This is a genomic window from Tsukamurella sp. NPDC003166 (assembly GCF_040611135.1).
Lineage (GTDB): Bacteria > Actinomycetota > Actinomycetes > Mycobacteriales > Mycobacteriaceae > Tsukamurella.
Window position 1 is genome coordinate 1 of the sequence record NZ_JBEXNL010000001.1, and the last position, 57,192, is coordinate 57,192.

Consider the following 57,192-nt stretch of genomic DNA (forward strand, 5'->3'; position numbering starts at 1 on the left):
GTGCAGGTGACTGGTACTAATCGGTCGAGGGCTTACCACACACATAACATTCGCCAAAACGAGCAGCAGCTCACAGGTGAAAGCGTGTAACAACAACAGAAACCAGTTGAGGCTGGTTCGCGTCCACTATGCAATGTCTGAGACAGCACACGTGTTGTTTCGCAGTGTTACGGCGGCCATAGCGAAGGGGAAACGCCCGGCTCCATTCCGAACCCGGAAGCTAAGCCCTTCAGCGCCGATGGTACTGCACTCGTGAGGGTGTGGGAGAGTAGGACACCGCCGGACTAAAATTAGATACAGGACGAGCCCTCGGAGGCCGGTGAGCGGAAACGCTCCCGCCTCCGAGGGCTTGGCCGTATCCGGAAGAAGCCGCCGATCACGTTGCTCTGAGCTCGGATCGTGTGGGGCCGAATGACCCGACTCGGGTCCGGTGGCGGTAGCCGCGCTGCTGCCGACGAAGTTGACCACGATGTGGCCGCTATTGAACCGCGCCGGCGTGGCGGGATCGATGGTGAGGACGGTGCTCTGGTCGGCGACTGGCGCGGCGAACGCGAGCTTCAACCCACTGAGGACTACCGCGGCCGGCGTGAAGAACGCGAAGAACCACAGCGCCCCGCGCGGCACGGCGCAGGCGGGCGTGAATCCTTCTCGCTACCGCGTGGCGGGGGAGGCCGAGGTCGCCGCGCCCCCGAGGTAGGACGCGAGACCCGCAGCGATGGCATCGGCCAACCGCTGCTGGCCGGCGGCCGACTCGAGGACGGCGGCGTCGGACGCATCGCGCATGTTGCCCGCTTCGACCAGGACGGACGGCACCGTCGACAAGTTGAGCCCCGCGAGGTCCGAACGCGGGTACAGACCGCCCGATCCGATGTAGGTGGCGGGGGTGAAGCCCCCGGACGTGAGCGCGGCGACCATCGCCTTCGCGTAGACCGGGTCGGCATTCTGCTGGACCGGGTTCAGTGGGGGCGAGGACAGATTCACGTGAAACCCGCGATTGCCCGCCGCGGAACCGTCGGCGTGGATGCTCACAGCGGCGTCGGCGCCCCACTTGTTCGCGGCCTCGGCCCGGGCGTCGATGCACGGCCCGACGGACGTGTCGTCGTTGCGCGAGAGCATCACCTGCGCGCCCGCGGCGGTGAGCACCTGATAGAGCTTGTAGGCGACCGCGTAGTTGAAGGTGTGCTCGGGAACGCCGTTCACACTGGTCGTGCCCGTGGTCTGGCAGGGCTTCGTACCGCCGCGTCCGGTGGATACCTGCTTGTCGATCGATGCGTCGTTGGCGCCGTTGTGGCCGGGATCGACGAAGATCTTCTTGCCGCTCAACGCGCCCGCACCGAGCGGCGCCGCGTTGTTCACGAGTGCCGGCCCGTCGGACGATAGTCTGGAGGGAGCGGCCGCGTCCCGTCGCTGTCCGGCGTCACCGATGGTGCAGCCGGGTAGGACCAGCGCGGGGATCATGGTCGCGGCCAGGAGGGCGGAACGGCGGTTCTTCACAGAACGCACTGTACCGCCCCAGCCGGCACAGTGGTATCACGAGTAACACGAATCGGACATAGCGGGTCGCGAGACCGGCGTAGGGAGACAAGCATGCAGCCCGGAGGCTCGATGGAAGACCTGATGGCCCAGGTCGGCGCGATGCAGCAGCAGCTCATGGCGGCGCAGCAGGAACTCGCGGTGACCACCGTCGAGGGGCAGGCCGGCGGCGGCCTCGTCAAGGTCGCCGGCACCGGCGACGGCCAGGTGACGTCCGTGACCATCGACCCCAAGGTGGTCGATGCGGACGACGTCGAGACCCTGCAGGATCTGGTCCTGGGTGCGCTGACCGACCTGCAGAACAACACCGCCGCCGTCGCGCAGCAGAAGATGGGGCCGCTGGCCGGCGGCCTGCCCTTCTGACGGTCGGCACGTGTACGAAGGACCCGTTCAGGAGCTGATCGACGAGCTGGCCAAGCTCCCGGGGGTGGGGCCGCGCGGCGCCCAGCGCATCGCGTTCCACCTCCTGGGGGTGCAGCCCACCGACATCGATCGGCTCACCAACGCTCTCGTCCGGGTGCGCAATGACGTGCGCTACTGCGAGGTGTGCGGCAATGTGTCGGCGGAGACGCGCTGCCGGATCTGCTCGGATCCGCGGCGTGACGCCTCGAAGATCTGTGTGGTGGAGGAGGCGAAGGACGTCCAAGCTGTGGAGCGCACCCGCGAGTACCGCGGGCTCTACCACGTTCTGGGCGGCGCGCTGAACCCGATCAAGGGCATCGGACCGGACAAGCTGCGGATCCGCGAGTTGCTCGTGCGGCTCGGCACCGCGGTCGACGGCGTCGATGTGGGCGAGGTCATCATCGCCACCGATCCCAACACCGAAGGCGAGGCCACCGCGGCGTTCCTGGTCCGGATGCTCAAGGACTTCCCGGGCCTGAGTGTGACCCGCCCCGCTGCAGGTCTGCCCATGGGCGCCGAGCTCGAGTTCGCGGACGAGCTGACTCTCGGCCGGGCGATGAGCGGACGTCGTACCCTCGCCGAGCCGCCCCGCGTGCTCGAAGAGACGCCGCCGAGCTGACCCGTGAACGCCGCTGACGTGCTGGCCCGGCTGGGCGCGCCCGAGGGCATCGTCGCCGTCGACGGGCCGTCCGGGGCCGGCAAATCGACCTACGCCCAGCGTCTCGTCGACGATCTCCGGGCCGACGGTGCCCGCGTCGCCCTCGTGCGCACGGACCACTACGCGACCTGGGACGACCCGGTGTCGTGGTGGCCGCAGCTCGTCGCCGACGTGATCGACCCGCTGGTGCGCGGCCGCGACGCCTTCTACCGCCCGATGGTCTGGCGGGAAGGCGTCCCCGCGCCAGGCGAGGAACTGCGCCTGCCGTGGGCCCCGCTCATCGTGATCGAGGGCGTCTCCAGTGCACGCCGTGCCTTCGCCGACCGGATCTCGCTGGCACTGTGGCTCGACGGCGGCACCGCGCAGGAGCGGCTCGAGCGCGCCGTCGCGCGCGACGGCGAGGAGGCACGCGCGGAACTTGCGCGCTGGCAGGAATTCGAGCGCGGTTGGTTCGCGGTCGACGGTACGCGGGAGCGCTGCACGATCGTCGAGTCCCGGGCGATGGCGACGTAGAAACCTGTCGGTGTTCTGTGGGATGGTCGCAGGTATGGACGTTCCCGCACTCGACGGTGCGCTCACCGCGGATCTTCAGCTGTATCTGGACCGTGCTCGGGACTCGCTGCTGTGGAAACTCGAGGGGCTCGGCGAGTACGACCTGCGGCGCCCTCTGACGCCCACCGGTACGAATCTGCTCGGGCTGATCAAGCATTGCGCGATGGTCGATTCCGGCTATCTCGGCGGCTGTTTCGGCCGCCCGTTCGCTCACCCGCACCTCCCGGATCCGCTCGCGCCCGGGGCCGACCCGAACGACGACCTGTGGGTGCGCGCCGACGAGTCGGCCGCGGCGGTTCTCGACCTGTTCGCGCAGTCCCGTGCCCACGCGACGGCGACGTTGGCGGAACTTCCGCTCGACACCGTCGGCGTCGTACCGTGGTGGGGCGAACCCGGTCGCCGCGTCACTCTGCATCGGCTCGCCGTGCACACGCTCTACGACCTCGATCGGCACGCCGGCCAGGCCGATATCCTCCGCGAGCTGATCGACGGTGCCGCCGGGCTGCAGGCCGACAACTCCAACCTGCCACAGGCGTACGACTGGCCGGCCCACCGCGCCCGCGTCGAGGCTGCCGCCCGGGCCGCGGTGTCGAAGACACAGGAGGAGGCGTGACCGCCGGGTACGTGCTCTTCGACACCGCCGTCGGGCGGTGCGGGATCGCCTGGGGCGCCGACGGTGCCGTCACCGCCGTGCGGTTGCCGGAGGCGTCCGATGAGGCGACGGCCCGACATCTCGGCGCGGGAGCGGGTCCGTGCGAGCCGCCCGTCGAGGTCGGGCGAGTGATCGCCGCGATCGTTGACCTGGTCTCAGGCGCGAACCTCGACGACGACCTGGCGTGGGTGCAGCTGGACATGCAGGGCCTCACCGATTTCCAACGCGCCGTCTACGAGGTCGCCCGTCGCATCCCGCCAGGCAGTACCCGCACCTACGGTGAGATCGCCACGGAGATAGGACTTCCCGGCTCTGCACGGGCTGTCGGGCGAGCGCTGGGCGAGAACCCCTACCCGCCCGTGGTGCCCTGCCACCGCGTCACCGCGGCGAACGGCCGCACCGGCGGCTTCTCCGCCGGCGGCGGCGTGACCACCAAGATGCGCCTGCTCTCCACCGAACAGGCCGTGCTCGGGCTCTGGTGACTACTCCTCCGCCCCCGGTGAGACGACGGTGAGCCCCTCCGCTTTCGCGGCGTCGCGAAGGCGCCTGTCGTAGCTGACAAACGTCGTGATCTGCTCTCGCAGGCTCACAGCTGACGCTAAATGGATGGCATCGAGCGATCGAAGGTGTGGTGGACCGATCGTTTCGGCGAGCAGGGTGGTCTCTTCGGTCAGCGGAACTGTCTCCGCCTGCTCGCCGATGTATCGAGCCTGGGAAACCGCGTCAGGGTCATCCATTCGCGCTGAGACACGGGCGAGTTCGATCCGTCCGATCACACTGGTGCCGATCGATGTGCCTTCGTCTGCCTGCTGAGCCATCCAGATCGTGAGTGCTTCTGATTCGCTCTCGGGCGCCAGCAGCTTGATCAAGGCGGAGGTGTCGAGGTAGTTCACTCGTTCCTCATCTCTTCGAGGATTTCCGAGGCAGACTTCTCCCCGGGCTTCCGAGGCCTTCGTGCGTTCCGCATGGCTGTGATTTTCTCGAGGTCAAGCGGCCGCTTGGCGGGGATAATCCTCCCTGCGGCGACCAGCTCGCGGTACTGGCGCTCCTTCTCGCTGACAGGAACCAACCGGGCAACCAATTTGCCGTGGTTGGTCACCTCGATCTCCTCGCCCGCCGCCACGCGCGCGAGGTACTTCGAGGCGTGTTGCCGCAGTTCGCGGACCCCGATCTGCTCCATGCTCTCAAATGTAGCACCGATTGTGCTACTCATGCCGCGCTCGTTCTCGGCTCGTCAGGCCACCCGCCAGCGCTGACGCGGATGATCTCCACTGCCACTTCAGCGACCGCTGTCTCCGGAACAGTCAGCTCATAGATGATGGACGGGTCGTCGTCGGGGCACAGGACTTCGTACAACTCGCACATCGCCTCGTAGAGGGAGTCTTCGACGCGGGCGTAGAGGAATCGCAACAGCGTGGCGAGCCGGGCGTCCCTCGCGTCCATGCGATTCCGTGAGGCCGGATCAGCTGCGTCAGAGGTCGGCGTGTGGTTCGACATCGATCCGTCGAAGGGGATCGTAGGCGTCGCTGCCCGCGTATTCTTCCTCGGCGGCTTCGGCGCTCCCCGATTCCGCTTCTTCTTTGCGTCCCGGCGCTGCTTGCTCGTCCTGCTCATGATGTCCCCCCGAACTATCGATGACGGGGACAGGCTAGAACGACACACTGACAAGTTCTCTCACACGCGCCGTACTCTTCAGATTCGACCCGAGGCGGTGCGCCACACGCATAGAAGCGGGAGCGAAAATGCGTTTTGAACAGGGATGATGCAGCCGTGCGTCCCGTGCATGGCTTTCGCGGAGACACCTTCCTCCTCGGCGCGCTCCGTCCGATTGTGCCCGCCGAAGCGTGCCTGAACGCCTACTTCCGCAGGCGCTCGCGGCGCAGCAGTTCCACGTCCGGCAGGTCCAGGGGCTCGAGCGGCCGCCCGGTCGCGCGGGAGATCAGGTAGTCCGCCAGCTCGGGGTTCCGGGCCAGTGCCGGGCCGTGCATGTAGGTGCCGAGCACACTGCCCTGCACCACCCCGTCGACCGCCACTCCCGCGCCGTTGCCCGTGCCCCGGACCACGCGCTGCAAGGGTGCGGCCTCGGGGCCCAATGCCGAACCGCCGCGGTGATTCTCGAAACCGGTCAGCGGCTGGGTGAGGCCCTCGATCAGCGGGACACCCTCCACCTCGCCGATGGCGCGCTTCTCCTGCGGCGTCGTGGTCAGATCGAACAGTGAGATGCCCTCGACGCGCTCCCCCTCGGAGGTCTCGTACCAGTGACCGAACACCTGGATCGCGGCGCAGATCGCCAGTACTGGAACACCTTTCGCGGCCGCCTCCTGGAGGCCGGGGTAGCGGGTCATGTGCCGGGTCGCGAGTCGCTGCGCGTTGTCCTCGGCGCCGCCGAGGGTGTAGACGTCGCACGACGCGGGCACCGGATCGGACAGCGTGATCGGCAGGACCTCGGCGTCGATGCCGCGCAGCCGCGCGCGTTGTCGCAGCACGAGCGCGTTGCCGCCGTCGCCGTAGGTGCCCATCACGTCGGGGAGTACGAGGCCGATCACCAAGGTGGACTCGGTGATCCGGGTCTCGGATCCGGAGAAATCGATCACGCGCCCCGCCCTTCCAATGCCGTGTTCAAGTCGCGGAACGCCGTGTAGTTCGCGAGCACCTCCACGCGCCCGGGAGGGCAGGAGGCGATGGCGGCCAACGGATCCGGGACCAGGGTGTGCTCGGCGCCGGCGTAGGTCAGCCGCACCGCGAGGTCGGCCCCGCGCTCGCCGGACGCCACGACCTCGCCGTTCTCGAACCGCTCGAACTGCACGTCCCACAGCCAGGACAGGTCCTCGCCGTCGGGCACCTGTCCGTTCACCGCGATCACCAGGCCCTCGGCAGTGCCGTCGATCATCGACATGGCCTCCTGCCAGCCGGCGGGGTTCTTGGCGAGTAGCATCCGCACGGTGTGCTCACCGACGGTGACGGTCGAGTACCGTCCGGCGACCTCCCCGACCGTGCCCACGGCCCGGACCGCCTCGAGCGGGTCCGCACCCATCGCGACGGCAGCGGCGACGGCCTGCGCGGCGTTGCCGCGATTCGCCCGGCCGGGCAGCGCCAGCACCAGCGGAGCGACGAAGCCGTCCGGCCCGTGGATGTCCGTCTCGTCCACCCACCAGTCGGGCTCCGGACGGGAGAAATCGGTCCCCGTCGAATACCAGTGGTCCCCGTCGCGGACGATCGGCTCGCCCGAGCGTGGGCAGGATGTGGAGTCGCTGGTCCATCCCGCCCCGGCGGCGACCCACACGACCTTCTTCGCGTCGTAGGCGACGGAGGTGACGAGCACGTCGTCGCAGTTGGCGATGACCGTCAACTCGGGGTGGGCGTTGACGCCCGCGCGCAGGCGGCGCTCGATGGCGTTGATCTCGCCCACCCGGTCCAGCTGGTCGCGGGAGAGATTGAGTAGCACGAGTGCCTCGGCGGCCGTCGCGTCGAGCACGTGCGGCACATGCAGCTCGTCGACCTCGAGCGCGGCGAGCGGCGCGCCCTGGTGCGCCGTGAGGGCGGCGACGATGCCGGCGTCCATGTTGGCCCCGTCGGCCTGCGTGGCGACGGCGCTGCCCGTGGTGGCGAGCGCGGCTGCGGTCATCCGCGTGGTGGTCGACTTGCCGTTGGTTCCGGTCACGACGACGGTCCGCTTGTCGTCGGCCAGCCGGGCCATGAGGTTCGGCTCGATCTTGAGCGCGACGAGACCGCCGATCATCGAGCCCTTGCCGCGCCCGGCGCGCTGCGACGCCCAGGCTGCGGATCGGGCGGCGAGCAGCGCCGCGCGGGCGCGGAGGGGGAGTCCGGGCATGCGGTCCAGGATAGGGCAAGGTGGTTGCATGGCTGAACTGCACGAGGACCGGCGACGGGCACTGTCGTTCGGAGCGATCGCGGAGGACTACGACCGGCTCCGGCCCCGGTACAGCGAGGTGACCCTCGACGCGATCGCGACGGGCGGTTCGGCCCTCGACGTCGGCGCCGGGACGGGGATCCTCGCCCGCCAACTGCGGGACCGGGGCATGGACGTCCTGGCCGTGGAGCCCGACGGTGCCATGGCCGCCCTCGCGCGGACCACCGGCGTGCCGGCCGAGGTCGCCACCTTCGAGGAGTGGGACGACCGCGGCCGCACCTTCGACCTCATCACGTTCGGGCAGTCCTTCCACTGGGTGGACGCGGACCGTGCGATCCCACGCTTCCTGGAGTTGCTCAACCCGGGCGGGCGCGTGGTCCTGCTGTGGAACAAGCTCCGGCCGACGTCACCGCCCAACGACGACCTCCGCGCCGCGAGCAGCGACTACGTGAACGTCGAGGCCGCCGGCGCGGGTACCCCGCACGACCAGATGTTCAGGATGGCCGCGCTGACGAAGAGATTCGAGGACGCGGGCTTCACCGTGACCGAGCGTGAGGACGACTGGACCGAGACGCAGCCCAAGGAGCGGTGGCTCGACCTCGTCTTCACGTACTCGTCGCACTCAACCCTGCCGGGCGATCGCCGGTCCGCCCTGCGCGCCGCGCTCGCCGAGGTCATCGGCGATCGTGACGTCGAGCTCACCGCCGGCACGACCGCCCTCATCGCCACCCGGTAGCGGAGCGGGCTTGCGCAGCATCCCGAGCAGGCATCCGGCGATGACGATGGCGGCGCCGGCCAGGGCGAGAGCCGTCGGGTGCTCGCCGAGCACGACCGCGCTCGCCGCGATACCGACGACGGGGACCAGGAGCGTCGCCGGCGCCACGGTCGACGCGGGGTAGCGGGCCATCAGCGCGCCCCACAGCCCGTATCCGACGACGGTGCTCATGAGCGCGATGTACGCAACGCCCAGGAGTGCGAGGCGACCCGACGCACCGTCGAGGCTGTGCGCCAGGGCCTTCCAGCCCGTGGTGGGTCCCTCGACCGCGGCGCTGAGCGCCAGCATGGGCAGGGGCGGGATGACCGACATCCACAGGGTGAACCGGAAGGGCTCCGACGGCGCCGCGAGCCGCTGTCCGATGTTGCCGAACGCCCAGCTCAGGCCGCCCAAGAGGGTGAGGACGACGCCGAGCACGCCGACCCCGGACGCGGCGTCGGCGCGGTCGGCGATGATCAGCACCATGCCGACGACGGCGATCCCGATTCCCGCGACCTGTCGGATGGTCAGCTTCTCGTGCAGCAGGGCCGCGCCGAGCAGCACGGTGAACGGTGCCGACGACTGCAACACGAGGGAGGCCAGCCCCGTGGGCATGCCGATGTGCATGGCGGTGAACAGCAGCCCGAACTGGAAGGTGCCCGAGCCGAGGCCGTAGAGCACGAGCCACTTCACGGGGCCCTTCGGCGGCCGCACGAACAGCAGGACGGGGATCGCGAGCACGAGGAAGCGCAGGGCGCCCAGGAACAGAGGTGGGAAGTAGTCCAGGCCGTAGCGGATCGCCAGGAAGTTCAGTCCCCACAGCACGACGACGGTGAGGGCGACGAGGCGATCACGGGGGCTCATGGCTTCCACTGTCCCGGCGGGCGAGCGGAAGCACAATCGAATACTTCTTGATCAACCATGTAGTCGTGCTACACGGACTTGGAATCATGCGGCGTGCATGCCTGCCTCCCGCCCCGAGTCGCGGCTAGCGTCGCGGAATGACCTTCGAACTGCGCGATCGCACCGTCGTCCTCATCGGGGGAGGCAGCGGAATCGGCCTCGCCGTCGCCCGGCGCGTGATCGCCGACGGTGCCCGGGTCGTCCTGGGCGGCCGCTCGCGGGAGCGGCTCGACGGTGCCGTCGCCGAGCTCGGGCCCGCCGCCCGGGCGCGGACCGTCGACACCGCGGATCCCGCGTCCGTGGAGGACTTCTTCGCGGACATCGACGAGGTGGACGCCCTGTTGACGACCGCGGCCACCTACACGGTGGGTACCTTCAAGGATCTCGACCCCGACGCCGCGCGCAGCCCGTTCGAGTCGAAGTTCTGGGGCCAGTACCGCGTGGTCAAGGCGGCCTTACCGAGGCTCACCGCCGACGCCGCGGTCGTCCTCGTCTCCGGCGCCGCCAGCGTTCGGCCCGCGGGTCCGGCGGCGCCCTATATCGCCGCGAACGCCGCGATCGAGGGGCTCGCGCGCGGCCTGGCCGTGGAGCTGGCGCCGGTGCGGGTCACCGCGGTCGCGCCGGGCACCGTCGACGGGAACCTGTGGGCGGGGCGGCCCGATGAGGCCCGGGACGCGGCGTTCGCGCACATCCGCCGCGAGGCGGTACTCGGCAGGCCCGGAACCGAGGACGAGATCGCCGCCGCGGTCGTCCACCTGTTCACGAACACGTACACCACGGGCTCGACGCTGTACGTCGACGGTGGATACGCCCTGCGCTGAGCCGCGCGTACGCTCACTGCGCATGGACGTCCACCGCCTGCGGATCCTGCGCGAGCTCGCCGACCGCGGCACGGTCGCCGCGACGGCGCGGGCGATGGACATGACCCCGTCGGCGGTGTCGCAGCAGCTCAAGGTGCTCGCCCGGGAAGCCGGGGTGGATCTGCTCGAGCCCGACGGCCGGCGCGTGCGGCTCACCGATGCCGGGCTCGCGTTGGTCGTGCGCGCGGAATCGGTGCTGGGCGAACTCGATCGGGCCCGGGCCGAGATGGATCGCTACCGTTCGACGCCGGTCGGCGTGGTCCGGCTGACCTTGTTCCCGTCCGCCGCCGAACTCCTGCTGCCGGGAGTGCTGCGCCGGACCGCGGCCGCCGGCGTCCGGGTGGCGGCCGCGGACGTCGACCTGCCGGGGACGGAGCTGCCGGCGATGCTCGCCGACGCGGACGTCGTGGTCGCCCACCGCGACGAGCGGGCTGCCCCGCTGGGCGGGCCCCGGATCGCCTCTCGCGTCCTGATGCGCGAGCCGATCGACCTGGTCGTGCCCCTCGACCACCCGCTCGCGGCCGCGGGTCGGGTGGACGCTGCGCAGCTCGCGGATCTCGACTGGATCAGCGTGAACGACGGGTTCCCCGTCGACGACGTCCTCCGCTCGCTCGCGACCATCACGGGCGTACAACCGCGGGTGGTCCAGCGGATCAACGACTTCCACACCATCCAGGCGATGGTGGCCGCCGATCTCGGCGTGGCGCTCGTCGCCCGGCATGCCGTGACCCATCCGGGCGTCCGCGGGCTGGAGATCGTCGGCGTGCTCGCCGCCCGCATCCTCGAGGTCGCGATTCGGCCCGGCGCCGAGCGTCGCCCCGCCGTCGCCGCAGTCCTGCGGGCACTCGACGAGGAGGTCGCCGCGGTCCAGCCGTGAGCGATTGACGCCGAGACGAATACATCCCATGATTTCAGGGGTGACCGCCCGCCCGGATTCCGCAGCTCCCGCCGCCCTGCGGGCCGTCGGCGTCCTTACCTGCGCTGCCGCCCTCATCGTGATGGGGGTCTGCCTGCGGCTGATCTTCGGCAGCTCGTCGGCGGTGCTCGCCGAGATCCGCGACGCCTACGGGCTGAGCGGCGCCGAGGTCGCGCTGCTCACCACCGGCCCGGTCCTGTGCCTCGGCCTGTTCTCGGCGGCGACGCCCCGCCTGGCTCGCCGGTACACCGCGCCGCTGGTGGCGGCGGTGGCGCTCGCGATGATCGCCGTCGGCAGCGCGCTGCGGATCCTGCCGAGCTGTCCCGTGCTGCTCGGCGGGACGATGCTGGCCGGCGCGGGGATCGCCGTGGGCAACGTACTCGGTCCCGTTCTCGTGCGGATCTTCTTCCCACACCGGATCGGCCTCATGACCGGCCTGTTCACTGCGATGGTCTGCGTCTCGACCGGGTTCGCCTCCGCCCTGACGGTGCCCGGCGCCACCGCGCTCGGCGGCAGCTGGCGGGGCGCGTTGGCACTCTGGGCGGTCCCCGCGCTCGTCGCGGTCCTCCTGCTGGCCGTGGTGACGGTGCGGTACCTCCGGTTCCGCCGGAACGTCCCGGAGCCCGACGGTGCCGACGCTCCCGGTGCCGTCCGGACGGTGCTCCGCAGTCCCGTCGCCTGGGCCGTGACCGGCTTCATGGGTCTCCAATCGCTTCTGGCCTACGCCCTGATCGGGTGGATCCCCACGATCTACCGCGACCGCGGGCTGTCCGCGGAGACCTCCGGAGCGATGCTCGCCATCGGCGGGCTGCTCAGTGTGCTGACTGCGCTGACCTTTCCGCAGTGCGCGGCCGGGCGTAGGGAGCAGCGGATCGTCGCGGTGGCGGCCGTGGCGCTCCAGGGGATCGGGGTCTTCGGTGTCCTCGCGTTCGGGAACGGAATCGGGGCCTGGGTCGCGAACGTCTTCGTCGGCTTCGGCTTGGGCGCGATGATCTCCCTGGCGGTGACGATGATGAACCTGCGCGCGGCGACCACCGCCGAGGCGGTCTCGCTGTCGGCGATGTCGCAGACGGTCGGCTACCTGCTCGCCGCGTGGGGACCGATGCTCGTGGGAGTGCTGCACGGTGTGCACGGGAACTGGACCCTGCCGCTGATCAGCCTGCTGATCCTCCTGATACCGCTCCTGCTGTGCGGGCTCGTCGCCGGCGGCGACAGGTCGGTGGGTGCGCCGTCAGCGTTCGGCGACGGTGTGCAGCCCGGCGGGCAGGAAGCGTAGGAGCAGTTCCCGGGCCGCGGCCGAGTCCCCGTCGACCAGGTGGGTGAGCTGTGCGCCCTCGTAGAGCGCGATGGCGAAGCGGGCGAGCGAGGCGGCGTCGGTCTCCGGGACGAACCGGGCGAGTGAGCGGGCCAGGCGGTCCCGGATCGCGCGATCACGCTCGGTGAGCCGTGCCGCGGCGGTCTCGTCGCGGGCGGCGAAGATGGTGAACTCGGTGGAGAGCAGTCCCCAGCGACGCTCCTCCGGATCGTCGGGGGCCGCGGCGATCGCTGCGGCCACGATCGCGTCGTCCAGTGACTCGGCCCCGTCGATCACGGCGGCGACGCGTCCGACCTGTCGCTCGGTGTGCCGGTCGAAGAGGGCGAGGAACAGCGCCTCCTTGCCGGAGAAGTTCGAGTAGAAGGCGCCGCGGGACAACTCCGCGCGGCGGCAGATCTCGTCCATCGACGCAGCGTGATAGCCGCGTTCGGCGAACACGTCCAGGCCCGCGTCGAGGAACCGCTCCACGCTGCGGGCGCGGGTCTGCTCGCCCTTGGCCATCGCTCGTCCTCTCGTTGACGCGGGGTGTGATGCGTGCCATGCTAGCGATAAATAGAACAACCAGTCTAGTTATGGGTATCGAGAGGTGGACGCATGACCGAGGAGTCATCGACGGGGCCGGCCGGCTTCGCGCCCGACGCGATCGTGGTGGGGGCGGGCCTGGCCGGCCTCGTCGCGGCGTACGAGCTGTCCCGGGTGGGCCGGCGGGTGCTGATCCTCGACCAGGAGAACCGGAACAACCTCGGCGGCCAGGCCTTCTGGAGTCTCGGTGGGCTGTTCCTGGTCGATTCGCCCGAGCAGCGGCGCCTCGGCATCAAGGATTCCTTCGACCTCGCGTGGCAGGACTGGACGGGCTCCGCGGGCTTCGACCGCGATGACGAGGACCACTGGCCCAGGCGATGGGCCCGCGCCTACGTCGAGTTCGCGACGCACCGCAAGCGTGATTACCTGCGGGGCCTCGGGCTCGGCTTCACCCCCGTGGTCGGCTGGGCGGAGCGCGGCGGCGGCGCGGCCGACGGACACGGCAATTCCGTCCCGCGGTTCCATCTCACCTGGGGAACCGGGCCCGAGGTCGTGCGCGTGTTCCGCGAGCCCGTCGAGCGGGCGGAGCGGCAGGGCCTGGTGCGCTTCGCCTTCCGGCACCGGGTCGACGAATTGCTGCGCGACGACGACGGCGCGATCGTCGGCGTGCGGGGCGCCGTCCTGGAGCCCTCCGACCTCGACCGCGGCGTCGCCAGCGGCCGGGAGGTGATCGGGGAGTTCGCGTTCCGTGCCCCGACGGTGCTCGTCACCTCCGGTGGCATCGGACACAACTTCGAGCTCATGCGGCAGTACTGGCCGACGGAGCGGCTCGGCCCCTTCCCGGAGCACATGATCGCGGGCGTGCCGGCGCACGTCGACGGTCGCATGCTGGCGATCTCCGAGGAGGCGGGCGCGAACATCGTCAACCGCGACCGGGTGTGGGCCTACACGGAGGGCATCCACAACTGGGACCCGATCTGGCCGAACCACGCGATCCGCATCATCCCCGGGCCGTCGTCGCTGTGGTTCGACGCGAACGGCAACCGCTTCGCCGCTCCGAACTTCCCCGGCTTCGATACCAATTCGACGATGAAGGCGATCCTCGACACCGGCTACGACTACTCGTGGTTCGTCCTCACCGAGTCGATCATCGAGAAGGAGTTCGCACTGTCGGGCTCCGAGCAGAACCCGGACATCACCGAGAAGGACCTGAAACTGGCTCTGGGCCGGGTGAAGTCGAAGGGTGCGCCCGGCCCCGTCGAGGCGTTCAAGCAGCACGGCGAGGACTTCGTCGTGGCCGACACCCTCGAGGGACTGGTCGAAGGCATGAACGGCCTCGGCCGCGGCGGGCACGTCGACCTCGACCACCTCCGTCGCCAGATCGAGGCGCGCGACCGCGAGGTCGCCAACTCCTTCAGCAAGGACGCCCAGCTGCAGGCGATGCACAACGCGCGGAACTACCTGGGCGACAAGGTGGTGCGGGTCGCGAAGCCGCACCGCATCCTGGACCCGGCGCACGGGCCGCTCATCGCCGTCCGCTTGAACATTCTCTCCCGCAAGACCCTGGGCGGGCTCGAGACGGATCTGAAGGCGCGCGTCCTCGGGACCGACGGTGCGCCCGTCCCCGGCCTGTATGCCGCGGGTGAGGTCGCCGGGTTCGGCGGCGGCGGGGTGCACGGCTACAACGCGCTGGAGGGCACGTTCCTCGGCGGGTGCATATTCTCGGGGATGACGGCGGGCCGCGCAGCGGCGGCCGCCACCGGCGGACGAACGGGGAACGGACATGACTGAGCGGACGGCACTGGTGACGGGGGCATCGTCGGGCATCGGGTACGAGACGGCGAAGCTGCTCGCGCAGAAGGGTTACCGGGTGCTCGGTACCAGCCGGAACCCCGACACGGTCCCCGCCGACAAGCGGATCTCCGGTGTCGAGTACCTGGCGCTGGACCTGGCCGACCGCGCATCGATCACGGAGTGCGCCGCCGCGGCCGGCGCCGTCGATGTCGTGGTCAACAACGCCGGTGAGAGTCAGTCCGGGCCGCTCGAGGAACTGCCCGCCGACGCGGTGGACCGGCTGTTCCAGACGAACGTCTTCGGTGCGGTCCAGCTCACCCAGCGCCTGCTGCCCGCGATGCGCGAGGGGAGCTACGGCAGGGTGATCATGGTCGGGTCGATGCTCGCGAGTTTCCCTCTCGCGTACCGCGGCTCGTACGTCGCTGCGAAGGCCGCCCTCAAGGGCTTCGCCTCGGCTGCGCGGCAGGAGCTCTCGCCGTTCGGCGTGTGGGTGTCCACCGTCGAACCGGGTTCGATCGCCACCGGCATCGGCGAGCGTCGCACCAAATACGTCGCGGACGATTCCGTGTACCGCACCGACTTCGACACGATGATCGAGAACCTCGACGCGAACGAGCGGGCGGGTATCATGCCGGCGCAGGTGGCGGAGGTCATCGTCAAGGCGGTCGAGGCGGAGCGACCCCGCGAGTTCTACGCGGTGGGCAGCAATGCGCCCCTGGTCTTCCTGCTCAAGCGGCTGGTGCCGGTCGAGGTCGTCTCGTCGATCGTGGCCCGTCGGCACGGCCTCAAGCGATAGGTCCCGGGGCCACGGGACATCCGTCCCTGGCGGCGAAGGGCTACTACTACATAACGTCGTAGTAGCCCTTTCTGTCAGCCCGAGGACCGATGCCCAATGCTCACCGAACCCCAGCGCTCCGTCATCCGCGACACCCTGCCCGCCGTCGGCGGCGCGATCGACGAGATCACCCCGAACTTCTACCGCCGCTTGTTCGCTGCGCATCCCGAGTTGGAACGCGACCTGTTCAATCGGGGCAACCAAGCAGTGGGCGCGCAGCAGCGCTCGCTCGCAGCGTCGATCGCGATGTACGCCACCGCTGTCGTCGACGACGAGGTCTCCGCGCGGACCATGCTCGAACGCGTCGCGAACAAGCACGCCTCCCTGGGCGTCGCGCCGGATCAGTACCCGGTCGTGTACGCGCACCTGTTCGGCGCCATCGCCGAGGTGCTCGGGGCGGCTGTCACACCGGCGGTGGCCGAGGCCTGGACGGCGCTGTACTGGCAGCTCGCCGACGAGCTCATCGCCATCGAGCAGGGGCTCTACGCGGCGGCCGCGATCACGCCGGAAACGGTGTGGCGCACCGTCGTCGTGGCGGAGCGGCAGCAGGAGACCCCGCGCACCGTGGCCTTCGTCCTGGCGGATCCGTCCGGGGCTCCGCTTCCGGACTTCCTTCCCGGACAGTACATCTCGGTCGCTGTCCGCCTGCCCGACGGTGCCCGCCAGATCCGCCAGTACAGTCTCTCCGGCGCCGGAGAGGGCCGGTGGCGGGTCGGGGTCCGGCGTGACGGCGAGGTGTCCTCGCACCTGCACGAGTACGCGTTCGAGGGGGTCGAGCTGCAGGTCTCCCCGCCCTTCGGCGATATCGTGCTGGACAGCGATCCGGCGACGCCGTTGGTCCTGGTGTCGGCGGGCATCGGCATCACGCCGGTGCTCGGCATGCTCTACCACCTCGCGGAGGAGGAGGGCAGCCGGCGGGTCGTCGTCGCGCACGCCGACCGCACGCGAGCGACGCATGCGCACCGGACCGAGCTCGCGGAGCTGGTCGCCCGGATCCCGGGTGCCGAGCTGCACACGTGGTACGACGACCTCCCGGACGGCTATCCGTTGGCGGAGGGGGAGTCCCGCGGTCGCATCGACCTGTCCGGGGTGGAGATCCCCGGCGATGCGAACGCGTACCTGTGCGGACCGCTGCCCTTCATGTCGGGGACGGCCGATCAGCTCGAGGTCGCGGGCCTACCGCGGGAGCGCGTGTGGTTCGAGGCGTTCACGCCGTCGGTATGACCGAATCCCAGGTGAGTCGGGGGCGGCCCCCAGGTGCCTGACAGGCGGGCGGTCGACGGTGGGTGGCTCAGTCCACTGATCGAAGGAAGTACCCATGAGCACCGTGCCCCGCCGAATCGGCCTGGCCTGCGGAGTCACCGCTGTCGGCGCCCTCAGCCTGGTGTCCGTCGCCGCCTGCGGCGCGCAGTCGTCGACCCCCTCGCCGACCGCCGCTGCTGCGAGCAGCAGCGCGGCACCGTCGAAGCACGCCGGTGTGCGCAACGCCGCGTACCGGCAGTGTCTGGAGCAGAACGGCGTCGTCTTCCCGGCCAAGGGCGCGAAGCCCTCCGGCACCGTCGCGCCGAGCGAGGGGGCCCAGCCATCGGGGACGCCGTCCGCGAACCCGCGCGGCGGCGCGCGCCGAATGGGACCGCCGGCAGGCGTGTCCCAGGACACCTGGGACAAGGCGGTCGCGGCCTGCGCCTCGGTGAAGCCCTCGAAGGCGCACACCGCGCCGACGACCTGACAGCGGCTCAGGCGCCCCGCGTCGCGCCCGCGAGGGCCGCGGCGAGGATCCGCGCCGCCTCCGGGAAGCGCTCGGGCTGCGGGCCCGCGTAGGCGAGACGGAGGTGGTTCCCCGTGGGCTCCGCGGGGAACCATTCGTCGCCGGGCCCGATGACGAGCCCGCCGCGGCGGCATCGGTCGACGACCGCCGCGAGGTCCACGTCGTCGGGCAGGCGCGCCCACAGCGCGAGGCCACCGCGGGGTTCCGTGGCCACGGCGACGTCGGGCGCGTGCTCGCGGAGGCTGCGCAACAACAGGTCTCGACGGTCGCCGAGCTGCCGCCCGAGCCTCCGCAGGTGGGTCCGCCAGGCCGGCTGCGTGACGACGTCCAGCGCCACCGCCTGGAGAATGCCACTGACGTACATCGCGTCGGCCTGGGTGTCGGCGAGGATCCGGTCCCGTGCCGGGCCGCGCGCGATGACCGCTGCCACGCGTACCGCGGGCGCGACGCTCTTGCTCAGAGACCTGATGTACACCACGTGCCCGGAATCGTCGCGCGTCGCGAGGGGGGCCGGCGCGGCGTCGATGCCGAAGTCCCGGGCGTAGTCGTCCTCGATGAGGAACGCGCCGGCGGCGCGCACTGCGGCGAGGACGCGACCCGCACGGTCCGGATCCCATACGGCCCCTGTCGGACTCGCGAACGCCGGCTGCGCGTAGAAGGCGCGCGCCCCGGTCTCCGCCAGCACGCGGCGCACGATCTCCGGATCCGGGCCCGACGGTCCGCTCGGCACCGGAACCACCTCGACCCCCGCCTGTTCCGCGGCGAGGATCGCGCCCCAGTAGGTGGGCGACTCCATCACCAGCGGCCGGCCGGCGCCCACCAGCGCCCGGAAGGCCGTGAGCAGTGCGCCCTGGCTGCCGGGGGTGACCACCACGTCGCGGGCGCCGACGGGGCCGGTCCCGGCCGGCGTCTGCGCAGCGAGGTCGGCGGCGAACCAGGATCGCAGTTCGGGGAGCCCGGCGACGGGCGGGCGCCCCATCAGAGCCTCGCTCCGCGCAGCGCGCGCGAAGGCCGGCCGGACCAGGCGCTCCGGTAGCAGATCCCGCGCGGGGTACCCGGAGTGCAGGCCGATCGCGTCCCCGTCGAAGGATTGCAGGGCGGTGGGGGTGGCCTGCGTGCGGCGCCCCGAAGCGCCCAGGGCGACGGTCTGCCAGCCGAGGTCGACGGGCCGCGCAGCGCGCTCACTGCGCACGAAAGTACCGACACCCGGGCGTGTCTCGATGACGCCGAGTGAGGCGAGCGAGCGCAGCGCCTGCTGCACGGTGACGGGGCTGACGCGGTGCTCGGCCACGAGCGCCCGGGTGGAGGGCAGCTTGGCGCCGGGTGGAGCCGCGGCGATCCAGGACCGGAGGGCTGTCGTCAGGCGCGCTCCACTGCTATCGTCGGACATGAGTATTGATGATAGCGCTACTGTACAACGCCGATCAGTGATATCGGAGTCGCCGATCGCGCGATCGGGGCTGCTGTGGGGATTCGTGGGAGTGATCGCCTTCTCCTTCACCGTGCCCTTCACCCGCGTCGCGGTCGCCGGCGCCGGACTGCCGCCGCTCTTCGTGGGCGCCGGACGCGCGGTGGTGGCGGCGGTGCTCGCCGCATCCGCCCTGCTCCTGACCCGCCAGGCGCTGCCGCGCGGCACGCAGTGGCTGCGCGTCGGCGTTGTGGCGTCGGGCGTGGTGATCGGCTTCCCGGTGCTCACCTCCTTCGCGCTGACCACCGCTTCGGCGTCGCACAGCGCGGTCGTGATCGCCCTCCTCCCCGCCGCGACCGCGGTGGCCGCCGTGTGGCGGGTCGGAGAACGCCCACGGCCCGCGTTCTGGGTGTCGGCGGGTGTGGGCGCAGGGTGCGCCGTGGTCTTCGCGGTGCTGCAGGGCGGTGGCCTCGGCACCCTGCGCGCCTCGGATCTCCTGCTGTTCGGCGCGGTGGTGGCCGCGGCGATCGGTTACGCCGAGGGGGGATCGCTCTCGCGGGAGCTCGGTGCGTGGCAGACGATCTCGTGGGCGCTCGTGGTGGCTGCGCCGGTGATGCTGGTGCTCACGGCCTTCAGTGCCCGAGACGGGGTGAGTGGCACGGCATCCGGCTGGTGGGCCTTCGCCTACCTCGGCGCGGTGAGCATGTTCCTGGGCTTCTTCGCCTGGTACCGCGGCCTCGCGATCGGACCGATGGCCACCGTCAGCCAGGTACAGCTGGTCCAGCCCGTGTTCGGGATCGCGTGGGCCGGCCTGTTGCTCGGCGAGTCCGTCGGGTGGTCGACGGTGCTCGGCGGCCTCGCCGTGATCGCCTCCGCAGCCCTCGCCGTGCGTACCCGCAGCCGCTGACGGTGCGGGCACGACAGAAATCCCCGCCGGCCCTGGGGGCGAGCGGGGATTTCTGGTGCGACCGGAGCCCTACGGGGCCCAGGTGCGGGTCGACGCCTCGCCGACCGCCGCCTCGCTCGGCCGGACGCTGCCGTTCGCGCGGTTCACCGCGGAGACCACCGCGCGCAGCGAGGCGGTCGTGATCGACGGGGCGATGCCCACACCCCAGACGGTGCGGTCCTCGTCGCCCACGCGGACGATCGCCTCGACGTACGCCGCGGCCTGGGCGTCGTCGCCGGCGGAGAGGGCGTGCTCGTTGTAGTCGAGAACGCGGACGTCGAAGCCGACCCCGGCGATGGCGTCCACGAACGCCGCGAGCGGGCCGTTGCCCTCGCCCGAGATCTCCTGCTCCTTGCCGTCGACCTTGACCACCGCGTCGATGCGGTCGACGCCGCCGTCGACCTCGGAGGCCGTCACCTTCTGGCGCATGCGCTCCAGCGGCAGGATCGGGTCGATGTACTCGCCCGCGAAGACGTCCCACATCTCCTTCGGCGTGACCTCGCCGCCCTCACCGTCGGTGATCTTCTGGACCGACTGGCTGAACTCGACCTGCAGGCGCCGCGGTAGCTGCAGCCCGTGGTCGGTCTTCATGATGTACGCGACGCCGCCCTTGCCGGACTGGCTGTTGACGCGGATGACCGCCTCGTAGCTGCGGCCCACGTCCTTGGGGTCGATCGGCAGGTAGGGGACCTGCCACAGGATGTCGTCGACGTCCTTGTCCGCCCCGTCGGCGTCGATCTTCATCTGGTCCAGGCCCTTGTTGATGGCGTCCTGGTGGCTGCCCGAGAAGGCGGTGTAGACCAGGTCTCCGCCGTACGGGTGTCGCTCGGGCACGGGCAGCTGGTTGCAGTACTCGACGGTCCGCCGGATCTCGTCGATGTCGGAGAAGTTGATCTGCGGGTCGATGCCGCGGCTGAACATGTTCAGGCCGAGCGTGACCAGGCAGACGTTGCCGGTGCGCTCGCCGTTGCCGAAGAGGCATCCCTCGATCCGGTCCGCGCCGGCCAGGTAGCCCAACTCCGCCGCCGCAACGCCCTCGCCACGGTCGTTGTGCGGGTGGAGGGACAGAATGATGCTGTCGCGGCGGTTCAGGTTGCGGCTCATCCACTCGATCGAGTCGGCGTAGACATTGGGCGTCGCCATCTCGACCGTGGCCGGCAGGTTCAGGATGATCGGCTTCGCGGGCGTCGGGTCGATGACCTCGACGACCGCATCGCACACCTCCTTCGCGAAGGACAGCTCGGTGCCGGTGTACGACTCGGGGGAGTACTCGTACCGCCAGGCCGTATCCGGGTACTTCTTCTCCTCGCGGCGCACCAGATGCGCGGCGTCGACGGCGATCTTCTTGATGGCGGCCTTGTCGGCGCGGAAGACCACTCGGCGCTGCAGTACGGAGGTCGAGTTGTAGAAGTGCACGATCACGTTCTTCGCGCCCTGGCAGGCCTCGAAGGTCCGGACGATCAGCTCCTCGCGGCACTGCACCAGCACCTGGATCGTCACGTCGTCGGGGATGGCCCCGTCCTCGATGATCTCCCGGACGAAGTCGAAGTCCGTCTGGCTCGCGGAGGGGAAGCCGACCTCGATCTCCTTGTAGCCCATGCGGACCAGCAGGTCGAACATGCGGCGCTTACGCGCGGGACTCATGGGGTCGATCAGCGCCTGGTTGCCGTCGCGCAGGTCGACGGCGCACCACAGCGGGGCCGTGGTGGCGACCTTGTCCGGCCAGGTGCGGTCGGGGAGCGCGATCTGCTCGACCTCGTCCGCGTAGGAGCGGTAGCGGTGAGCGGGCATGGCGCTTCCGCGCTGCGGGTTCCACGCGGGCTGGCCAGGGTTGCTGGGGCCGGCGGGGGCGGTGATCTTCGATACGCCGGACGTGTAGGAATCGGCTGCAGGGCTCATGGTGTCGAGGCTACTTTCTCGTCAGCGCCCCCGCGGCTGGCAGGGACGTCAATCGGTCGTGGAACGACCGGAGGGGCTCGACCGGCGATGCCGCGAAGCCACGGCTCAACCCGCGACGGGGAGCCGGTCTGGATCAGACCCCGCCGCGGCAACCGAGGAGAAGGGCGCGCCACTGCACACGTCGAATGTAGCGCACGACGAGGCAGCGCGGCAGGCCGGTGCGAGTACCCGGAACGAGCTGTGATCTAGGACACGTTTCGGCGTACGCCCGCGGGGGTGCGTCTCGTCGAATTGTTGATCATGGATTCAAAGCTGCTGTTGATGATCAGGTCTGCCTGTGAATCCGCAGGACGGATGTCGAATGGTGAACCTGGTCGAACCGCCACGCGCCTCACCTGCCGACTTTGCTGCGACCTTCACTCGCGGGAATCCGCGTTGAAGATGTTGCAATTTCAAGGATGACCTCCCTACAATTCTGCGATTGCAACCGTTGTGCGTTGCGATCGCGATGCGAAGGAGAGCTTGGTGGAGCACGTGGTGCACTCCTTGACCGGAGCCCAGTACGGAATGTGGCTCAGCCAGCAGATGTCCCCGGATGTCGCCTACACCGTTGCGCAGTACGTGGACATCCGCGGACCGTTCGACGTCGAGACGATGCGGGCCGTGACCCGCGAGGCCGGCGACGAGTTCCAGTCGCCGTACGTCCGCATCGACGTGGACGAGTCGGGTGCGCCCGTGCAGCGACTCGACCGCTCCATCGACGGTGCTGCCCAGGTCATCGACCTGGGCCTCGCCGACCTCCCCGAGGATCAGCGCATCGATGCCGCCGTCGCCTGGATGCGCGCCGAGTACTCCCGCCCGCTCGACCTCGCCGTCGACGACCTCATCATCAACCGGCTCATCCGAGTCGCCGACGACCACTGGCTCTGGTACGCCCGAGCGCACCACGTCGTCATCGACGGATACGGCGCCTCGACCTTGCAGCGCCGCGTCGCCGAGCTGTACACCGCCCGGGTCACCGGCGCGGAGACCCCGGCGCTCAAGCCCGCGCCACTGGGTCCCGACGGGTTCGTGACGGCCGAGGACAAGTACTTCGCGTCCGCGCGCGCCGACGGTGACGCGGACTACTGGGCGGAGATCGTCGCGACGCTCCCCGAGGCCGCGGGCCTGAGCCGCATGGTCGCGGCACCGTCGCCCCTGAACCTGCGCCACAACGGTGTCCCCAGTTCCGAAGCGGGAGCGCGCTTGGAGGCGGCGGCGGAGCGGCTGGGCACCAACCGCACCGGGCTCGTGATCGCGGCCTTCGGCGCGTACGTCGCGGCGGTGTCGGGGCGCGAGGAGATCTCGCTGTCGGTCCCCGTCGCCGCGCGCACCACCGCCGCCCTGCGCGGCTCCACCGGCATGACCGCCAACGTGCTGCCAGTACCCGTGCGGGCCGGTTCCGGTGCCACCGTCTCCGATGTCATCGACGGCACCGGTCTCGACCTGCGCAACGGGCTGCGACACCAGCTCTACCCCGCCGCACGGATGGAGGCGCCCACGCTCCGCGAGGGCGTCGTCGGGTCCACCTTCGGCGACACCATCAACATCATGATGTTCTCCTCGGCGATAACGCTGGGCGAGGCCGCCGGCACCCTGAACCTGCTCACCTCCGGTCCTGCCGAGGACGTCGCCGTCACCGTCTACGAGTCCGAGCAGGGCGCGTTGCGGATCGACATGGAGGCCAACCCGGCGTCCTACTCCGTCGCCGACCTCGAGGCGCACTACGCCCGGTTCATGGAGTACCTCGACCGGTTCGCCGCCGCCACGGGCGGCACCCCGCTCTCCGAGCTCACCGTCGCGACGGAATCCGAGGCGGTCGAATGGGCCCGGTTCGCCGGGGCCGCCGACGGTGCGCCGCAGGCCGCGGGACCGTCCGTTCCGATGCCGGATCTGTTGCGCCGCACCGCCGCTGCGCATCCGGACAGGATCGCGGTCGTCGACGGAGACCGCAGCATCACCTACGCCGAGCTCGACCGCTACAGCGACCGCCTCGCCCGCTACCTGATGACGGTGGGCGCGGCCCCCGAGGCCAGTGTCGCGCTGCGTATTCCGCGCTCGCTCGAGTCGGTCATCGCGGTCTGGGCCGTCACCAAGACCGGTGCGGCGTTCGTCCCGATCGACCCGAAGCTGCCCGCCGACCGCGCGGAGCACATCGCCACGGCCGCAGCCCCCGTCGCGACCCTGACGCCGTCCGACCTCGCCCGCGTGTGGGGGCCCGGTGCGAACGCGGGGAGCAGCGACGCGGACTGGCCCGCGATCGACCTCGCCAACCCCGCCTACCTGATCTTCACCTCCGGCTCCACCGGGCGGCCCAAGGGCGTCAGCGTCACCCACGCCGGCCTGTCGAGCCTCGCCGCGGAGCTCGTGCGCTCGCACGCTCTCGCCGACGGCTCGCGCGTCATGCACTTCGTGTCGCCGGGCTTCGACGCCTCGGTGCTCGAGTTGCTCATGGCGGTCGACAGCGCGTCGACCCTGGTCGTGGTACCGCCGGAGGTCTACGGCGGCGAGGAGCTCGAGGAGGTCCTCGCGCAGGGCGGCGTCAACGGCGGGTTCATCACGCCCGCCGCCGTGGCCACGATGGATCCGGCCAAGGTGCCCGCGCTCAGCTCGCTCGGCGTCGGCGGCGACACCGTGCCGCAGGCGCTCGTGGAGAAGTGGGCCACCGAGGGCCGCACGCTCGTCAACGTATACGGCCCCACCGAGACCACCATCGCCGTCACGCTCGGCGGCCTCCACGCCGACGCCCCGGTCCGGCTGGGCGGACCGATCCCCGGGACGCGGCTGTACGTACTCGACCCGTATCTGCGTCCCGCGCCCGCCGGAGTGGCCGGCGAGCTCTACATCTCCGGCCCGGGCATCGCCCGGGGTTACCACGGCAACCCGGCGCTCACCTCGGAACGGTTCGTGGCCAATCCCTTCGAGGCCGACGGTGCGCGGATGTACCGATCGGGCGACCTCGTCCGGTGGGACGTCGACGGCGCGCTGGAGTTCCTCGGCCGCATCGACTCGCAGGTCAAGCTCCGTGGCTTCCGCATCGAGCTGGGCGAGATCGACGCCGCCGTCATGCGCGTCGCCGGCACGGAGCGGGCGATCACCGTGGTCGCCGGTGACGACACGACCACCGCCGAGCTCGTGACCTATGTGACGGGAACCGCTGAGCCCGAGGCGATCTCCGCGGGCATCGCCGCCGAGCTGCCCGCGTACATGGTTCCCGCGCGCATCGTTCCGCTCGATGAGTTCCCGCTCACGGTGAACGGCAAGGTCGATCACAAGCAGCTGCCGCAGCCGGAGCGCGGCGCGGTCGAGGTGGTCGCCGGGCGCGGCCCGCGGACCGACGCCGAGCTGCTGGTCGCGGCGGCCTTCGCCGAGGTGATCCCCGGCGTCGGGAAGGGCGACCTCAACGTTACGACCACGCTGTTCGATCTGGGCGGCAACTCGTTGTCCGCCACGCGTATCGCCGCCCGCCTGGGATCGGCGACCGGGAGCCGCGTGAGCGTGGCGACGGTGTTCGCCAACCCGACGGTGGAGGGCCTCGCTGCCGCCATCGGCGGCGCACCGGTGCCCGCCGCGGCGCTCGCGACGTCCTCGGTCGTCGCCGCTGTCGCCGGCGCCGAGCCGGAGCCGGAGTTCGCGGCACCGTCGGACCCCGAGGAGGCGGCCGAGCTGTTGCCCGCCCAGCACCAGATGTGGGTGCGCAACCGCCTGAGTCCCGATGGCTCGTACCACATCCCGGTCGCGCTGCACCTTCGCGGCGACGTGGACGTCTCCGCGATGCGCGTCGCCCTCGGCGATGTCGTCGCGCGGCACACCCCGCTGCGCACCGTCTACCGCAACGGCCCCACGGCCGGTGAGCCCGAGGTGCAGGTGCTGCCCGCGGGCCCGAACCTGGTGCCCTTCACCGAGCGGTCGGTGGAGCTCGACGAGTTGACCACCGCCGCCACCGACTACGCCGGCGAGCCCTTCGACCTGGCGGCCGACGTGCCCATCCGCGCGCGGCTCTACCGTATCGACGACCGGCACCAGGTACTGGTGCTGGTGATCCACCACATCGCCGCCGACGGCTGGTCGATGATGCCGCTGGCCGGCGACCTCGCGACGGCGTACGCGTCGCGCACCCAGGGCAAGGCGCCGAAGTTCCCGCCGCTGCCGCGCACGTACACCGAGCACGCCCGGTCGTACAAGCACCGCCTCACCGGTGCCCCGCGCCAGGCACTGGACCGGTTCTGGGCCGATGTGCTCGCCGCCCCCCCGGCCGAGTCGGTGCCGCCCACGGCCGTGCCCCGCTCCGGCGGCGTGGTCTCCGCGGCCAGCTCGATCGACACGCGCGTGGCCCCCGAGGTGTGGGCCGGTGTGGCGGGCCTGGCCCGCGCGCACACCACCACGCCGTTCATCGTGGTCCACGCGGCGCTCGCCGCCGCGATCGCCCGCCTGTCGGGCCAGGGCGACCTGGTGATCGGCACCGCCGTCGCCGGCCGCGGCGAGGCGGAGCTCGACGGTCTCGTCGGCATGTTCGTCAACTCGATCCCGTTGCGCACGCGCACCACCGACGACCAGACCTTCGCCCAGCACCTCGCCGCGGTGAGCCAGGGGGATCTGGACGCGCTCGACCACTCCGACCTGCCCTTCGAGTCCGTGCTCGAGCTGGTCGACCCGCCGCGCGCCGCCGGCCGTCACCCGGTCTTCCAAGTGATGCTCAACCAGCGCCCCTTCGACACGACGCACTTCCCGATGGCGGGCGTCGACGTCGAGGTGGTCCCCGTGGACGTCCCGATCGCCCGCTTCGACCTAGAGGTCACGCTCGGCGCCGACGGCACCATCGAGCTGCGCTACGCCTCTGAGCTCTACCGCACCGAACAGGCCGAGTCGATCCTCGACGCACTCGTCGCAGTCCTCACCGCGGTGGGCCACGACCCGCAGACCACGATCGGCGAGTTGCCGATCATGTCGACGAAGCAGCTCGCCGAGCTCACCCCCGTGCGGGGCGTGGAAGCCGATTTCCACACGCCGCTGGGCCAGCTCATGCGCGAGGCCGCCCGCACCTACGCGAACCGGCCCGCGGTGATCGACGGTGCCCGCGTGCTCACCTATCGCGAGCTCTACGCGGACGCCCGCAAGGTGGCCGCGGCGGTCCTCGCCGCGGGCTCGCGGCCGGGCGAGGCGGTCCTCACGGACCTGTCCCGCTCCGCGGAGTCCATCACCGCCTTCTGGGGCATCACCCTGGCCGGCGCCGCGGTGGCCCCCGTCGACCCGAAGTACCCCCAGGACCGGCGCGACTACATCGCGAACGACGTGCGCGCCCGGGTGGGCGTCACCGCGACGGGAACCGGTGTTCAGGGCGTGAACTGGGTCGCGATGGATCAGCTCGGCGGCGAGGGTTACGACCCGCAGATCGTGCCGAATCTCGACGACGCCGCGTACATCATCTACACCTCGGGCTCGACCGGCCAGCCGAAGGGGACCGTCGTCACGCATCGCGGTCTCGGCAACTTCGCCGAGGAACTGCACGTGCGGCTGCAGAGCGGCGCGGACACGCGCGTGATGGCGTTCGCCTCCACCGCGTTCGACGCCACGGTGCTCGAGCACCTTCTCGCGATCCGCGTGGGTGCGCCGCTCGTCGTGGTGCCCCCGGGTACCACCGGCGGTCGTGAGCTCGAGCGGATCATCGCCGATCACGGTGTGACCCACGGCTTCCTGACGCCGTCGACCCTGGCCACGGTGAACCCCGACGCGGTCCCGTCCTGGACTCACGTGCTCGCCGGTGGCGAGGCGCTCGGTCCCGGCCTGGCGAAGAAGTGGAGCGTCGGCCGCCGCCTGCACAACGGATACGGCCCCACGGAGACCACCATCATGACGGCGATCTCGGACGCGCTGTCCGGCGACGGCCGGGTGCCGATCGGACCGCCCGTCCGCGGCCAGGGTCTGCTGGTACTCGACGACGAGCTCCGGCCCGTCCCGGTCGGCATGCCCGGTGAGCTGTACGTGGCCGGGCCGCAGCTGGCCCGGGGCTACCACCGTCGCCCGCAGCTCACGGCGTCGCGGTTCGTGGCCAACCCGTACGGTGAGCCCGGCGACCGCATGTACCGCACCGGTGACGTGGTCCGCTGGACGCGCGGCGACGCCGGCCAGTTGGTGGTCGACTTCGTGGGCCGCAACGACTTCCAGGTCAAGATCCGAGGCATCCGGATCGAGCTCGGTGAGATCGACTCGACGATCGACACCATGCCCGGGGTCGACTTCGTCTCGACCCAGGTACGCCCGGGGCCCGACGGTGCCCCCGCCCTCGTCGCGTACGTCAAGGGCGACGTGGATCCGTCCGAGGTACGCGCCCACGTCCGGAAGCGGCTGCCCGGCTTCATGGTTCCCGCTGCGGTGATGATCATCGCGACGGTGCCGATGGGCAACACCGGCAAGCTCGACAACGCGGCGCTCCCGGAGCCCTACTTCGGTGGCAGCGGCAACGCCGCCGCGAAGCCGACCACCCCCGGCGAGGCCCGCGTCGTGGAGGCCTTCCGGAAGGTGCTCGGCAGCGATGCGATCGGCGTGGAGGACGACTTCTTCGACCTCGGCGGCAATTCTCTGTCGGCGAACGAGCTGGTGAGTCTGCTGGGCAACGGGATCGAGGCGCGCACCGTCTTCGACCTCCGCACCCCGGCGGCGATCGCGACCGCCCTGACCGGCGATCCCGACCGCATCTCCAACGAGTCCGCCCTCGAGGACCAGGGGCTGCGCCGGGTCCAGCGCGGTGACCGCATGCCGCTCTCCTCCGCGCAGGAGCGGATGTGGCTGCAGAACAAGATCGATCCCGGCCCGACCTACAACATCGGTGCCGCCTTCCTGGCGAGCCGCCCGGTGGACAAGGCCGTGCTCGACGCCGCGTTGCGCGACCTGCTCGAGCGGCACGAGAGCCTGCGCACCCGGTACCCGTCGTCCGCGGAGGGGCCCTACCAGGAGATCCTCCCGGCCGACTCCCCACTGGTTCGAGACTTCGCGGCCGAGTTCGGCACCGCCACGTCGACCGTGGCCGGCCAGGAGTCGGCGATCGCCGAGTTCGTGGCGCGTCCGTTCGCGCTGAACAGCGACCTCCCGCTGCGCGTCATGACGGCGCCGACGGGAAAGGGGTCCATCCTCGCGATCGCGGTGCACCACATCGCGGCCGACGGCGCTTCCGTGGTGCCGCTGACCCGCGACCTCATGGCCGCCTACCTCGCCCGCACCACCGGCACGGAGCCCCAGTGGGCGGAGCTGCCACTGCAGTACGCGGATTACGCGGTGTGGCAGCGCGGCCAGGCGGAGAAGGACGCCGGCGCCGTCGACTACTTCGCCGAGCGGCTGCGCGGCATCCCGGAGGAGAGCTCGTTCCCGGCGGACGGCCCGCGGCCGACCATCGGCGCCACGGACGCCGGCGAGGTCGCCGTCGTGCTGCCGCGTGTCGAGCGGGAGGCCCTGGCGGACTTCGCCGCCAAGCGCGGTGTGTCGATGTTCATGGTGCTGCACGCGGCCCTCGCGGCCCTGCTGCACCGCGTGAACGACGCGGACGACGTCGTCATCGGCACGCCGGTGATCGGTCGTACGGACCGCCGCCTGCGGGACGTCGTCGGCATGTTCGTCAACACCGTGGCGCTGCGCACCTCGGTGACCGGTGCGGAGACCTTCAACGCTCTCGTCGATCGGATCCGCAGCGGTGACCTGGACGACCTGGTCCACGCGACCGCGCCGTTCGAGCGCGTCATCGAGGCACTGGCTCCGCCGCGCAGCCGTGACCGGCACCCGGTGTTCCAGGTGGTGCTCAGTCACCAGAACCTCGGCGATCCGCTGAGCGTGCTGAGCTCCGACGGCGGCGGTCTGTTCGACCTCGAGCCGCTGCCGCTGGCCGCCGCCACCACGACCTTCGACGCGACCTTCGAGGTCCGCGAGGTGGAGGAGGGCCTGCGGTTCAACCTGCGGTACCGGACCGACCTGTACCGTCCGGGTACCGCGGAGGGCATCGTCGCGCGCCTCGTGCGCCTGGTGACGGCCGGCGTCGCGTCGCCGGACACGCCGGTCGCGGATCTCCCGGTGCTGCTGCCGGAGGAGGAGGAACTGTTCCGGCGGGCCGCCACCACGATCGAGCCGCACACCATGGCGGAGATCCTGGCGCGCGCCGTGCGCCAGCGTCCCGGTGCGCCCGCGCTGCGGGCGGGTGACGTGCGGTACACCTACTCGGAGCTGGACTCGTCGATCTCGGCGCTCGCCAATCGCCTGGCCGGCCTCGGGGTGGGTGTGGGCACCCGGATCGCGGTATCGATCCCGCGCTCCGCCGCGTCCGTCGTCGCGTTCTGGGCCGTTGCCCGGCTCGGCGCGGTGTACGTGCCCGTCGACCCGAACTACCCCGCCGAGCGCATCCGGTACATCCTCGAGGACGCCAAGCCCGCGATGGGCCTGACGGTGCGCGACACTGCGAGCGACCTGCCCGAGCTCGTGGACTGGGTGACCGTGGACCTGAGCACCTCCCGGGTGCAGCATCCGTCGGCGGGCATCGCGCAGATCGGGATGGACGATCCGGCGTACGTGATCTACACGTCCGGTTCCACCGGCAAGCCCAAGGGCGTCGTCGTCCCGCACCGTGGTCTGGCCGCGATGGCGGACACGCTCGTGCGCCAGCACGCCGTCGGGGCGAACGCGCGGGTGTTGCACTTCGCGTCGCCGAGCTTCGACGCGTCGATCCTCGAGCTACTGCTCGCGACCTGGTCGCGCGCCGAGCTCGTGGTCGCGCCGGTCACCCTCTACGGCGGCTCGCCCCTCGGCGACTTCCTCGCCGAGAACGAGGTCACGCACGCCTTCATCACGCCGGCGGCGCTGGCCACGATCCCGGATCGCGATCTGCCTCTGCTGGAGGCGCTCAGCGTCGGCGGCGACGTCCTGCAGACCGAGCTGGCGCGCCGCTGGTCGGACGGGCGCATCCTGATCAACGCCTACGGCCCGACCGAGGTCACGATCGCCGCGACCATCGGCGCGGTCGATCCGAACAACGTGGACATCGGTAGTGCCGTCACGGACGCGCAGCTGATGATCTGCGACGAGCGGCTGAACCTGGTCGCGCCCGGCACCGTCGGCGAGCTGTACGTCGCGGGCCCCGGGGTGGCGCACGGCTACCTGGACCGTCCCGACCTCACGGCGTCGCGGTTCGTGGCCAACCCGTACAACGACGCGCAGGGCTACAAGCGCATGTACCGCACGGGCGATCTCGTGCGCTGGCGCGCAGGGGACTCCGGCGATCCGGTGCTCGAGTTCGTTGGGCGCAGTGATGATCAGCTCAAGGTGCGCGGTTTCCGCGTCGAGCCGGGCGAGATCGTGACAGCGCTCGAGGGGCACCCGAACGTGCGGCAGGCCGTGGTCGTGGTCGACCGTCCCGAGGGCTCGCTCGAGGCGCAGGCCGCGGCCCGGCTGGTCGCGTACTACGTGACCGATGGTGCCGTCACCGTCGACGCGCTTCGCTCGTACGTCGCGGATCGGCTTCCGCGGCACATGGTTCCGGCCGTCTTCCAGGAGATCGAAAGCGTCCCGGTCTCGGCCCACGGCAAGACGGACCTCAAGGCCCTGCCCCCGGTCGGCGCGCCGGTAGCGCCGGCACCGGCAGCGGACGAGGCTCCGGCCTCGCCCCTTGCGGCACTGGCCCAGCCCGCGGCGCCGAAGCAGCGCGCGGTCTCGTCGGCCAGCCTGGAGGGCGCGGTCGCGGAGATCCTCTCCGACGTACTGGGTGTCGCCTCGCTGGGTATGGAGGACGACTTCTTCGCCGTCGGCGGTACCTCTCTGCAGGCCGCGATCGCCGTCGACCGACTGCGCGAGCGGTTCAACTCCGAGGACGCCAGCATCCGCTGGTTCTTCGAGGACGCGAAGGTCGGGACCATCGCGGCCCGGATCGCGGGCGCTCCGGCCCAGGTCTCGACCACTGCCGTGATCACCGGTGTGGCTGCGGATTCCGATACCGCGATCACCGACCCGATCCTGCCGCTGCGCGCGGGCACCCCGGGCGTGGACCCGCTGTACTGCATCCACCCCGCGGTCGGCCTGGCGTGGAACTACCTGGGGCTCTCCAGCGAGCTCGACCCGAGCATCCCGATCATCGGCATGCAGGCCCCCGGGATCTCCTACCCGATGCCGCCCGCGGACTCGATCAAGGAGCTGGCCCGCACCTACGTGCGGTCCATCCGCGCGACCCGCCCGCACGGCCCGTACAACCTCCTCGGCTGGTCGCTCGGCGGCCTGATCGCGCACGAGATGGCCGTCGAGCTGCGGGAACTGGGCGAGAAGGTCAACCTCGCGCTCATGGACGCGTACCCGCTGGGCGACTACCGCGGGCCGCGCGAGGAGATGTCGATCGCGGCGCTGTTGCGCGAGTTCGTCGGCCTCGACGTCGATGAGGACGCCGAGCTGAGCACCGACGACGCCCTGGACCTTCTGGCATCCGCCGGCGGACCGGCGCGGGAGCTCTCGCGCGGCCAGATGGAGCGGCTGCTGACGAACTACCGGCACAACACCTCGCTGGGCTACTCGCACCGACCGCGTGAGTACGACGGCAACATGCTGGTCTTCCGCGCCACGGAGCAGCCCACGGGCGGCCTGGTGCCGCAGCTGTGGCGGCCGTACGTGACGGGCCTGGTGCAGGTGCACGACATCGAGGCCACGCACAACCAGCTCGGCTCGGCGCCGGCGATCGACGAGATCGCCCGCACGATGAACGTCTTCCTCACGGGCAACTACACCGCCGTGGTGAGGTCCACGAGCAAGACGCTCGACGACACCAAGCCACTCGTCAGCGTGCGGGGCCTGACCCGCAAGTACGGCCGTGGCAAGAAGGCGGTGTACGCGCTGGGCGGGGTGGACCTCGATATCGCGCCGGGCAGCGTGCACGCGCTGCTGGGCCCGAACGGCGCCGGCAAGACGACCACGGTGAAGATCATCTCGACACTCATGAAGCCCTCCGAGGGCTCCGTGACCATCGACGGTGTCGACGCCCTTGCCGACCCGCGCCGGGCGCGCTCGATCATCGGGCTCTCGGGCCAGTACTCGGCCGTGGACGAGAACCTCACGGGCCGTGAGAACCTCGAGATGTTCGCCCGTCTGTACGGCTTCGACAAGGGCGCCGCGAAGGCCCGGGCGACGGAGCTGCTCAAGCAGTTCCGGCTCACGGGTGCCGCCGACCGCGCATCGGGCACCTACTCCGGCGGCATGCGCCGGCGTCTCGACCTGGCCGGCGCCATCATCGCGCGGCCGCGGCTCGTCGTCCTCGACGAGCCGACCACCGGTCTCGACCCGCGCAGCCGCAAGGACGTGTGGGACGTGATCGCCCGGCTCAGCAAGGAGGAGGGCATCTCGGTGCTGCTCACCACGCAGTACCTGGACGAGGCCGAGTTGCTCGCCGACCTGGTCACGATCATCGACCAGGGCCGGATCATCCGGTCCGGCACGGTGCCCGAGCTCAAGTCGGCCGCCGCGGCCGACCTGATCCAGATCGGAATCCGCGAACGCGATCGGGTCACCGCGTGGCCGATCCTGGCCCGCCATGCGATCGACGGCACCGCGGTCCGCGAGGCCTCGGGCCTCAGCGCCATCCGCGTGGCGGACGGCCAGCACAAGCTGGTCGCCGTCCTCAACGACCTGCGCGAAGCGGGCGTCCACGTCGAATCCGCGATGCTGCGCGAGGCCACCCTGGACGACGTTTTCTTCGCCCTCACCGGCGAGGACGCGAACAAGACCGAGGAGAGCAACTGATGACCGCGATCACCTTCCCCCAGGAACGCGAGTCGTCGCTGAACGGATTCCTCAGCGACTGCGCGGTGATGACCCGCCGCAACCTCACCACCCTGATCCGGATCCCGCAGCTGCTCCTGGGCGCCACGGTCCAGCCGATCATGTTCGTGCTGCTCTTCAGCTACGTGTTCGGTTCGGCGTTGGGGGGCGAGGTGGGCGGAGACCGCTACCGCGAGTTCCTACTCGCCGGCATCCTGGTCCAGACGGTGGCCTTCAGCTCCGGCCAGACGGCGATCGGCGTCGCCTCCGACATGAAGAACGGCATCATCGACAGGTTCTGCTCGCTGCCGATGTCGCGGCTGGCCGTCATGGTCGGACGCACACTGTCGGACCTCGTCGTCAACGTGATCAGTGTGGCGGTGATGCTCGTGGTCGGTCTGCTGGTCGGCTGGCGGTTCCGCGGCAGCTGGGTCGACGCGGTCCTCTCCCTGGCGACGCTACTGCTGTTCGGGTTCGCGATGTCCTGGCTGGGCGCGCTCATCGGTCTCTCGGTCTCGACGCCCGAGTCCGCGCAGGCGCTCTGCATGATCGTGATGTTCCCGATCGCCTTCATCTCGTCGGCGTTCATCGCGTCGGGCGACCTGCCGGGCCCGCTGCGCACGATCGCGTCGTGGAATCCGGTGACCTCCATGGCCCGTTCGCTCCGTGAGGCCTTCGGCAATCCGTTGAGCCCCAAGCCGGTGTTCAACGAGCCGGTCAACTGGGCGGCGCAGCACGCCACCGCCTACTCCGCGATCGTCTCGCTCGTGATGATCGTCGTCATCGTGCCCCTCGCCGCGCGCGCCTACATGCGCCACTGACCCGCGCGCTCGCGCCGCGAGCGTGCTCATCAACAACCCATCGCCGTATCCCTCCCACAAAGGAGAAATGAAATGAACAATCCCTTCGACAACGAGTCGGGCGAGTTCGAGGTCCTCGTGAACGACGAGGGCCAGCACTCCCTGTGGCCGACCTTCCGTCCGGCTCCCCGGGGCTGGACGATCGCCTTCGGCGAGGGCGGCCGTTCGCGGGCGGAGTGCCTCGAGTACGTCGAGTCCGCGTGGACGGACATCCGTCCGCTCAGTCTGCGCGCCTGAGAGTTCCGTTCGGCGAGGGCCGGCAGGGCAGCCGCCCTGCCGGCCGTTTCCGTGCCCCGGATCCCCGTCACATGGCGTGCGGGTAGACGCTCACCATGTGTGCGCCGTACCAGCAGGTGACCGTGACGATGCCGATGCAGGTCCAGATCTGGACGTTCCGCGAGCGCCTCGCCAGGCCGATCGCGATCGGGATGAGCAGTACGAAGGCGGGGAGCAGCAGCCGGGGCCGCGACATCATGAGGCCGCCGGAGCCGAGGAGTGAGATCACCACGAGCGAGCCGTACAGGGTGATCGGCCACGGTGTCTTCGCGCGGATCGCGAGCACGATCAGCACGATCGATGCGGCGAGCAGCCCGACGACCGACAGGTCCGCGACATCGGAGCCGTTGATCAGGCTGTAGTTGACGAACTGCCAGGTCTGCACGCCCAGGTCGAACGTCGTGCCCCAGCCCTCCGTCTGGATCCGGAACCACCCCGTGAGGCTCCCGGTGTGGTGCGCGACGATCAGCAGATAGGTCAGCCACCCGAGCGGGGTGAGCACCACGCAGACGACGGCCTTGATCCGTTCGGCACCGTGGGACGAGAGGACCGCGATGAGGGCCGCCAGCGCGACCACCCCGATGAGGACCACGGAGGTGGGGCGGCACAGCCCCGCCAGCGCCGTGCAGACGCCCGCGAGGATCCATCTGCGCTCCATGACCCCGACGAGGGCCCAGCCGGCGAGGGCGCAGTAGAGCGCCTCGGTGTAGGCCATGGTCAGCACGATCGACATCGGCGCGGCCGCGAACAGGACGGTCGTGAGCAGGCCCGCCCGCTCGGCGAGGTGGGTGGGCACGCGCGGCATGTGCTCGACGCACAGCCTGCCCAGCCGGTACGCGGCCACCGCCGCGACGCAGCCGAGGATCGTGTTGACGGTGAGCGCCGCGCGGTAGGCGTCGAAGCCGGGCAGCTGTGCCACCGCCCGGACCAGCATGGGGAAGCCCGGGAAGAAGGCGTAGGCCGTGTCGGCGGTGTGCTCGCCCCGCGCGTCGACGAACCGCCAGGGCATGTCGTTGTAGCCGTAGGTGGCCAGCCCGATCATCCACTTGCCGTCCCACGCGGTCAGCAGATCGGCGAGGTTCTGATTGCGGAGCTGCGCGAATCGCGCGAGCACCGCCAGCCCGATGCCGCGGATCGCGAGGTAGAACACGATCGGCAGCCAGATCGACCGGGTGCGGTCGAGCAGGGACGACGGTGCCGTCGCGGCTCCGGTGTCGGCTCCGGTCGCGGCGAGGTCGGGGGCGGTCGGCACGCGTTGCATCGTACCGACGGTCCGCTGCGCGGCGCCCCCGCGCGCGCCGACCGCCGTCACGGCGTGCTGACTCGCGTGATGGTGCAGTTGACGTAGTTGTCGCCGGTCCTGGCGAATTCCTGCCCGTTGACGGTGATCGTGCAGGTCACGGGGCCCGTCCCGGTCACGATGAGCGACATGGTGCGCCCGATCGTCGCGGTGCCCTGCCACTCCCACGGCAGCGTCGAGGCCTTCGGGACCGTGCCCTCCTGGATGCCGGTGACCATCACGACGCCCGCGCCGCTGCCGCCCGCGGACAGCTTGAGCTGCACGGAGACCCCGCCCGACGGTGCGCCGCTGGTCGGCTTGGGTGCCGTGGTCAGGAAGCCGTCCGATTCGGTGGCGGGTGCGGTGCCGGTCGTCGGGGCGGCGCCGGTGGTGGGCGCGGCGCCGGTGGTGCTGGCATCGGCGGAGAAGGTGACGGGGGAGGCGGTCGTCGACGAGCCGTCGCTCTTCGTCGCGACGACGATCGCGATCACCCCGGCGACGGCCAGGATGGCGACGATCGCGGTCAGCGCGATGATCAGGCCTTTGCGGTTGCCTCCGCCCTTGCCGGGGCCACCGTCCCCGGGGGCACCGTACGGGGGCTGCGGCGGACCGGGCGGGTACCCGCCCGGCCGGTACGCCCCCTGCGGATGACCGGCCTGCTGCGGACTGAAGGGGGTGGTGGCCTGGGGGCCCTGGCCGGGACCGTGTGGCCGGCCCTGCCGACCTGGGAATCCGCTCTGCCCGGGCCGGCCGTCGTACTGCTGCCCGCCGTACTGCGGGCCGGTGGGCCCGCCCCCGGGCCGCGGCGCGCCGCCCTGGGGGAGGGAGCTGCCGGGGTACTGACCGGGGCTCTGGCCGCCGCCGTAGGGGTTCATCGGATCTCCTGAGGTTCGCGTTCCCACCGATCATCCCCGATGTCACTGAACGGCGGGTTGCGCTCCACTTGGAACGGTGCCCTCGAAGCCGAAGAACCCAGGTCGGTAGGATCGAGTAGACCATCGAAGCCCGCAACGGAGAGGTTCCACGTGGCACTCGTCGTCCAGAAGTACGGAGGCAGCTCCGTCTCCTCCGCCGAGCGCATCCGGCGCGTGGCCGAACGGATCGTCGAGACCAAGCGCGCGGGTAACGACGTCGTCGTGGTCGTCTCCGCGATGGGCGATACCACCGATGAGCTGCTCGATCTCGCCAACCAGGTGTGCCCGGCGCCGCCCGCCCGCGAGATGGACATGCTGCTCACCTCGGGTGAGCGCATCTCCAACGCGCTCGTCGCGATGGCGATCCACTCCCTGGGCGCCGAGGCGCAGTCCTTCACGGGGTCGCAGGCCGGTGTGATCACCACCAGCAAGCACGGCGCGGCGAAGATCATCGACGTCACCCCGGGGCGCGTCCAGGCCGCGATCGACGACGGCAAGATCGTCCTCGTCGCCGGCTTCCAGGGCGTCTCGCAGGACACCAAGGACGTCACCACGCTCGGCCGCGGAGGCTCGGACACCACCGCCGTCGCCTTGGCCGCCGCACTGAACGCCGACGTCTGCGAGATCTACACCGATGTCGACGGGATCTACACCGCCGACCCGCGCATCGTGCCCAATGCCCGCCACCTCGAGAAGGTCTCCTTCGAGGAGATGCTGGAGATGGCCGCTTGCGGCGCGAAGGTGCTCATGCTCCGGTGCGTCGAATACGCGCGCCGCTACAACGTTCCGGTCCACGTGCGCTCCTCGTACTCGACCAAGCCCGGCACCATCGTCAACGGATCTATGGAGGACATCCCCGTGGAAGAGGCAATTCTCACCGGCGTCGCCCACGACCGCAGCGAGGCGAAGATCACCGTCGTCGGCCTCGAGGACAAGCCGGGCTACGCCGCCCGTGTCTTCCGCGCGATCGCCGACGCAGAGATCAACATCGACATGGTGCTGCAGAACGTCTCGAAGGTCGACACGGGCCGCACCGACATCACCTTCACGCTGCCCCGCGAGCTCGGCCCCCTCGGCGTGGAGAAGCTCGAGGCGCTGCGCAAGGAGATCGGCTTCGACTCGGTCGTCTACGACGATCACGTCGGAAAGGTCTCGCTGGTCGGCGCGGGCATGAAGAGCCACCCCGGCGTGACCGCCACCTTCTGCGAGGCGCTCTCCCAGGCCGGCATCAACATCGAGCTGATCTCCACCTCGGAGATCCGCATCTCGGTCCTCATCCGCGATACCGAGCTCGACGAGGCCGTCAAGGTGCTGCACGACGCCTTCGGCCTGGGAACGGACGAAGAGGCCGTCGTCTACGCGGGAACGGGGCGGTAGTCATGGGCGTTCGAGTAGGAGTCATCGGCGCCACCGGCCAGGTGGGCGCCGTCATGCGGCAGCTGCTGCTGGACCGGAACTTCCCGGCCGACGAGGTGCGGTTCTTCGCGTCCTCGCGGTCCGCGGGCAAGACGCTGCACTTCGGTGATCGCGAGATCGTCGTCGAGGACGCCGAGACCGCTGATCCGACGGGGCTCGACATCGCGCTGTTCAGCGCGGGCGCGACGATGTCGCGGGTGCAGGCCCCGCGGTTCGCCGCGGCCGGCGTCACCGTGATCGACAACTCGAGCGCCTTCCGCAAGGATCCGGACGTGCCGCTGGTGGTCTCGGAGGTGAACCCCGAGCAGGTCCGCGACCTCAAGAAGGGCATCATCGCCAACCCGAACTGCACCACGATGGCGGCGATGCCGGTGCTCAAGGTGCTGCACGACGAGGCCGGCCTGCAGCGGCTGATCGTCTCGTCGTACCAGGCCGTGTCCGGTTCGGGCCTGGCCGGCGTGGAGGAGCTGGTCTCCCAGGTCCGCGCCGTCGCGCCGGAGGCCGAGAAGCTCGTGCACGACGGCTCAGCGGTGGACTTCCCCGCGCCGAACAAGTACGTCGCGCCGATCGCGTTCAACGTTCTGCCGCTGGCCGGTTCGATCGTCGACGACGGTTCGGGTGAGACCGACGAGGACCAGAAGCTGCGCAACGAGTCGCGCAAGATCCTGGGCCTTCCCGACCTGCTGGTGAGCGGCACGTGCGTGCGCGTGCCCGTGCTCACCGGCCACTCGCTGTCGATCAACGCCGAGTTCGCGTCGCCGCTGTCGGTCGCGCGGGCGCAGGAACTGCTCGCGTCCGCGCCGGGTGTCAAGCTCGTCGACGTGCCCACTCCGTTGGCCGCCGCCGGTTCCGACGACTCGCTCGTCGGCCGCATCCGCCAGGACCCGGGTGTGCCCGAGGGCCGCGGCCTCGCACTGTTCATCAGCGGCGACAACCTGCGCAAGGGCGCCGCGCTGAACACGGTGCAGATCGCGGAACTGCTGGTCTGAGTCACGAATCGAACGGCCCACGGAGGACCTCTCCGTGGGCCGTTCGTCGTCCCGGGTCGGGCGAGGGTGGGCGCGATCCGGCTCGTGATCCTGCCGAGCGATGAACGAACCGCGCAGATCACATCCGCCGGAGGTCCGGCCACAGCTGCGACCAGGGCGCCCGGGCATGACACAGCCGGATGTCGACACCGGTCGACGCGGTGGGCATCCCGATGCGGTGGTGCACCGACCGGAGGGTTCGCGAGGTCTCACACATCTCGCCCGGCTGTTCCGCGTCGGAGTCGACGACCCAGAGCACGGTCGTCGCGGAATCGACGGGCTGCCCGAGATAGCCGTACCCTCGGCTGGGGCTGTACACCGGGGGGAGGCCCTTTCCGTAGTACTCCAGGGCGGCCGACTGCCAGTAGGAGTTCGTGACGATCGCCTGCGGGCGATCGGACGCGGGGAGCGTCCCGATCGACTCCTCGACGGCTCGTGTGAGCTCGGGCCAACCGAACTGGCCGTACACGGAGATCTGCATCCCGGCCTCCATGACCGACTTCGGTTCTGCGATCTTCGATTGCGGAGTGAAGGGCAGGCTCACAACCACGAAGACCACGGCGAACACCGACAGCGGCGCGGCGACCCATCGGACTCGCGGCCATCGGATCCGTTCGAAGCCGACGGCACCCGCCGCGATGATCACCGGCAGCATGCCGCCGGGGTAGTAGGGCCGTCCCCCGGTGACGATGAAGACCACCACCAGCAGCACGAACGCGGGGGCGAGGAAGCGGAACGGTCGCAGATCCGGCGAGCGGAACAGCGCGTACAGCCCGTACACCAGCAACGGTGTGCCGAGGATTCCCGCGAGCAGCAGCATGATCGGTACGAACAACAGACGTCCGCCGGTGTACTGGCTCTCCTCCGCGACCTGGCTCGTGAGTTGCAGGTACGGCCAGCCGTGTCGAGCCTGCCAGATCAGTGCCGGGGTCATCGTGATCACGGTGAACGCGCCGCCCGCCCACAGCGCCGGGCGCCGGACGAGCTCGCGCGGCCCCCAGATCAGCGAGGCAGCGATGACGCACACCCAGAACACCGGGATCAGCCATTTGACCTGCATGTCGATGGCCGTCACCACCCCCGCTGCGAACAGGAGCCAATCCTGGCGCGTGCGCACCCAGCGCACCATCAGAACGGTGACCGCCACCCACAGCGGCGTGTCGATCGCGTTAGTGGCGAGCAGGGAGGACTGCAGCAGCAGGAAGGTCGAGGTCGCGTACGCACCCGCCGACAGACCCTGCGCGAGACGCCCGCCGCCCAGTTCCCGCGCGAGAAGGCCGGCGAGCAGCACCCCGACGATCGTCACGATCACCGACGGCAGCCGGAACAGCATGAGCGAATCGCCCGGCAGCGCTGCGTCGAACCGTGCCAGCAGCGGCAGAATCGGCCCCTGATCCGCGTAGCTCGCGGCGGGATGGTGCCCCGCGGCGATGAAGTACAGCTCGTCGCCGAACAGGTGGTAGCGGCTCGCGCCGAAGAGCGCCGCCGCTGTCGCGACGAGGGCGATCGGGATCAGCACGGGCCAGGCGATCGGGGCCGCGTTGATGGGGCCGTGAGGGTTTCGGTCGGTCGACGGGGACGTTCGGGTTTCCGTCATGGCTACCTCCGGGCGAATGGCTAGGACGCTCCGGGCGGCGGTGGTTGCACCGCCCGGAGGTAGAGCGCAAGCATCTGATCGGCGTACGGGGAGAGGTCGAGGTCCGGATCGCGGGCGGCGCGCGTGGCCGCGCCGTCGATCGAGTCGCGGATCTGCTGCGCCATGATCCACGCGTCGAAATCGCCGAGCTCGCCCGAGTCCTGACCGGCTCGGAGCAGCTCCGCGAGGGGGAGGACCGAGGCGTTGTCGCCGTCCTCGGCGGTGAAGGCGGGACGATCGTCGGCGCCGCGCAGGCCGAACACGACCTCGATCATCGCGGTGATGTGGCGGCGGTGGGTGTCGAGGAACTCGAGGTTCGACTCGATGTATGCGCGGACCCGACCGAGCGCCGAGTCCGCTGCCTCGATCCGCGGGACCATCATCGCCGCGCCGTTCTCGTAGAGCGAGATCACGACCTGGCGGAGCAGTTCGTCCTTCCCCGCGAAGTGGTAGGAGATGACGCCCTTGGAGATTCCCGCGCGATCGGCGATGCGAGCCAGCGAGGCACCGCCGAATCCCGCATCGGCCAGTACCTCGACCGCAGCGTCGATGATCTGCCGGCGGCGGGCCTCTTCGATGAACGATCTCTGGCCTATTGACTCGTTTTCTGGCCGCATGGTTAAAAATTAGCACGGATGGCCAGAATCGTCGACCTGCTTTCGTTCGGGCGCGGGGAGCGGAACGAAAAACGGGGCCCTCCGGATGTGGAGGGCCCCGTTTCCCGGGCTGCAATAGTGGTCTGGTCAGGCCTCGGTCGTGCGCGTGGGGCGCGACTTGAGCTCCTCGTCGAGGCGGAGCAGGCCCGGGCCGTCACCGTCGATGAGCTTGAGACGACCGACGATCTCGCTGACCGTGGCCTCCTCCTCGACCTGCTCGTTGACGAACCACTGGATGAGCGCCTTCGAGTCGATGTCGTCGTTCGCCGCGCGGTACAGGTTGCGGATCGAGTCCGACACGCGACGCTCGTGCTCCAGCGCGACGTCGAACACGTCGAGGACGGTCGTCACGTCGACCTTCGGGGCCGCCGACGCGCCGATCTTCGGGTGGTTGCCACGGTCCGACAGGTGGTCGATCCACTTGTTCGCGTGGACGATCTCCTCGTCGGCCTGGTGGCGCAGCCACGCGGCGATGCCCGGCAGGTCTCGGATCTCCATCTCGATCGCCAGCTGGCGGTAGACCAGCGAAGCCTCGAACTCGAGCGTGATCTGGTCGTTGAACTTCTCTTCGAGTGCATCCGTCAACTTCATACGGACGACTCTAGAACCGTTCCAGCTGCCGTGCAACGCAGGCAAGGCGACCCTTTGCGCAGGTCAGAGCCTATTTCTTAGGTTAGCCCCACCCCTCTTAGCCACGCCTATCGCAAGGTCGAGGGCGACGAACGCGAGCAGCGAAACACCGAACACCGGAAGGAACCAACCGAGGAACGCTATGCCCAGAATCGCCGGAATCGCATGCGACGGTTCGACCTTCCGGATCGCGCCCCGAGCGGGAGGTCTCGGTAGCCCGCCGCGTTTCGGACGCCGCTGCCACCACATCAGGTAGCCGCGCACGATCACGACCACGAGCAGCGCTGCGAACGCGACCAGCGCGATCTGATTGAGCAGGCCGAACTGCCACCCCATGTGGGTGTTGATGAGCATCTCCGTCGCCTTCGCGAGCAGTGGCCAGGACGCGAACGGGAGCACGGTCACGACCCCGCCCGTCGACGGGTCGATCGTCGCCGAGTCGATGCCCATGCGCCAGGGCTGTCGGGTCTGCGCCACCGTGATCGCGACGGACGGATCCGTCGGGATCGAGACCTGGACGGCACCGTCGACGCCCCGTTCGGCGGCGGCCGCGACGGCCCGATCCAGGACGGCGATGTTGCGGGCCCGGGTCTGCGCGGCGACCTCGGGCGGGACGGCCGGCTTCGCGGCGGACATCTGATGGTCGGCGTGCTCGCCGCCGTCGGTGTGCCCGCCGCCGGGGGTGAGCGAGGTGGACAACGTCGGCTTGACCCAGCCCAGCTCGGCCCGCAGCTGGCCGATGTTCTCGCCCGCGTACTTCGACCAGGTCAGGCCCGTCGCCGAGAAGAACACCAGGCCCACCAGAAGCCACGTGCCCATCGCGGCGTGGCGGCTCATCCGGCCGCCCCGGCCCTTCTGCCCGCGCGGGTAGGCCAGCATGCGCTTCGGGTTCCCCCGACGATGCCGCCACCACAGGTACAGGCCGCCGAGGGCGACCACCCATAGCCACGACGCCGCGAGCTCGCTGTAGAAGCGGCCGACGGAGCCGAGATGCAGATCGACGTGCAGTCGGTCGATCCAGAACCGGATCGGCAGGGCCTCGGCCGAGCCGTAGACCGGCAGTGCGCCCTGGACCCGCCCCGACGCGGGGTCGACGTACACCGCGAGTTGGCGCCCCTCGGCCGTGAGCGCCGGATCGTCGAACAGCACGCGGGTCGTGCGGCCCGCGCCGTCCCCCGTGCGGACCGCCGCGACCGGGAGGTCCGGACGGGTCGCCTGCGCTGCGGCGACCTGCTCCGACAACGGCCGCGCCGGCCCGTCCGTTGCGGCGACGATCTGGTCCGCGTAGACGAATCGTTCGACGGTGGGCGCCGCCGCGTAGAGCCCGCCGCTGATCGCGGCGATGAGCAGGAACGGGCCGACGAGCAGGCCCGCGTAGAAGTGCAGCCGCAGGATCGCGGCGCGCCACCCCGGCCGCGCCGGCGGAGCGGCGACTGCGGGTTGCTGGGTCGGCGGCGCGTTCTCCGCCGCCGATTCGGTCACAGACATGGGTCACCTCGAGAGTTGTGCGCGTACGCGCGGGAAGCCCGGGCGGCGAGGCCGATCCGGGTGGAGAAAGCGGGAGGCGATGTCAGCGTGGCGGCGCGCGCAGTGCCCCGTGCCGCGCGAGCACGGGCCCCGGGACGGCGCGGAAGGTCCAGATCGGGGCGACGACGGTGCCGGGTCGCTCCCGCCACGTCGTTGCCAGGGGCGTGAGTGTGGCGAGCGCGGCGCGCAGCGCGTGTTCGGCTCCGGCGATGACCGCGCCGGCCACGACCGCAGCGGCGAGGTGGGCACCGGCCATGGTGGGGCTCAGCGCGAGGTGCCCCATCGTCAGGCCGAGGACGAGATGGCCCACGCCCTGGCCCAGGAGCAGCATCGCCGCCGCGCCGGTGGGGCCGGTCGTGCGCGGCCGGGCCGCGAGCGCACCGAGCGCTGCGCACGCGAGCGCCAGGAGGAGCACTGCGGTCACCGGGACCGACGGTGCCGCCATCGGCATCGCCGTCGACGCCACGTGGTGCATCGCGTGCGCCCCTGCAGCGCCCATGTCATCGCCCGGCATCGAGGCCATCGCCGGCATCGCGTGCCCGGCGTGTGCGGTCGCCGTCGGCATCGAGCCGCCCATGTCGTGGCCCGGCATCGCGGCTCCGGCGCCTCGCATGGCGAGTGCGTGCGCCGTCAGACTCGCGGCGAAGGAGACCACGCCCACCGCGGCGCCACGGATCGTGGCTTCGGGGCGGGCGGGCCGGAACATGCGCCGAATACTACCCCCTGTAGGGGAGACGGCCGGAGCAGGAAGCGCAGGTCAGGGCCGGGCGGCGGCGAGGAACGCGCGGATCAGGGCCGGATCCTTCACGCCGGGCGCCGACTCCACGCCGCTGGAGACGTCCACGCCGGCCGGCGCGAAGGCCGCGATGAGCGCGGCCACGGTGTCGGGCCGCAGGCCGCCGGCGAGCAGCCAGTCGACATCCGGGGGAACCGGCAGGTCCGCCGGGTCGAACGCGGTGCCCGAGCCGGGCACCGTCGCATCGATGAGCAGGCGATGGGGGCCCGCGTGCCCGGAGGTGGTGTACCGGGCGGCGGAGATCGCGCGGATGGTCGAGAACCCCGCGGCGGTGGCGCGGACGAAGTGATCGTCGGGCTCGTCGCCGTGCAGCTGGATCGTGCCGACGCCGGCCTCGCGGGCCAGGCGCAGCACCTCGTCGATCGGCTGACCGCGGAACACCCCGACGGTCTCGACGCCCTCGGGAACACCCGCGACCAGGGGCGCCGCGGCATGAGCGTCGATCAGCCGGACGCTGCCGGGGGCGAAGACGAAGCCGACCGCGTCGGCACCGGCCGCCACCGCGGCGGCCACGGTCTCGGCCGTCCGCAGCCCACACACCTTGACGAACATCGAACCGAGCCTACCGGCCCGGTCAGAAGGGCTGGCCGGGGATTCCGCTCGGCCCGGTGATCCCGGGGGCGGGGTGGGCGTGGGCAGCGGCATCGCACACGCGATCACGGCAGGTCGCCGCCTGCGCCGCGGAGGAAGGCGCCACTCACGGCGACGGCGGGCCCGGAACTCTCGCCGGAGACGACCAGGGTCGCGAAGGCCAGGTCGCCCACGATCCCGGCGAACCAGCCGTGCGCGTGCGTGTTGTCCCCGAACTCCGCGGTCCCGGTCTTGCCGCCCAGGCCCTCGATGTCGCGCAGTGCGGTCGCGGTGCCCGCGGTCACCGTCTCCCGCATCGCGGCGCGCAGAGCCGCGGCGACGCCGGCGTCGATGGGCTGGGCCGCGGTGTCCGCGCGGGCGGGCTCACCGTCGAACAGCGCGGGCCGGACCGTGCTGCGGGCGGCGAGCGAGGCCTCCACCACCGCGAGGCCGAAGGGTGAGGCGGTGACCCGCCCCTGGCCGATGGACTCCTCGACGCGTTCGGCGGACGAGCGCGTGGCGGGTACCGAGCCGGTCACGGTGGTGACGCCGGGGAGGGCGAAGTCCACGCCGAGGCCGAATCGCTTCGCGGTGTCCGTGAGCGCGGTGTCGCCGAGTTTCGTGCCCAGGCCCGCCATCGTGGTGTTGCAGGACTTGGCGAAGGCCGTGTGCAGCGGCACGGTGCCGAGGGCGAACTCGTTCTCGTTGGGGATGGTGCGGTCGCCGAAGGTCGCGCGACCGGGACACGCCAGCTGCGCGTCCGGGGCGGTGATCTTCGCGTCCAGCGCCGCCGCGGTCGTGATCGTCTTGAAGGTGGATCCGGGCGCGTACAGGCCGGTCAGTGCGACGGGGCCCTGCGTGTCGGCGGCGGTGTTCTGCGCGACCGCGAGGATGCCGCCGGTGGACGGGCGGATCGCGACGAGCATCGTCGCGCGCTTCTCGCCCGCGACGGCGGCGTTCGCGGCGCGCTGGAGCCCCGCGTCCAGGGTGGTCCGAACGGGCGGGATCTGCTTCGCCGGAAAGGAGTCGACCAGTCGGACCGGGGCGCCGTCGCGGTCGACGACGGTGACCGACGAGCCCGCCGCGGCGTCGACGTCCCGCCGCCAGCGTTCCTCCAGTCCCGCGATCACCGGGGAGCGGAGCACCGGCGAACCGGTCAACAGGCGGCCCTCGTCGCGAACCGTCACCCCGTCGATCCCGGTGAGCGGGCCGACCCGCTTCGCGTCGTCCGCTCGCAGCGAGATCACGGCGGTGGGGGAGTCCTTGCCCGCCACCGATTTCCGGAGCCCGTCGGCGGTCACCGACGGGTCGGCGGCGCGGAGTTTCGTGGCGAGCGCGTCGGCCGCGGAGGCGGCCCTCTCCGGGGCGAGGTTCACGACGGTGACCGTTTGCCAGGTCATGAGCGACGCATTCTTCCGATCCACGACCCTTGTGGTGTACGGCTTCTCGTCGGCGTACCGCAGGCGCGAGCCCGCGGCGACGGCGTCGGGGTGGACCAGAGTCGGTGCCCACGTGACCTTGCCGCCACCGGCCGCGATCGCCGTGGTGTACCGGACGCCGTGTTGGCGCGGTAGCGCCCACGACCAGGTGAGTGTCCGGTCCTCACCGTCCTTGCCGACGGTGACGGTGGGCTTCGCCTCGCCCATGCCGTCGAAGGTGGCTTGCAGCCCCGCCGTCGCGGCGGCGGGGTCCGACGTGAGGTTGCCGGCGTGCGCCGCGTCGCGGTTCGACACCGCGGCCGCGAACTTGGCGACCACGTCGTCCTCCGAGCACGCGACGAGCGATCCCCCGAGGGCGGCGATCACCAGGGCCGCGCCGGGCAGTGCGTGGGCGGGCAGCCTCGGCGCGTGCCGGCGTGAGGAATGATGCATGGCGATCAGTGAACCCGCGCGCGGTGATATCGAGCAAAGTGCGACACGCTCCCGGACGATAGCGGATAGGTATCACTCCAGGTCGATGGGTACGCGAAGGGCGTCGACCGCGATCGCCGCCACCCGCCCGATGGCCGCGTCGACGAGTGGCAGGCTCGGATCGCTGCGCGCCGCGTGGGTGAACACCGCGACCGCGACGGGGTGCTCGCCGGGGTAGCCGATGACCGCCACCTCGTTCCGAAGCGCACCGAGGGTCCCCGTCTTACCCGCGATCGACGGTGCCGATCCGAAGCCCGATGCCACCCGGTGGCGGAAGACCTGACCGCCCAGAGCGGACCGGGCGAACGCGCACTGCTCCGCTGAGGCCGCGGTGTCCGACCACACCGCGGCGAGCAGCGCCGTCATGTCCGTGGCCGTGGTCGCGCTGCCGAACGACGGGTCGTAGGCGCGGACCGGACGCGCCAGGTCGTCGTCCGCAAGGGCTGCGAAGGCCTCGGCGACCGTCCGGGTGTCGGTCTCGGCCATCATCGCGGCGTGGATCTCCGCGTCGCCTCCGACGATCCGAGTGTCGTGCAGCCCGAGACCGCGCGCGGTCGCCTGCACGGCATCGAGACCGACGAGCCGCATGACCACGCCGGCTGCCGCGTTGTCCGACACGGCGATCATCGAACGGAGCAGGTCGCGCACGCTCATCTCCACCGGGTCCGACAGCGCCGCAACACCGGTGGGGCCGGGCGTCGCGATCGCCGGATCGACGACGACCCGGGCCAGCGGATCCAGGCGACCCGCGTCGAAGGCGCGCGCCGCGGCCACCAGCAGCACGACCTTGTACACCGACGCGGGGACGACGGGCTGCTCGCCGCGCACGGACAGCTCCGCCGTGTCGCCGATCACCCGGGCGTGCAGCCAGCCGTTGCAGCCGGCATCCGCGAAGACCGCCTCGATCCGCTCGCGCGCGTCGCCCGCGGTCACGGCCGGGACCGCCCGGCGCGCCACAACGCGGACTCGAGGCGGGCCGTATCCGGATGGTCCCGGCTCCCGACAACCTTGACCCGCAGGGGGAAGTCGTTCGCGGAGCGGCGTGCGGTGCCCGCCGGGGCCGAGCCTCCCGCCGGCACCGGTGTGAACGCGAGACCCGCGGCGACGGCTGCCAGTGCCGCCGCCTCGGTCTCGGTGATCAGCACCGGCGAGGTGATGCCGCGGGCGGTCAGGCGGTCCAGCAGGAGGTCCGCCGCCGGCGGGTTCGCCGCGCGGGGCGGCAATGCGACCGCGAGCGCCGAGAGGTCCCGCAGCCGCGGCGCACGGAACCCTTCGGGCACCAGGAAATCCCGCGGCAGCGCGATCACGGGGACCGACGCCGCACCGTCTCCCAATACGGGGTGTTCGACGACTGCGACGTCGAGCAGGTCCTCGGAGACGGCCCGCGCGAGCTGAGGTGACGGCCCCGCGGAGAGGGTCAGTGGCGCACCGTCGTCCGCCTGGGCGAGAGCCGCGGCGCAGACGGCGGACACCGCGGATCCGAGCGCGTCGCACAGCGCGACGCGCCGCTCGCCGGCCCCGGCCCCGAGCCGCGCCGCCTCCGCGACGAACCGGTCGGCGTCGCGCACCATGACGCGGGCCCGCGGCAGCAGTTCGCGGGCGGCCGGTGTGAGATCGGCACCCCGTCGGCTGCGATCGATGAGCGTGACGCCCAGCGCCTCCTCCAGCCGGCGCAGGCCGGCCGAGACCGGTGGCTGGGTGATGCCCAGCCGGTCCGCGGCGCGTCCGAAGTGCTGCTCCTCGGCCACCGCCACGAAGAACCGCAGGTGCCGGATCAGATCCATGAGCGGAGTCTAGGTCGAGTCGGGGAGGGCGCGAGCACCTCCGGATGCTCCGGGGCGCCGTACGCGGCGAAATCGGGTACGCCGGAGAGGCGGAGGCAGCACAATCGGCAGGTGTGAGTGACGCAGAGATCGCGCAGATCCGGGAGGCGCTGATCGCCCGGATGGGCGAGGTGACGGTGGCCGTCGTCGGGTCGATCCGCGCGGACATCCCCTTCTACGCGGCGTCCGACACGGTCTCCGACGAGCTCATCACCGAGTCCGTGCGGGACAACCTGACGTACATGGTGAACGCGCTGACGGCTTCGTCGTTCGACACCGCGCCCGCCGCGGCGACCGGTCGCTCCCGGGCGGAACTCGGCGTGCCCCTCGCCGCCGTGATGCACGCCTACCGCATCGGCGTGCACCGCATGTGGCAGGAGGTGATGGCCGTCGCGGAAGCACAACCCGGCCTGAGCAGGCAATCCCTCCTCAGTGCGGCGCAGCACATGTGGGAGGCGCAGGACCAGTTCGTCGACGCGATGGCCGGAGCCCACCGCGACCGGACCACCGAGCAGGCCCTCGACGACGCCGCCGAGCGTGCAGCCCTCGCCGAACACCTTCTGCAGGGCCGTATCCCGAGCGATCAGAGCCTGTGGGAGATCGCCACGCTGTTGCGCCTGCCCACGACGGGGCCCTACCTCGCGGTGGCCGCGGCGACCACGGAGGTGGGCAAGCAGCCCCTGCCCGGCATCGTCGACCGGCTCCGGGCGATCGATGTCTACTCCGCGTGGCGGCTGCTGCCCGATCAGCAGATCGGCATCGTGCACGCGCCCACCGTCGCCGTCCGGACCGCCGTGATCGACCTGCTGCGCCGGATCGCGACCGCCCGCGTCGGCGTCAGCGCGCCGTTCAGCGAACTCCGGGACACCCCGCACGGGTTGAACTTCGCGCGGCGGGAGCTCGTCGGGCCGGGCACCGGAGTGTCGGTGTTCGACGGTTCCGTGCTCGGCACGGCGGCGATCGCCGCGCCTGAGACCACCGTGGATCTGGCGCGTGCGGTGCTGCGCAGGCTCTACGCGTTGCCCACCGAGGATCGGGAGCCGCTGTTCGCGACCTTCCGCGCGTGGGTCGCGCACGACGGCAACGTCAAGGACGCCTCGGCCGAGCTGTTCGTGCACCCGAACACCGTGCGCCACCGCCTACGCCGGATCGAGCAGCTCACCGATCGATCGATCAACGCCCCCCGCGAGGTCGCCGAGTTGTGCCTGGCGTTCGAGGTCGACGCCCGTGTCCGGTTACAGGTCGACGCACCGCGCGATGGGACGGCCTGAGTCACGCTACGTGATGTGCGCCACATCGATCCGAAGGGCTCGTGCATGCCCGACGCCGACGATCTCGACCGCCTCGACCTGACCGAGCCGGTACTCCCTGCGGGCCACGGCCTATCGGCGCGTCACCGGCTTCCACCTGCGGCGACCGCCGCTCCCGCGGGTGTCCAGCACGAAGTGAGGCAGCGTTCCCAGCACGGGTGATTGTGCTCGGTAACACCCATGGCTGCACAAGGCTGTCTCCGTCACCATCGACCCGGCGGGGTGTGGGGGGTCACTCTGGAATGGACGCAGACGACACCACACGAAGGAAGACCGCGATGACGAACCTCGCCGAGAATCTCGCCGCCAGCGCCGCCGCGCACCCCGACACGATCGCCCTCACGTGCGACGACCTGACGTACACCTACGCCCAGTTCGACGATGCCGCGGCGCGGTTCGCGGGCTACCTCGCGGACCAGGGGATCGAGCCCGGGGATCGGGTGGGCATCATGCTGCCCAACACCCCGGCCTTCGCCATCGTCTTCTACGGGATCATGCGCCGCGGCGCGGTGGCCGTGCCGATGAATCCGCTGCTCAAGGCAGCCGAGGTCGAGTTCTACCTGGCCAACACGTCCGCCAAGGCACTGTTCGCCACGCCGGTCTTCGCCGAGGACGCGGAAGCCGGGGCGAAGGCCGCCGGTGCTACCTGTCACTTCGGCGACGACGCCGCCCTCGCCGCTCTGCTCGCGGACCAGCGCCCCGCGCCGACCGTCGAGCCCCGCGAGCCCTCCGACACGGCGGTCGTCCTGCACACGTCCGGGACCACCGGCAAGCCCAAGGGCGCCGAGCTCACGCACGACGGCCTCGGCCGCAACTGCGAAATCGCCGGCCGCACCCTGTTCCACGCGAAGCCCGGCGACGTGATGATGGGTTGCCTGCCGCTGTTCCACGTCTTCGGCCTCACCTGCGGGCTCAACGCGGCCGTTCGTTTCGGCCTCACCCTGACGCTGATCCCCCGGTTCGATCCGCGCAAGGCGCTCGAGGTGATCGCTCGCGACCGGGTCACGATCTTCGAGGGCGTGCCCACCATGTACTCGGCCCTCGTCGCCGCCAAGCAGCCCGGCGACGACGTCTCGTCGCTGCAGGTCTGCGCCTCCGGCGGCGCGGCACTTCCCCTCCAGGTCATCACCGACTTCGAGGACGCCTTCGGTGCCGCGATCCTCGAGGGCTACGGCCTCTCGGAGACCTCGCCGGTCGCGTGCTTCAACCACCCGGACAAGCCGCGCAAGGCCGGCACCATCGGCACCCCCATCGAGGGCGTCGAGATGCGCGTCGTCGGCGACACCGGCGAGGAGTCGCCGCAGGGCGAGCGCGGCGAGGTCCAGGTGCGCGGCCACAACGTCATGAAGGGCTACTGGAACCTGCCGGAGGCGACGGCGGCCGCGATCGACGCCGACGGGTGGTTCTCCACCGGCGACATCGGGATCGTCGACGCGGACGGCTACTTCTCGATCGTCGACCGCAAGAAGGAGATGATCATCCGCGGCGGCTTCAACGTCTACCCGCGCGAGATCGAAGAGGTGCTCTACAGCCACCCCGAGATCGCGGAGGCCGCGGTGATCGGCATCCCGCACGCCGAACTGGGTGAGGAGGTCGGCGCGGCCATCGCCCTCAAGCCCGGTGCCACCGCCACCGTCGACGAGCTGCGCCAGTACGTCAAGGATCGCGTCGCCGCCTACAAGTACCCCCGCCACATCTGGCTGCTGACGGAGCTCCCCAAGGGCGCCACCGGCAAGGTCCAGAAGCGCGACATCACCGTCCCCGCAGAGATCAACTGAACCCCACGAACGAGAGAGTCGAGGCCACCTGACATGACCACCACCGCTGAAGGCGCCGACGAGATCGTCGCCCCCCTGGATCTGCTGCTCGTCAACTCCACCAAGAGCTTCGCGTCCCGCATGGTGCCGAACGCCGCCTGGGCCCGGTTCGGGCAGTCCCTCGCCGGACAGCCGGTGACCGTGGCCGAGCGCGCCGCGGGTCTGGCCAAGGAGCTGGGCCTGATCGCCGTCGGCCGCAGCGGCCGTGAGCCGCAGAAGGGCGACTTCCGGTTCAAGGATCCCGCCTGGGCCAACAACCCGCTGCTCAACCGCATCGAACAGGCCTACCTGGCCATCTCCGACCTGGCGAATCAGCTCTACGACGATGCCGACCTGGATTGGAAGGACGCCGAGAAGATGCGGTTCGTCCTCGACAACCTCATCGAGGGCCTGTCGCCGACGAACAACCCCTTCGTCTCGCCGGTCGGGTGGAAGGCGATGATCGACACCGGCGGCCTGTCGATGGTTCGCGGGCTCACCGCCTTCGCCAAGGACATGGCGTCCAAGCCGCGGATCCCGTCGATGGTCGACCCGAAGGCCTACACCGTGGGCGAGACCGTCGCGACGACGAAGGGCACCGTCGTCCTGCGGACCCGGATGTTCGAGCTGATCCAGTACGCCCCGCAGACCAAGCAGGTGCGCGAGGTGCCGCTGCTGCTGGTGCCGCCGGTGATCAACAAGTTCTACATCATGGACCTCGCGCCGGGCCGCAGCCTCGTGGAGCATTACGTCAAGGGCGGCCAGCAGGTGTTCGCCATCTCGTGGCGCAATCCGTCTGCGCGGCATCGCGACTGGGGCTTCGACGAGTACGGCAAGGCGATCATCGAGGCGCTCGACGCGCTCCAGGTGATCACCGGCGTCGACACGGCGAACGTGTTCTCCACCTGCTCGGGCGGCATCCTCGCCGCGATGGTGATGGCACACCTGTTCGCGACCGGGCACGGCGACCGGATCTCCGGCCTGACCTTCGGCGTGACCGTCCTCGACCAGAGCCACGCGGGCTTCGCCTCGGCCCTGGCGGACCGTCGGGCCGCGGACGCCGCGATCCGCACTTCCGCGGGTAAGGGCTACCTCGACGGTGCCGCGATGGCGGAGATGTTCGCCTGGCTGCGGCCGACGGACCTGGTGTGGCGCTACGTGGTGAACAACTACATCCAGGGCCGCCCTCCGGCCGCCTTCGACGTTCTGTTCTGGAACGCCGACACCACCCGCATGGCCGCCGCGCTGCACCGCGACATGGTGCTCATGGGGCTGGACAACAAGCTGGTCACGCCCGGTGCGTCGACGATGCTCGGCACCCCGGTGGACCTGGGAAAGATCGAGGCCGACCTGTACGTGCTCGGCGGCATCTCCGACCACATCTGCCCCTGGCAGGCCACCGAGCGCAGTGCCGCGCTGTTCGGCAGCAAGGACAACACCTACGTGCTGTCCACCGCCGGCCACATCGCCTCGCTGGTCAACCCGCCCGGCAACCCGAAGTCCTCGTACCGCACCGCGCCGGTCCTGCAGGACCAGACGCCCGAGGAGTGGTTCGAGACCGCCGAGAAGGTGTCCGGCTCCTGGTGGCCGCACCATCTCGAGTGGCTCGATGCCCGCAGCGGCGCGGAGGTCGACGCACCGTCGGCCCTGGGTGCCGCCGGCTACGAGCCCCTCGCCCCCGCCCCCGGCACCTACGTCCTGGAGAAGTGAGCGCATGACAACGACAGTCACGACCCCGCAGGACCTGCTTCCGCTCGTCGGGCAGACGCTCGGCACCACCGAGTGGGTGAGCATCGACCAGGACCGGGTGAACCTCTTCGCCGACGCCACCGACGATCATCAGTGGATCCACGTCGACCCCGAGAAGGCGGCGAACGGGCCGTTCGGCGGGATCATCGCCCACGGCTACCTCACGCTGTCGCTCGCGCCGGTGCTGCTGCAGGAGGCGGTCGTCGTCGAGGAGTTCTCGGCCGCGCTGAACTACGGGCTCAACAAGGTCCGCTTCCCGTCGCCCGTGCCGGTCGGCTCGCGGCTGCGGGCCACCGTCGACCTGGTGTCCGCGCAGGACAAGAACGGGGCGATCGAGGCGGTCTTCCGCCTGACCTACGAGGTCGACGGTGCCGACCGTCCGGCCTGCATCGCCGAGACGGTGGTGTTGTACCGATGAGCGACAACGCGACCGGCGCCGGCGACGGCGCCGAGGTGGAGCTGCCCGAGGACCTGCTGATCGCCACCGGTGGGCAGCGGATCCGGGTGCGCTACCGGCCGGGAACGGGCGTGCCGCTGGTCCTGTGCAACGGGATCGGCGCGAGCCTGGAGGTGCTGGACCCGTTCGTCGAGGCGCTCGACCCCGAGCGTCCCGTCGTCCGGTTCGACGCGCCCGGCACGGGCGAGTCGCCGACCTCGATGCTGCCCTACGGTTTCCCGTACCTGGCGTGGGTGCTCGGTCGCGTGCTGGACGAGCTGGGCATCGGCGTCGTCGACATCCTGGGCCTGTCCTGGGGCGGTGCGCTGGCGCAGCAGTTCGCGTTCCAGAACCCGATGCGTTGCCGACGGCTGATCCTCGTGTCGACCGGCACGGGCGCGATCATGGTTCCCGGCGATCCGCGGGTGCTCCGGAAGATGATCACGCCGAAGCGTTTCCGCGATCCCGAGTACGCGGCGCAGGTGGCGGGCGAGCTGTACGGCGGGTCGGTGCGGGAGGACGCGGCGGACATCGGCGAGACCTTCTCGCGGCAGATGCACGCGGGCTCGAAGATGGGCTACCTGCACCAGCTCATGGCCGGATCGGTGTGGACCTCGATCTTCGCGCTCCCGGTGATCCGGCAGAAGACGCTCCTGCTGTTCGGCGAGGACGACCCGATCGTCCCGATGATCAACGGCCGGATCTTCGAGACCCTGTTGCCCCGGGCCACCCTGCATCGGCACGACGGCGGCCACGTGGACCTGGTCACCCGGGCGGACAAGCTGGCACCGGTCATCGACGAGTTCCTCGGGACGCCGCACCTCGGGCGGCGCCAGTGGCGCGGCCGGAAGGCCGGTCTCCTCACAGCTCGCGACTGAACCTGGAATCGTTCTGACATCGGGCGTACTCTATTTCGCATGAGCGAGGTGGACACCGCCGAGGACCGGCTGCGGGGCGTGGGGCTGCGGATCACCGCACCCCGCGTCGCCGCGCTCGGTTTCCTCGACGGGCATCCCCATGCCACCGCGGACGATGTCGCGGAGTTCCTCCGGGGCCGCCTCGGCACCGTCGCCACGCAGACCGTCTACGACGTGCTGCGGGTGTGCGCCGAGAAGGGCCTGCTCAGGCGCATCGAGCCCGCCGGATCCGCGGTCAGGTACGAGGCGCGGGTCGCCGACAACCACCACCACCTGGTGTGCCGGTCCTGCGCGAGGATCGTCGACATCGACTGCGCCGTCGGCGCGGCCCCGTGCCTGACGGTCGACGACGACCACGGCTTCGTCATCGACGAGGCCGAGGTCACCTTCTGGGGCTACTGCCCCGACTGCGCCGCCACGCGCTGATTTCTGCAGATAGTCGCTTCTCCCGGGCCGCGCACTGCGGGTGCGGTGCGCTTCGGGTCCGTCGCGCTTCGGGTCGGCGCACCGTCGAACCCCGGGGACGCGAGCCGTGATGCGGACTACTGTCGGAGGGGACGCCGCCCGGAACCGGGCGGCACGAATGCGAAGGAGCGCACGATATGAGCCTGGACGTCGTCTACACCATCTCCTCGACCGCCACCGGCGGTGGCCGCGACGGTCACGTGAAGTCGGCCACCGGCCGCATCGACCTCGACACCCGGCCCCCGAAGGAGATGGGCGGCAACGGCGAGGGCACCAACCCGGAGGAGCTGTTCTCCGCCGGCTACGCCGCGTGCTTCCTCGGCGCCGTCCGCGCCGTGGGCCGCAACGAGAAGGTCGCGATCCCCGACGACGCGACCGTCGAGGTCACCGTCGGCTTCGGCAAGACCGAGACCGGGTTCGGCATCAACGCCGCGATCACCGCGACCCTTCCCGGTCTCGCGCAGGCCGACGCCGAGGCGATCGTCGCCAAGGCGCACCAGCTGTGCCCGTACTCGAACGCGACGCGCGGCAACATCGATGTCGATCTGACCACCGCGGTCTGATCGTCCGCTGAGCACTCTGCTGCGGCCCGCCGCCCTGGGACTCGTGTTCCTCGGCGGCGCGGCCGGTACCCTCGCGCGCGCCGAGGTGGGGCGCTGGCTGCCGCACACCCCGTTCCCGTGGGCCACGTTCGCGGTGAACATGGTCGGCGCGTTCCTGCTCGGCGGCGTGGTCGAAGCGCTGTCCCAGCGGACCGACGACGAGCGGCACCGTCGGGTGAGGTTGCTGCTGGGCACGGGCTTCTGCGGGGGACTGACCACCTACAGTACGTTCGCGCTCGACATCCACGGCGCCTCCCCGGCGGTCGGCGCCCTGTACGCCGGTGCGACGGTGCTGCTCGGTCTCGTCGCGGCCCTGGCCGGGACGGTGTTGGTGCCCAGGGTGATCCCGGCGTGACCCCCCTTCTGATCGCCCTCGGGGGTGGGCTCGGGGCCGTCCTGCGCTACCTGGTCGACGGTGCGCTGCGCCGCCGGCTCGTCGAGTGGTCCACGGCCGTGATCAACACGACCGGCTCCTTCGTGCTCGGGATACTCGCAGGCCTCGCGGCGAAGAACGGGGTCGGCGGCGAGGCGCTGGCGATCATCGGCACCGGCGTCTGCGGCGGCTACACGACCTTCAGTACCGCCACCGTGGAGACCCTGGCCCTGTTACGGAACAAGCGCTACCGCGAGGGCGTGCTCTACGGTCTGGCGACGCTGGTAGCGAGCGTCGTCGCGGTGTGGGGCGGCTACGCCCTCGGCGCGCTCTGACCTTCGGTGCGACTCTGCGATCCGCGTCCGGCGTGTCGTCGCCGACACGCACCGAGGATCGTCACGCGCCGCTGCGCTCCACCGCGTACCGGTACACCGGCCGGGTGAGCGCCAGCGAGAACAGCATCAGGAACATCACGATGAGGGCGCCCCACATGGGCAGGCCCGCCAGGGGTGCGCCGTTGTGGTCGACGCCGAAGCGACTCACCGGATCGCTGTAGTCGCGTTCGTTGCCGAGCAGCACCGACGCGGCGGCGAGGAGAAAGCCCACGAACACGGCGAGGCCGTAGAGCGCCGTCGCCCAGCGTTGCCCGAACAACGCGAACAGGCCGGTGAAGGCCATGGCCGCGACCACCACGAGCCCGGCGATCGCGATGACCAGGATGGTGATCGTGCGGACGCCCAGCGGCGACGCGGGGAAGTTCCCCGGGTATCCCGTGGTGCCGAGCAGCGCCGAGCACTGGATGATCGCGGTGACGTACAGGGCGA

At 70.8% G+C, this 57,192-nt stretch carries 50 protein-coding genes and 1 rRNA gene (1 of these 51 only partly in view); 29 read left to right on the plus strand and 22 right to left on the minus strand.

What is annotated here, in order from left to right:
- Positions 1-168 precede the first annotated feature (168 nt).
- Positions 169-285, plus strand: a 5S ribosomal RNA gene (gene rrf, locus ABZX10_RS00005).
- Positions 286-651: 366 nt separating this feature from the next.
- On the opposite strand, the gene ABZX10_RS00010 is transcribed toward rrf, so the two are convergent.
- Positions 652-1,494 carry an N-acetylmuramoyl-L-alanine amidase gene (locus ABZX10_RS00010; RefSeq protein ID WP_355533070.1) on the minus strand — a complete coding sequence of 281 codons (843 nt, stop codon included), beginning with the start codon at positions 1,492-1,494 and terminating at the stop codon, positions 652-654.
- Positions 1,495-1,587: 93 nt separating this feature from the next.
- Here ABZX10_RS00010 and ABZX10_RS00015 point away from each other — a divergent pair, with 93 nt between their 5' ends.
- The 5 genes from ABZX10_RS00015 to ABZX10_RS00035 are packed head-to-tail and all read left to right on the plus strand — an operon-like array spanning position 1,588 to position 4,279.
- Positions 1,588-1,896 carry a YbaB/EbfC family nucleoid-associated protein gene (locus ABZX10_RS00015; protein WP_168544980.1) on the plus strand — a complete coding sequence of 103 codons (309 nt, stop codon included), beginning with the start codon at positions 1,588-1,590 and terminating at the stop codon, positions 1,894-1,896.
- A gap of 10 nt (positions 1,897-1,906) precedes the next feature.
- Positions 1,907-2,554 (plus strand): recombination mediator RecR, encoded by a 648-nt coding sequence (gene recR, locus ABZX10_RS00020; RefSeq protein WP_355533074.1) that lies wholly within the window; start codon positions 1,907-1,909, stop codon positions 2,552-2,554.
- A 3-nt stretch (positions 2,555-2,557) separates the two neighbouring features.
- The gene (locus ABZX10_RS00025) at positions 2,558-3,106 is read left to right on the plus strand and encodes a hypothetical protein (RefSeq protein ID WP_355533076.1); all 549 of its coding nucleotides are present in this window, start codon (positions 2,558-2,560) and stop codon (positions 3,104-3,106) included.
- 34 nt (positions 3,107-3,140) lie between these two features.
- A complete protein-coding gene (locus ABZX10_RS00030) occupies positions 3,141-3,758 on the plus strand; it encodes a DinB family protein (RefSeq protein WP_355533079.1) in 618 nt (205 codons plus the stop codon).
- Positions 3,755-4,279 carry a methylated-DNA--[protein]-cysteine S-methyltransferase gene (locus ABZX10_RS00035; protein ID WP_355533081.1) on the plus strand — a complete coding sequence of 175 codons (525 nt, stop codon included), beginning with the start codon at positions 3,755-3,757 and terminating at the stop codon, positions 4,277-4,279. The genes ABZX10_RS00030 and ABZX10_RS00035 overlap by 4 nt, the downstream gene beginning before the upstream one ends.
- Here ABZX10_RS00035 and ABZX10_RS00040 read toward each other — a convergent pair whose 3' ends face one another.
- The 5 genes from ABZX10_RS00040 to ABZX10_RS00060 form a co-directional block, all read right to left on the minus strand.
- Positions 4,280-4,690, minus strand: a complete 411-nt coding sequence (locus ABZX10_RS00040; protein WP_355533084.1) for a type II toxin-antitoxin system VapC family toxin — start codon at positions 4,688-4,690, stop codon at positions 4,280-4,282. It lies immediately after the preceding gene.
- The gene (locus tag ABZX10_RS00045; RefSeq protein ID WP_355533087.1) at positions 4,687-4,977 is read right to left on the minus strand and encodes a type II toxin-antitoxin system Phd/YefM family antitoxin; all 291 of its coding nucleotides are present in this window, start codon (positions 4,975-4,977) and stop codon (positions 4,687-4,689) included. The genes ABZX10_RS00040 and ABZX10_RS00045 overlap by 4 nt, the downstream gene beginning before the upstream one ends.
- Before the next feature lie 29 nt (positions 4,978-5,006).
- Positions 5,007-5,411: a hypothetical protein gene (locus tag ABZX10_RS00050; RefSeq protein WP_355533090.1), complete on the minus strand. Its 405-nt coding sequence runs from the start codon at positions 5,409-5,411 to the stop codon at positions 5,007-5,009.
- A 242-nt stretch (positions 5,412-5,653) separates the two neighbouring features.
- Positions 5,654-6,361, minus strand: coding sequence for a glutamine amidotransferase (locus ABZX10_RS00055; RefSeq protein ID WP_355534051.1), 708 nt, complete (start codon positions 6,359-6,361; stop codon positions 5,654-5,656).
- Between the two features lie 26 nt (positions 6,362-6,387).
- Complete coding sequence (locus ABZX10_RS00060) at positions 6,388-7,629, minus strand: MurT ligase domain-containing protein (RefSeq protein ID WP_355533093.1); 1,242 nt, start codon at positions 7,627-7,629, stop codon at positions 6,388-6,390.
- Between the two features lie 28 nt (positions 7,630-7,657).
- Between ABZX10_RS00060 and ABZX10_RS00065 the strand changes: the two genes are divergently transcribed.
- Positions 7,658-8,404, plus strand: a complete 747-nt coding sequence (locus ABZX10_RS00065; RefSeq protein ID WP_355533096.1) for a class I SAM-dependent methyltransferase — start codon at positions 7,658-7,660, stop codon at positions 8,402-8,404.
- Here the strand turns inward: ABZX10_RS00065 and ABZX10_RS00070 are convergent.
- Positions 8,291-9,286, minus strand: a complete 996-nt coding sequence (locus tag ABZX10_RS00070) for an EamA family transporter (protein ID WP_355533099.1) — start codon at positions 9,284-9,286, stop codon at positions 8,291-8,293. The two genes, ABZX10_RS00065 and ABZX10_RS00070, sit on opposite strands and share 114 nt — an antisense overlap.
- A gap of 137 nt (positions 9,287-9,423) precedes the next feature.
- On the opposite strand from ABZX10_RS00070, the gene ABZX10_RS00075 reads away from it, so the two are divergent.
- The 3 genes from ABZX10_RS00075 to ABZX10_RS00085 are packed head-to-tail and all read left to right on the plus strand — an operon-like array spanning position 9,424 to position 12,377.
- Entirely contained in the window at positions 9,424-10,146 is a 723-nt protein-coding gene (locus ABZX10_RS00075) for an SDR family oxidoreductase (RefSeq protein ID WP_355533102.1), read from the plus strand.
- Between the two features lie 22 nt (positions 10,147-10,168).
- Positions 10,169-11,062, plus strand: a complete 894-nt coding sequence (locus ABZX10_RS00080) for a LysR family transcriptional regulator (RefSeq protein WP_355533105.1) — start codon at positions 10,169-10,171, stop codon at positions 11,060-11,062.
- Positions 11,063-11,102: 40 nt separating this feature from the next.
- Positions 11,103-12,377 (plus strand): MFS transporter, encoded by a 1,275-nt coding sequence (locus ABZX10_RS00085; protein WP_355533108.1) that lies wholly within the window; start codon positions 11,103-11,105, stop codon positions 12,375-12,377.
- Here ABZX10_RS00085 and ABZX10_RS00090 read toward each other — a convergent pair.
- Positions 12,333-12,917 (minus strand): helix-turn-helix domain-containing protein, encoded by a 585-nt coding sequence (locus ABZX10_RS00090; RefSeq protein WP_355533111.1) that lies wholly within the window; start codon positions 12,915-12,917, stop codon positions 12,333-12,335. The two genes, ABZX10_RS00085 and ABZX10_RS00090, sit on opposite strands and share 45 nt — an antisense overlap.
- 93 nt (positions 12,918-13,010) lie before the next feature.
- On the opposite strand from ABZX10_RS00090, the gene ABZX10_RS00095 reads away from it, so the two are divergent.
- From ABZX10_RS00095 to ABZX10_RS00110, 4 genes are all read left to right on the plus strand, one after another.
- A complete protein-coding gene (locus ABZX10_RS00095; protein WP_355533114.1) occupies positions 13,011-14,729 on the plus strand; it encodes an FAD-binding dehydrogenase in 1,719 nt (572 codons plus the stop codon).
- Positions 14,722-15,528 (plus strand): SDR family oxidoreductase, encoded by an 807-nt coding sequence (locus ABZX10_RS00100; protein ID WP_355533117.1) that lies wholly within the window; start codon positions 14,722-14,724, stop codon positions 15,526-15,528. The genes ABZX10_RS00095 and ABZX10_RS00100 overlap by 8 nt, the downstream gene beginning before the upstream one ends.
- A gap of 96 nt (positions 15,529-15,624) precedes the next feature.
- Positions 15,625-16,791: a globin domain-containing protein gene (locus tag ABZX10_RS00105; protein ID WP_355533120.1), complete on the plus strand. Its 1,167-nt coding sequence runs from the start codon at positions 15,625-15,627 to the stop codon at positions 16,789-16,791.
- 94 nt (positions 16,792-16,885) lie between these two features.
- Positions 16,886-17,296, plus strand: a complete 411-nt coding sequence (locus ABZX10_RS00110; protein WP_355533124.1) for a hypothetical protein — start codon at positions 16,886-16,888, stop codon at positions 17,294-17,296.
- A gap of 7 nt (positions 17,297-17,303) precedes the next feature.
- Here the strand turns inward: ABZX10_RS00110 and ABZX10_RS00115 are convergent, their stop codons facing one another.
- Positions 17,304-18,725 (minus strand): PLP-dependent aminotransferase family protein, encoded by a 1,422-nt coding sequence (locus tag ABZX10_RS00115; protein WP_355533127.1) that lies wholly within the window; start codon positions 18,723-18,725, stop codon positions 17,304-17,306.
- A gap of 40 nt (positions 18,726-18,765) precedes the next feature.
- Between ABZX10_RS00115 and ABZX10_RS00120 the strand changes: the two genes are divergently transcribed.
- A complete protein-coding gene (locus ABZX10_RS00120) occupies positions 18,766-19,650 on the plus strand; it encodes a DMT family transporter (RefSeq protein WP_355534053.1) in 885 nt (294 codons plus the stop codon).
- A gap of 69 nt (positions 19,651-19,719) precedes the next feature.
- On the opposite strand, the gene leuA is transcribed toward ABZX10_RS00120, so the two are convergent.
- On the minus strand, positions 19,720-21,588 hold the full coding sequence (gene leuA / locus ABZX10_RS00125) for a 2-isopropylmalate synthase (protein WP_355533130.1): 1,869 nt from the start codon (positions 21,586-21,588) through the stop codon (positions 19,720-19,722).
- A gap of 525 nt (positions 21,589-22,113) precedes the next feature.
- Between leuA and ABZX10_RS00130 the strand changes: the two genes are divergently transcribed.
- From ABZX10_RS00130 to ABZX10_RS00140, 3 genes are all read left to right on the plus strand, one after another.
- On the plus strand, positions 22,114-33,381 hold the full coding sequence (locus ABZX10_RS00130) for an amino acid adenylation domain-containing protein (RefSeq protein ID WP_355533133.1): 11,268 nt from the start codon (positions 22,114-22,116) through the stop codon (positions 33,379-33,381).
- Positions 33,381-34,220, plus strand: a complete 840-nt coding sequence (locus tag ABZX10_RS00135) for an ABC transporter permease (RefSeq protein ID WP_355533136.1) — start codon at positions 33,381-33,383, stop codon at positions 34,218-34,220. Before ABZX10_RS00130 ends, ABZX10_RS00135 begins: the two co-directional genes overlap by 1 nt.
- A gap of 72 nt (positions 34,221-34,292) precedes the next feature.
- On the plus strand, positions 34,293-34,496 hold the full coding sequence (locus ABZX10_RS00140) for an MbtH family protein (RefSeq protein WP_355533140.1): 204 nt from the start codon (positions 34,293-34,295) through the stop codon (positions 34,494-34,496).
- Between the two features lie 67 nt (positions 34,497-34,563).
- Here ABZX10_RS00140 and ABZX10_RS00145 read toward each other — a convergent pair whose 3' ends face one another.
- Both ABZX10_RS00145 and ABZX10_RS00150 read right to left on the minus strand, forming a co-directional pair.
- A complete protein-coding gene (locus ABZX10_RS00145; protein WP_355533143.1) occupies positions 34,564-35,796 on the minus strand; it encodes a mannosyltransferase family protein in 1,233 nt (410 codons plus the stop codon).
- Positions 35,797-35,843: 47 nt separating this feature from the next.
- Entirely contained in the window at positions 35,844-36,689 is an 846-nt protein-coding gene (locus ABZX10_RS00150) for a hypothetical protein (protein WP_355533146.1), read from the minus strand.
- Positions 36,690-36,839: 150 nt separating this feature from the next.
- Here ABZX10_RS00150 and ABZX10_RS00155 point away from each other — a divergent pair, with 150 nt between their 5' ends.
- Positions 36,840-38,105: an aspartate kinase gene (locus ABZX10_RS00155; RefSeq protein WP_355533149.1), complete on the plus strand. Its 1,266-nt coding sequence runs from the start codon at positions 36,840-36,842 to the stop codon at positions 38,103-38,105.
- A gap of 2 nt (positions 38,106-38,107) precedes the next feature.
- The gene (locus tag ABZX10_RS00160) at positions 38,108-39,133 is read left to right on the plus strand and encodes an aspartate-semialdehyde dehydrogenase (RefSeq protein ID WP_355533152.1); all 1,026 of its coding nucleotides are present in this window, start codon (positions 38,108-38,110) and stop codon (positions 39,131-39,133) included.
- A gap of 118 nt (positions 39,134-39,251) precedes the next feature.
- Here the strand turns inward: ABZX10_RS00160 and ABZX10_RS00165 are convergent, their stop codons facing one another.
- The 9 genes from ABZX10_RS00165 to ABZX10_RS00205 form a co-directional block, all read right to left on the minus strand.
- Positions 39,252-40,769 carry a glycosyltransferase family 39 protein gene (locus tag ABZX10_RS00165; RefSeq protein WP_355533155.1) on the minus strand — a complete coding sequence of 506 codons (1,518 nt, stop codon included), beginning with the start codon at positions 40,767-40,769 and terminating at the stop codon, positions 39,252-39,254.
- A 20-nt stretch (positions 40,770-40,789) separates the two neighbouring features.
- Positions 40,790-41,425, minus strand: a complete 636-nt coding sequence (locus tag ABZX10_RS00170) for a TetR/AcrR family transcriptional regulator (protein ID WP_355533158.1) — start codon at positions 41,423-41,425, stop codon at positions 40,790-40,792.
- A gap of 126 nt (positions 41,426-41,551) precedes the next feature.
- Entirely contained in the window at positions 41,552-42,055 is a 504-nt protein-coding gene (locus tag ABZX10_RS00175; RefSeq protein ID WP_355533161.1) for a ferritin, read from the minus strand.
- Between the two features lie 63 nt (positions 42,056-42,118).
- Entirely contained in the window at positions 42,119-43,582 is a 1,464-nt protein-coding gene (locus tag ABZX10_RS00180; protein WP_355533164.1) for a PepSY domain-containing protein, read from the minus strand.
- An 82-nt stretch (positions 43,583-43,664) separates the two neighbouring features.
- Positions 43,665-44,327: a hypothetical protein gene (locus ABZX10_RS00185; RefSeq protein WP_355533167.1), complete on the minus strand. Its 663-nt coding sequence runs from the start codon at positions 44,325-44,327 to the stop codon at positions 43,665-43,667.
- 51 nt (positions 44,328-44,378) lie between these two features.
- A complete protein-coding gene (locus ABZX10_RS00190) occupies positions 44,379-44,969 on the minus strand; it encodes a phosphoribosylanthranilate isomerase (RefSeq protein WP_355533170.1) in 591 nt (196 codons plus the stop codon).
- A 104-nt stretch (positions 44,970-45,073) separates the two neighbouring features.
- Positions 45,074-46,858 (minus strand): penicillin-binding transpeptidase domain-containing protein, encoded by a 1,785-nt coding sequence (locus ABZX10_RS00195; protein ID WP_355533173.1) that lies wholly within the window; start codon positions 46,856-46,858, stop codon positions 45,074-45,076.
- A 72-nt stretch (positions 46,859-46,930) separates the two neighbouring features.
- Positions 46,931-47,854 carry a serine hydrolase gene (locus ABZX10_RS00200; protein WP_355533176.1) on the minus strand — a complete coding sequence of 308 codons (924 nt, stop codon included), beginning with the start codon at positions 47,852-47,854 and terminating at the stop codon, positions 46,931-46,933.
- Positions 47,827-48,681 (minus strand): LysR family transcriptional regulator, encoded by an 855-nt coding sequence (locus ABZX10_RS00205; RefSeq protein WP_355533179.1) that lies wholly within the window; start codon positions 48,679-48,681, stop codon positions 47,827-47,829. The genes ABZX10_RS00200 and ABZX10_RS00205 overlap by 28 nt, the downstream gene beginning before the upstream one ends.
- Before the next feature lie 113 nt (positions 48,682-48,794).
- Between ABZX10_RS00205 and ABZX10_RS00210 the strand changes: the two genes are divergently transcribed.
- The 9 genes from ABZX10_RS00210 to crcB all read left to right on the plus strand — a co-directional run bounded on the left by ABZX10_RS00210 (position 48,795) and on the right by crcB (position 56,703).
- Positions 48,795-49,991 (plus strand): helix-turn-helix domain-containing protein, encoded by a 1,197-nt coding sequence (locus ABZX10_RS00210; RefSeq protein ID WP_355533182.1) that lies wholly within the window; start codon positions 48,795-48,797, stop codon positions 49,989-49,991.
- Positions 49,992-50,308: 317 nt separating this feature from the next.
- On the plus strand, positions 50,309-51,808 hold the full coding sequence (locus ABZX10_RS00215; RefSeq protein WP_355533185.1) for a long-chain fatty acid--CoA ligase: 1,500 nt from the start codon (positions 50,309-50,311) through the stop codon (positions 51,806-51,808).
- A gap of 33 nt (positions 51,809-51,841) precedes the next feature.
- Entirely contained in the window at positions 51,842-53,536 is a 1,695-nt protein-coding gene (locus ABZX10_RS00220) for an alpha/beta fold hydrolase (protein ID WP_355533188.1), read from the plus strand.
- Positions 53,537-53,540: 4 nt separating this feature from the next.
- Positions 53,541-53,993: a MaoC family dehydratase gene (locus ABZX10_RS00225; RefSeq protein ID WP_355533191.1), complete on the plus strand. Its 453-nt coding sequence runs from the start codon at positions 53,541-53,543 to the stop codon at positions 53,991-53,993.
- Positions 53,990-54,889, plus strand: coding sequence for a poly(3-hydroxyalkanoate) depolymerase (phaZ, locus tag ABZX10_RS00230; RefSeq protein WP_355533194.1), 900 nt, complete (start codon positions 53,990-53,992; stop codon positions 54,887-54,889). Before ABZX10_RS00225 ends, phaZ begins: the two co-directional genes overlap by 4 nt.
- A 39-nt stretch (positions 54,890-54,928) precedes the next feature.
- Positions 54,929-55,354, plus strand: a complete 426-nt coding sequence (locus ABZX10_RS00235) for a Fur family transcriptional regulator (RefSeq protein WP_355533197.1) — start codon at positions 54,929-54,931, stop codon at positions 55,352-55,354.
- 176 nt (positions 55,355-55,530) lie between these two features.
- Positions 55,531-55,956 (plus strand): organic hydroperoxide resistance protein, encoded by a 426-nt coding sequence (locus tag ABZX10_RS00240; protein WP_355533200.1) that lies wholly within the window; start codon positions 55,531-55,533, stop codon positions 55,954-55,956.
- Positions 55,957-55,999: 43 nt separating this feature from the next.
- Positions 56,000-56,350 carry a CrcB family protein gene (locus tag ABZX10_RS00245; protein ID WP_355533203.1) on the plus strand — a complete coding sequence of 117 codons (351 nt, stop codon included), beginning with the start codon at positions 56,000-56,002 and terminating at the stop codon, positions 56,348-56,350.
- Positions 56,347-56,703: a fluoride efflux transporter CrcB gene (gene crcB / locus ABZX10_RS00250; protein WP_355533206.1), complete on the plus strand. Its 357-nt coding sequence runs from the start codon at positions 56,347-56,349 to the stop codon at positions 56,701-56,703. The genes ABZX10_RS00245 and crcB overlap by 4 nt, the downstream gene beginning before the upstream one ends.
- A gap of 61 nt (positions 56,704-56,764) precedes the next feature.
- On the opposite strand, the gene ABZX10_RS00255 is transcribed toward crcB, so the two are convergent.
- Positions 56,765-57,192, minus strand: partial view of a hypothetical protein gene (locus ABZX10_RS00255; RefSeq protein ID WP_355533209.1) — the 3' portion only. Its footprint extends 64 nt past the window's final position; 428 of the gene's 492 nt are visible here — the last part of the coding sequence; its start codon lies off the right edge, out of view — the gene reads right to left on this strand; its stop codon occupies positions 56,765-56,767.

What these genes read in the sequence shown, in the direction of transcription:
- ABZX10_RS00080 (WP_355533105.1), top strand. Translation starts at nt 10,169, where the DNA reads ATGGACGTCCACCGCCTGCGGATCCTGCGCGAGCTCGCCGACCGCGGC.
- ABZX10_RS00015 (WP_168544980.1), top strand. Translation starts at nt 1,588, where the DNA reads ATGCAGCCCGGAGGCTCGATGGAAGACCTGATGGCCCAGGTCGGCGCG.
- ABZX10_RS00095 (WP_355533114.1), top strand. Translation starts at nt 13,011, where the DNA reads ATGACCGAGGAGTCATCGACGGGGCCGGCCGGCTTCGCGCCCGACGCG.
- ABZX10_RS00215 (WP_355533185.1), top strand. Translation starts at nt 50,309, where the DNA reads ATGACGAACCTCGCCGAGAATCTCGCCGCCAGCGCCGCCGCGCACCCC.
- ABZX10_RS00225 (WP_355533191.1), top strand. Translation starts at nt 53,541, where the DNA reads ATGACAACGACAGTCACGACCCCGCAGGACCTGCTTCCGCTCGTCGGG.
- ABZX10_RS00150 (WP_355533146.1), bottom strand. Translation starts at nt 36,689, where the DNA reads ATGAACCCCTACGGCGGCGGCCAGAGCCCCGGTCAGTACCCCGGCAGC.
- ABZX10_RS00175 (WP_355533161.1), bottom strand. Translation starts at nt 42,055, where the DNA reads ATGAAGTTGACGGATGCACTCGAAGAGAAGTTCAACGACCAGATCACG.
- ABZX10_RS00110 (WP_355533124.1), top strand. Translation starts at nt 16,886, where the DNA reads ATGAGCACCGTGCCCCGCCGAATCGGCCTGGCCTGCGGAGTCACCGCT.
- ABZX10_RS00090 (WP_355533111.1), bottom strand. Translation starts at nt 12,917, where the DNA reads ATGGCCAAGGGCGAGCAGACCCGCGCCCGCAGCGTGGAGCGGTTCCTC.
- ABZX10_RS00105 (WP_355533120.1), top strand. Translation starts at nt 15,625, where the DNA reads ATGCTCACCGAACCCCAGCGCTCCGTCATCCGCGACACCCTGCCCGCC.
- ABZX10_RS00165 (WP_355533155.1), bottom strand. Translation starts at nt 40,769, where the DNA reads ATGACGGAAACCCGAACGTCCCCGTCGACCGACCGAAACCCTCACGGC.
- ABZX10_RS00190 (WP_355533170.1), bottom strand. Translation starts at nt 44,969, where the DNA reads ATGTTCGTCAAGGTGTGTGGGCTGCGGACGGCCGAGACCGTGGCCGCC.
- ABZX10_RS00240 (WP_355533200.1), top strand. Translation starts at nt 55,531, where the DNA reads ATGAGCCTGGACGTCGTCTACACCATCTCCTCGACCGCCACCGGCGGT.
- ABZX10_RS00070 (WP_355533099.1), bottom strand. Translation starts at nt 9,286, where the DNA reads ATGAGCCCCCGTGATCGCCTCGTCGCCCTCACCGTCGTCGTGCTGTGG.
- ABZX10_RS00195 (WP_355533173.1), bottom strand. Translation starts at nt 46,858, where the DNA reads ATGCATCATTCCTCACGCCGGCACGCGCCGAGGCTGCCCGCCCACGCA.
- ABZX10_RS00030 (WP_355533079.1), top strand. Translation starts at nt 3,141, where the DNA reads ATGGACGTTCCCGCACTCGACGGTGCGCTCACCGCGGATCTTCAGCTG.
- ABZX10_RS00220 (WP_355533188.1), top strand. Translation starts at nt 51,842, where the DNA reads ATGACCACCACCGCTGAAGGCGCCGACGAGATCGTCGCCCCCCTGGAT.
- ABZX10_RS00145 (WP_355533143.1), bottom strand. Translation starts at nt 35,796, where the DNA reads ATGCAACGCGTGCCGACCGCCCCCGACCTCGCCGCGACCGGAGCCGAC.
- ABZX10_RS00100 (WP_355533117.1), top strand. Translation starts at nt 14,722, where the DNA reads ATGACTGAGCGGACGGCACTGGTGACGGGGGCATCGTCGGGCATCGGG.
- ABZX10_RS00180 (WP_355533164.1), bottom strand. Translation starts at nt 43,582, where the DNA reads ATGTCTGTGACCGAATCGGCGGCGGAGAACGCGCCGCCGACCCAGCAA.
- ABZX10_RS00185 (WP_355533167.1), bottom strand. Translation starts at nt 44,327, where the DNA reads ATGTTCCGGCCCGCCCGCCCCGAAGCCACGATCCGTGGCGCCGCGGTG.
- ABZX10_RS00050 (WP_355533090.1), bottom strand. Translation starts at nt 5,411, where the DNA reads ATGAGCAGGACGAGCAAGCAGCGCCGGGACGCAAAGAAGAAGCGGAAT.
- phaZ (WP_355533194.1), top strand. Translation starts at nt 53,990, where the DNA reads ATGAGCGACAACGCGACCGGCGCCGGCGACGGCGCCGAGGTGGAGCTG.
- ABZX10_RS00235 (WP_355533197.1), top strand. Translation starts at nt 54,929, where the DNA reads ATGAGCGAGGTGGACACCGCCGAGGACCGGCTGCGGGGCGTGGGGCTG.
- ABZX10_RS00205 (WP_355533179.1), bottom strand. Translation starts at nt 48,681, where the DNA reads ATGGATCTGATCCGGCACCTGCGGTTCTTCGTGGCGGTGGCCGAGGAG.
- ABZX10_RS00065 (WP_355533096.1), top strand. Translation starts at nt 7,658, where the DNA reads ATGGCTGAACTGCACGAGGACCGGCGACGGGCACTGTCGTTCGGAGCG.
- ABZX10_RS00170 (WP_355533158.1), bottom strand. Translation starts at nt 41,425, where the DNA reads ATGCGGCCAGAAAACGAGTCAATAGGCCAGAGATCGTTCATCGAAGAG.
- ABZX10_RS00140 (WP_355533140.1), top strand. Translation starts at nt 34,293, where the DNA reads ATGAACAATCCCTTCGACAACGAGTCGGGCGAGTTCGAGGTCCTCGTG.
- ABZX10_RS00115 (WP_355533127.1), bottom strand. Translation starts at nt 18,725, where the DNA reads ATGTCCGACGATAGCAGTGGAGCGCGCCTGACGACAGCCCTCCGGTCC.
- leuA (WP_355533130.1), bottom strand. Translation starts at nt 21,588, where the DNA reads ATGAGCCCTGCAGCCGATTCCTACACGTCCGGCGTATCGAAGATCACC.
- ABZX10_RS00160 (WP_355533152.1), top strand. Translation starts at nt 38,108, where the DNA reads ATGGGCGTTCGAGTAGGAGTCATCGGCGCCACCGGCCAGGTGGGCGCC.
- ABZX10_RS00135 (WP_355533136.1), top strand. Translation starts at nt 33,381, where the DNA reads ATGACCGCGATCACCTTCCCCCAGGAACGCGAGTCGTCGCTGAACGGA.
- ABZX10_RS00045 (WP_355533087.1), bottom strand. Translation starts at nt 4,977, where the DNA reads ATGGAGCAGATCGGGGTCCGCGAACTGCGGCAACACGCCTCGAAGTAC.
- ABZX10_RS00060 (WP_355533093.1), bottom strand. Translation starts at nt 7,629, where the DNA reads ATGCCCGGACTCCCCCTCCGCGCCCGCGCGGCGCTGCTCGCCGCCCGA.
- ABZX10_RS00075 (WP_355533102.1), top strand. Translation starts at nt 9,424, where the DNA reads ATGACCTTCGAACTGCGCGATCGCACCGTCGTCCTCATCGGGGGAGGC.